The organism is Microthrixaceae bacterium, from assembly GCA_023957975.1.
GTDB lineage: Bacteria > Actinomycetota > Acidimicrobiia > Acidimicrobiales > Microtrichaceae > JAMLGM01.
The window spans coordinates 403701-461371 of sequence record JAMLGM010000002.1 but is presented as its reverse complement, the minus strand read 5'-3'; the positions used below and the strand labels follow the sequence as shown (position 1 = coordinate 461371).

The 57671-nt window shown below is 64.8% G+C and carries 53 protein-coding genes and 3 tRNA genes (2 of these 56 cut by a window edge); 18 read left to right on the top strand and 38 right to left on the bottom strand.

From position 1 onward, the window contains the following. From tuf to M9952_04860, 3 genes are all read right to left on the bottom strand, one after another. Positions 1–912, bottom strand: partial view of an elongation factor Tu gene (gene tuf, locus M9952_04870; protein ID MCO5312254.1) — the 5' portion only. Its footprint begins 276 nt before the window's first position; only the first 912 of its 1188 coding nucleotides appear in the window; its start codon is at positions 910–912; its stop codon lies beyond the left edge, outside the window. Positions 913–948: 36 nt separating this feature from the next. Continuing rightward, a tRNA-Met gene (locus tag M9952_04865) sits at positions 949–1022 on the bottom strand. A gap of 62 nt (positions 1023–1084) precedes the next feature. Further along, positions 1085–1157, bottom strand: a tRNA-Thr gene (locus M9952_04860). A gap of 172 nt (positions 1158–1329) precedes the next feature. Between M9952_04860 and M9952_04855 the strand changes: the two genes are divergently transcribed. Together M9952_04855 and M9952_04850 are read left to right on the top strand one after the other, a co-directional pair. Continuing rightward, positions 1330–2700 (top strand): hypothetical protein, encoded by a 1371-nt coding sequence (locus tag M9952_04855; protein MCO5312253.1) that lies wholly within the window; start codon positions 1330–1332, stop codon positions 2698–2700. Between the two features lie 39 nt (positions 2701–2739). Continuing rightward, positions 2740–3273 carry an N-acetyltransferase family protein gene (locus M9952_04850; protein ID MCO5312252.1) on the top strand — a complete coding sequence of 178 codons (534 nt, stop codon included), beginning with the start codon at positions 2740–2742 and terminating at the stop codon, positions 3271–3273. A 155-nt stretch (positions 3274–3428) separates the two neighbouring features. Here the strand turns inward: M9952_04850 and M9952_04845 are convergent, their stop codons facing one another. Beyond that, a complete protein-coding gene (locus M9952_04845) occupies positions 3429–4415 on the bottom strand; it encodes a nitronate monooxygenase (protein MCO5312251.1) in 987 nt (328 codons plus the stop codon). Between the two features lie 82 nt (positions 4416–4497). On the opposite strand from M9952_04845, the gene M9952_04840 reads away from it, so the two are divergent. After that, positions 4498–5778, top strand: coding sequence for an FAD-dependent oxidoreductase (locus tag M9952_04840; GenBank protein MCO5312250.1), 1281 nt, complete (start codon positions 4498–4500; stop codon positions 5776–5778). Between the two features lie 97 nt (positions 5779–5875). On the opposite strand, the gene M9952_04835 is transcribed toward M9952_04840, so the two are convergent. The 3 genes from M9952_04835 to M9952_04825 form a co-directional block, all read right to left on the bottom strand. Beyond that, positions 5876–7024, bottom strand: coding sequence for a hypothetical protein (locus tag M9952_04835; GenBank protein ID MCO5312249.1), 1149 nt, complete (start codon positions 7022–7024; stop codon positions 5876–5878). Continuing rightward, positions 7017–7520, bottom strand: a complete 504-nt coding sequence (locus M9952_04830; protein ID MCO5312248.1) for a YbaK/EbsC family protein — start codon at positions 7518–7520, stop codon at positions 7017–7019. Before M9952_04830 ends, M9952_04835 begins: the two co-directional genes overlap by 8 nt. Positions 7521–7605: 85 nt before the next feature. Continuing rightward, positions 7606–7691 (bottom strand) — tRNA-Tyr (locus tag M9952_04825). A 150-nt stretch (positions 7692–7841) separates the two neighbouring features. Here M9952_04825 and M9952_04820 point away from each other — a divergent pair. Beyond that, positions 7842–8330, top strand: a complete 489-nt coding sequence (locus tag M9952_04820; GenBank protein MCO5312247.1) for a YajQ family cyclic di-GMP-binding protein — start codon at positions 7842–7844, stop codon at positions 8328–8330. Positions 8331–8368: 38 nt separating this feature from the next. Here the strand turns inward: M9952_04820 and M9952_04815 are convergent, their stop codons facing one another. Beyond that, positions 8369–9223 (bottom strand): zinc metalloprotease HtpX, encoded by an 855-nt coding sequence (locus M9952_04815; protein MCO5312246.1) that lies wholly within the window; start codon positions 9221–9223, stop codon positions 8369–8371. Between the two features lie 158 nt (positions 9224–9381). Here M9952_04815 and M9952_04810 point away from each other — a divergent pair, with 158 nt between their 5' ends. Continuing rightward, positions 9382–9975: a hypothetical protein gene (locus M9952_04810; GenBank protein ID MCO5312245.1), complete on the top strand. Its 594-nt coding sequence runs from the start codon at positions 9382–9384 to the stop codon at positions 9973–9975. 189 nt (positions 9976–10164) lie between these two features. Here the strand turns inward: M9952_04810 and acs are convergent, their stop codons facing one another. Then, positions 10165–12147, bottom strand: coding sequence for an acetate--CoA ligase (gene acs / locus M9952_04805; protein ID MCO5312244.1), 1983 nt, complete (start codon positions 12145–12147; stop codon positions 10165–10167). A 97-nt stretch (positions 12148–12244) separates the two neighbouring features. On the opposite strand from acs, the gene M9952_04800 reads away from it, so the two are divergent. Further along, positions 12245–13066, top strand: a complete 822-nt coding sequence (locus M9952_04800; protein ID MCO5312243.1) for a ParA family protein — start codon at positions 12245–12247, stop codon at positions 13064–13066. Between the two features lie 200 nt (positions 13067–13266). On the opposite strand, the gene M9952_04795 is transcribed toward M9952_04800, so the two are convergent. The 17 genes from M9952_04795 to M9952_04715 all read right to left on the bottom strand — a co-directional run bounded on the left by M9952_04795 (position 13267) and on the right by M9952_04715 (position 28415). Further along, positions 13267–13611 carry a hypothetical protein gene (locus M9952_04795; GenBank protein ID MCO5312242.1) on the bottom strand — a complete coding sequence of 115 codons (345 nt, stop codon included), beginning with the start codon at positions 13609–13611 and terminating at the stop codon, positions 13267–13269. A gap of 611 nt (positions 13612–14222) precedes the next feature. Beyond that, complete coding sequence (locus M9952_04790) at positions 14223–15059, bottom strand: glycosyltransferase family 2 protein (protein ID MCO5312241.1); 837 nt, start codon at positions 15057–15059, stop codon at positions 14223–14225. Positions 15060–15169: 110 nt separating this feature from the next. Beyond that, on the bottom strand, positions 15170–16201 hold the full coding sequence (locus M9952_04785; GenBank protein ID MCO5312240.1) for an SAM-dependent methyltransferase: 1032 nt from the start codon (positions 16199–16201) through the stop codon (positions 15170–15172). A 37-nt stretch (positions 16202–16238) separates the two neighbouring features. Further along, positions 16239–17738: an NADH-quinone oxidoreductase subunit N gene (locus M9952_04780; GenBank protein MCO5312239.1), complete on the bottom strand. Its 1500-nt coding sequence runs from the start codon at positions 17736–17738 to the stop codon at positions 16239–16241. A gap of 3 nt (positions 17739–17741) precedes the next feature. Then, positions 17742–19280, bottom strand: coding sequence for an NADH-quinone oxidoreductase subunit M (locus tag M9952_04775; protein MCO5312238.1), 1539 nt, complete (start codon positions 19278–19280; stop codon positions 17742–17744). 28 nt (positions 19281–19308) lie between these two features. Then, positions 19309–21642 (bottom strand): NADH-quinone oxidoreductase subunit L, encoded by a 2334-nt coding sequence (locus tag M9952_04770; GenBank protein ID MCO5312237.1) that lies wholly within the window; start codon positions 21640–21642, stop codon positions 19309–19311. A 10-nt stretch (positions 21643–21652) separates the two neighbouring features. Next, positions 21653–21949: an NADH-quinone oxidoreductase subunit NuoK gene (nuoK, locus tag M9952_04765; protein ID MCO5312236.1), complete on the bottom strand. Its 297-nt coding sequence runs from the start codon at positions 21947–21949 to the stop codon at positions 21653–21655. Between the two features lie 4 nt (positions 21950–21953). Beyond that, complete coding sequence (locus M9952_04760; GenBank protein MCO5312235.1) at positions 21954–22496, bottom strand: NADH-quinone oxidoreductase subunit J; 543 nt, start codon at positions 22494–22496, stop codon at positions 21954–21956. Then, a complete protein-coding gene (locus tag M9952_04755) occupies positions 22493–23053 on the bottom strand; it encodes a 4Fe-4S binding protein (protein MCO5312234.1) in 561 nt (186 codons plus the stop codon). The genes M9952_04760 and M9952_04755 overlap by 4 nt, the downstream gene beginning before the upstream one ends. A 34-nt stretch (positions 23054–23087) precedes the next feature. Continuing rightward, entirely contained in the window at positions 23088–24110 is a 1023-nt protein-coding gene (locus M9952_04750) for an NADH-quinone oxidoreductase subunit H (protein ID MCO5312233.1), read from the bottom strand. After that, on the bottom strand, positions 24107–25279 hold the full coding sequence (locus M9952_04745) for an NADH-quinone oxidoreductase subunit D 1 (protein MCO5312232.1): 1173 nt from the start codon (positions 25277–25279) through the stop codon (positions 24107–24109). The genes M9952_04750 and M9952_04745 overlap by 4 nt, the downstream gene beginning before the upstream one ends. Next, positions 25276–26049: an NADH-quinone oxidoreductase subunit C gene (locus M9952_04740; protein ID MCO5312231.1), complete on the bottom strand. Its 774-nt coding sequence runs from the start codon at positions 26047–26049 to the stop codon at positions 25276–25278. Before M9952_04740 ends, M9952_04745 begins: the two co-directional genes overlap by 4 nt. After that, complete coding sequence (locus M9952_04735) at positions 26036–26512, bottom strand: NADH-quinone oxidoreductase subunit B (GenBank protein MCO5312230.1); 477 nt, start codon at positions 26510–26512, stop codon at positions 26036–26038. Before M9952_04735 ends, M9952_04740 begins: the two co-directional genes overlap by 14 nt. Before the next feature lie 20 nt (positions 26513–26532). Further along, positions 26533–26907 (bottom strand): NADH-quinone oxidoreductase subunit A, encoded by a 375-nt coding sequence (locus M9952_04730; GenBank protein MCO5312229.1) that lies wholly within the window; start codon positions 26905–26907, stop codon positions 26533–26535. Between the two features lie 177 nt (positions 26908–27084). Further along, a complete protein-coding gene (locus M9952_04725; GenBank protein MCO5312228.1) occupies positions 27085–27417 on the bottom strand; it encodes a hypothetical protein in 333 nt (110 codons plus the stop codon). 203 nt (positions 27418–27620) lie between these two features. After that, positions 27621–27902 (bottom strand): helix-turn-helix transcriptional regulator, encoded by a 282-nt coding sequence (locus M9952_04720; protein ID MCO5312227.1) that lies wholly within the window; start codon positions 27900–27902, stop codon positions 27621–27623. Positions 27903–28052: 150 nt separating this feature from the next. Further along, positions 28053–28415, bottom strand: coding sequence for a CCDC90 family protein (locus tag M9952_04715; GenBank protein ID MCO5312226.1), 363 nt, complete (start codon positions 28413–28415; stop codon positions 28053–28055). A gap of 153 nt (positions 28416–28568) precedes the next feature. Between M9952_04715 and M9952_04710 the strand changes: the two genes are divergently transcribed. Further along, positions 28569–28913: a hypothetical protein gene (locus tag M9952_04710; protein MCO5312225.1), complete on the top strand. Its 345-nt coding sequence runs from the start codon at positions 28569–28571 to the stop codon at positions 28911–28913. Between the two features lie 10 nt (positions 28914–28923). Next, entirely contained in the window at positions 28924–30012 is a 1089-nt protein-coding gene (locus tag M9952_04705; GenBank protein ID MCO5312224.1) for a nucleotidyltransferase family protein, read from the top strand. A 78-nt stretch (positions 30013–30090) separates the two neighbouring features. Here the strand turns inward: M9952_04705 and M9952_04700 are convergent, their stop codons facing one another. Beyond that, positions 30091–30366 (bottom strand): DUF4143 domain-containing protein, encoded by a 276-nt coding sequence (locus tag M9952_04700; GenBank protein MCO5312223.1) that lies wholly within the window; start codon positions 30364–30366, stop codon positions 30091–30093. A gap of 54 nt (positions 30367–30420) precedes the next feature. Next, complete coding sequence (locus M9952_04695; protein MCO5312222.1) at positions 30421–30735, bottom strand: hypothetical protein; 315 nt, start codon at positions 30733–30735, stop codon at positions 30421–30423. A gap of 449 nt (positions 30736–31184) precedes the next feature. Between M9952_04695 and M9952_04690 the strand changes: the two genes are divergently transcribed. The 6 genes from M9952_04690 (at position 31185) to M9952_04665 (ending at position 38249) form a co-directional block, all read left to right on the top strand. After that, on the top strand, positions 31185–32384 hold the full coding sequence (locus M9952_04690) for a glycosyltransferase family 4 protein (GenBank protein ID MCO5312221.1): 1200 nt from the start codon (positions 31185–31187) through the stop codon (positions 32382–32384). A 599-nt stretch (positions 32385–32983) separates the two neighbouring features. Continuing rightward, entirely contained in the window at positions 32984–34351 is a 1368-nt protein-coding gene (locus M9952_04685; GenBank protein ID MCO5312220.1) for a hypothetical protein, read from the top strand. After that, positions 34348–35682: a cupin domain-containing protein gene (locus tag M9952_04680; protein ID MCO5312219.1), complete on the top strand. Its 1335-nt coding sequence runs from the start codon at positions 34348–34350 to the stop codon at positions 35680–35682. Before M9952_04685 ends, M9952_04680 begins: the two co-directional genes overlap by 4 nt. Before the next feature lie 73 nt (positions 35683–35755). Then, complete coding sequence (locus tag M9952_04675; protein MCO5312218.1) at positions 35756–36562, top strand: hypothetical protein; 807 nt, start codon at positions 35756–35758, stop codon at positions 36560–36562. A 66-nt stretch (positions 36563–36628) separates the two neighbouring features. Then, positions 36629–37996 carry a hypothetical protein gene (locus tag M9952_04670; GenBank protein MCO5312217.1) on the top strand — a complete coding sequence of 456 codons (1368 nt, stop codon included), beginning with the start codon at positions 36629–36631 and terminating at the stop codon, positions 37994–37996. 4 nt (positions 37997–38000) lie between these two features. Next, complete coding sequence (locus tag M9952_04665; GenBank protein MCO5312216.1) at positions 38001–38249, top strand: hypothetical protein; 249 nt, start codon at positions 38001–38003, stop codon at positions 38247–38249. On the opposite strand, the gene M9952_04660 is transcribed toward M9952_04665, so the two are convergent. The 10 genes from M9952_04660 to M9952_04615 form a co-directional block, all read right to left on the bottom strand. Next, a complete protein-coding gene (locus tag M9952_04660) occupies positions 38232–40424 on the bottom strand; it encodes a nucleotidyltransferase family protein (protein ID MCO5312215.1) in 2193 nt (730 codons plus the stop codon). The genes M9952_04665 and M9952_04660 overlap by 18 nt on opposite strands. Next, positions 40411–40713 carry a DUF1360 domain-containing protein gene (locus tag M9952_04655; protein MCO5312214.1) on the bottom strand — a complete coding sequence of 101 codons (303 nt, stop codon included), beginning with the start codon at positions 40711–40713 and terminating at the stop codon, positions 40411–40413. The genes M9952_04660 and M9952_04655 overlap by 14 nt, the downstream gene beginning before the upstream one ends. A 4-nt stretch (positions 40714–40717) precedes the next feature. Beyond that, positions 40718–40975, bottom strand: a complete 258-nt coding sequence (locus M9952_04650) for a hypothetical protein (GenBank protein ID MCO5312213.1) — start codon at positions 40973–40975, stop codon at positions 40718–40720. 120 nt (positions 40976–41095) lie between these two features. After that, on the bottom strand, positions 41096–41530 hold the full coding sequence (locus M9952_04645; protein ID MCO5312212.1) for a peroxiredoxin: 435 nt from the start codon (positions 41528–41530) through the stop codon (positions 41096–41098). Then, complete coding sequence (locus M9952_04640) at positions 41527–42753, bottom strand: transposase (GenBank protein ID MCO5312211.1); 1227 nt, start codon at positions 42751–42753, stop codon at positions 41527–41529. Before M9952_04640 ends, M9952_04645 begins: the two co-directional genes overlap by 4 nt. A gap of 631 nt (positions 42754–43384) precedes the next feature. Beyond that, positions 43385–44170 carry a hypothetical protein gene (locus tag M9952_04635; protein MCO5312210.1) on the bottom strand — a complete coding sequence of 262 codons (786 nt, stop codon included), beginning with the start codon at positions 44168–44170 and terminating at the stop codon, positions 43385–43387. Positions 44171–44180: 10 nt separating this feature from the next. Then, on the bottom strand, positions 44181–44639 hold the full coding sequence (locus M9952_04630) for a 2OG-Fe(II) oxygenase (GenBank protein ID MCO5312209.1): 459 nt from the start codon (positions 44637–44639) through the stop codon (positions 44181–44183). Positions 44640–45367: 728 nt separating this feature from the next. Continuing rightward, complete coding sequence (locus tag M9952_04625; protein ID MCO5312208.1) at positions 45368–46933, bottom strand: CpsD/CapB family tyrosine-protein kinase; 1566 nt, start codon at positions 46931–46933, stop codon at positions 45368–45370. A 182-nt stretch (positions 46934–47115) separates the two neighbouring features. Further along, positions 47116–48582 (bottom strand): hypothetical protein, encoded by a 1467-nt coding sequence (locus M9952_04620; GenBank protein MCO5312207.1) that lies wholly within the window; start codon positions 48580–48582, stop codon positions 47116–47118. A 32-nt stretch (positions 48583–48614) separates the two neighbouring features. After that, positions 48615–50294 (bottom strand): ABC transporter ATP-binding protein/permease, encoded by a 1680-nt coding sequence (locus M9952_04615; protein MCO5312206.1) that lies wholly within the window; start codon positions 50292–50294, stop codon positions 48615–48617. Positions 50295–50654: 360 nt separating this feature from the next. Here M9952_04615 and M9952_04610 point away from each other — a divergent pair, with 360 nt between their 5' ends. From M9952_04610 to M9952_04595, 4 genes are all read left to right on the top strand, one after another. Next, entirely contained in the window at positions 50655–51758 is a 1104-nt protein-coding gene (locus M9952_04610) for a glycosyltransferase (GenBank protein ID MCO5312205.1), read from the top strand. Between the two features lie 225 nt (positions 51759–51983). Continuing rightward, positions 51984–53951, top strand: coding sequence for an acyltransferase (locus M9952_04605; GenBank protein MCO5312204.1), 1968 nt, complete (start codon positions 51984–51986; stop codon positions 53949–53951). Positions 53952–55121: 1170 nt separating this feature from the next. Continuing rightward, positions 55122–57029 carry a glycosyltransferase gene (locus M9952_04600; protein ID MCO5312203.1) on the top strand — a complete coding sequence of 636 codons (1908 nt, stop codon included), beginning with the start codon at positions 55122–55124 and terminating at the stop codon, positions 57027–57029. Continuing rightward, a protein-coding gene (locus M9952_04595; GenBank protein MCO5312202.1) for a glycosyltransferase crosses the window boundary here: on the top strand, positions 57029–57671 show its 5' portion. It continues 218 nt past the right edge of the window; the window shows 643 of its 861 coding nt (coding positions 1–643); the start codon lies at positions 57029–57031; its stop codon lies off the right edge, out of view. The genes M9952_04600 and M9952_04595 overlap by 1 nt, the downstream gene beginning before the upstream one ends.

The window sequence follows — 57671 nt, the reverse complement described above, 5'->3', positions numbered from 1 at the left end:
AGTATGCGGAGTAATCGAACCAGGCTTCGCCAACACCTGACCGCGCTGAACCTCTTCCTTCTTCGTACCACGAAGCAACGCACCAATGTTGTCCCCAGCCTGACCCTCATCAAGCAACTTGCGGAACATCTCCACACCAGTACACGTCGTCTTCTGGGTGTCCTTCAGACCAATGATCTCGATCTCATCACCCGTATGCAAAATCCCCTGCTCGATCTTGCCCGTCACCACCGTGCCACGACCCGTGATCGAGAACACATCCTCAATCGGCATCAGGAACGGCTTATCCAAATCACGCACCGGCTCCGGAACATAGGTATCCACCTGCTCCATCAACGCCATCACCTGATCCTGCGCCGCCGAATCACCCTCCAGGGCCTTCAACGCCGACACCGGCATCACCGGAATCTCATCACCAGGGAAGTCATAGGAATCAAGAAGCTCACGAACTTCCATCTCCACCAGCTCCAACAGCTCCTCATCATCGACCATGTCGACCTTGTTCAGAGCAACAACAATCGCCGGCACACCAACCTGACGAGCCAACAACACGTGCTCACGAGTCTGCGGCATCGGACCATCAGCAGCTGACACCACCAAGATCGCGCCATCCACCTGCGCAGCACCCGTGATCATGTTCTTGATGTAATCCGCGTGACCCGGCATATCCACGTGCGCGTAATGCCGTGCATCGGTCTCATACTCAACGTGAGCAACATTGATCGTGATACCACGCTCACGCTCCTCCGGAGCCTTATCAATGTTTTCAAAATCCGTCGCCGTGTTCCCAGCAACACGATCCGACAACGTCTTCGAAATCGCAGCAGTCAACGTCGTCTTGCCATGATCGATATGGCCCATCGTGCCAACATTCACATGCGGCTTAGTCCGCTCAAACTTTTCCTTGGCCATGGCCAATCTCCTTGAATTCGGTGCTACTGGGGGAGGTAGTGACGGTCAGACTCGAACTGACGACCTCTCGATTATGAGTCGAGCGCTCTCACCGACTGAGCTACGCCACCACATGGTTTCGACCGGGTGGACCTCGGCGATTCGCCTTGCGCCACACGTTTCGAAATCTGAGAGCCCCCTGTCAGAATCGAACTGACGACCTTTTCCTTACCATGGAAACGCTCTGCCGACTGAGCTAAGGGGGCGAGACGCCGCGCGCGGGCGACGACCGAGGGGTCACTATAGCGGCTCGTACGCCGCGCACAAAACCCGTCAGCGACCTTCGAACCTACCGCCCCGGAGCGGCCGCGCGCCCAATTGCGGGTCCGACCGAAACAAGTCCTCAAGCCCATCGCCGCCCCCGCCGAAGTACCCACCGTGCGTATCGAGCGACTGGTCACCGAATCCGAATCCCACACGGTCGCCCTGGACTTTCATCCGCGCCTGACCGTCATCGGCGGGTTGGACGCCCACGACCGCAGCCGCTTCGCCGAGGAGATCGTCGGTGCGCTCGAGGGGTATCGCAGCGGCGTCCATCTCGAGTTGCTCTCCGACCGGGGGGTCCGCTCCGCGGTGTTTCGCCCGGCGAGGGGCCGTCATCGTGTGGTCGAGATCGACTCGCGTTCCGATGTCACCGAGGCGTTCGCCGACGAAGCGGAGCGCATCGACCTGTTGGCCCGCTGCGGGTTGAACCGCACCGACGCCGCCGCAGCGATGTGCCGCAGCAGCGCCGATCTGTTGGCCGTCACCGACCACGACCGCCTCGTGCAGGGGCTGGCGAACGTCAATCAGTCTGAGTTGTGGGTCGCCGGCGAGGCGTTGTCGGCCTCGCAGCGCCGCCTCGAGGCCATTGCGAACGCGTCGGCCGAAGGGTCGAGCGACAACGAGGCCGCCGAGGTGATCGAGGACCAACACGAGGAACTCGAGGCGTTGCGTTCGAAGGCGACGGGTTTCTTCAAGGGCACCGCTGCGGTGACCGGCGTGGCCCTGATCGGATCGCTGGTGGCGTTGTTCATCGACCAGCTCATCGTGATTCCGCCGTTGTTCGTGATGGCCGTGGCGATGTTCGCCCGCTCTGCGTTGTTGCGCCGAGCGGTGCAGAGCCGGGCCCGCGAGGAATCGGATGCGCTCGCCGAGTTCGGCGCCCAGAGCTACCTCGGGTTCCACATCCAGCGGGTGAACGGCCTGTTCGACTCCGAGCAGACCCGCCGTTCGCTGATGAGCGCGGCCGAGGCCCACCGCGACGCGTTCGCCCGGTGGACCGCCATCGCCGGCGACACCGAACTGGCGTGGGCGCTGCGGCACCGCAGCGAGATCGACGCGGCGGCCAGGGTTCGGCGCGACGTGTTCGGCCCCGACGTCCCCACCGACTCGCCCGACTCGATGAAGGTGATCCGCCTCGCCCATTCGACGGTTCGCCACTTGAGCGAGTTGCGCCGGGTGGGGGCGAGCGGCGAAAGCCTGCCGACCCTGTTCGACGAGGTGTTCGACGGCATCGAAGCCGACGTGTTGGCGCCGCTGCTCGAACTGTTGGTGCGCAGCTCGGAGCAACAACAGATCATCTTGTTGACCAACAGCGCTGCGGTGATGGACTGGGCGCGGGTCGAGGCATTGACCGGGGCGCTCAGCGTGCTCGAACCGAACGGCGCCGCGCCGGGCACCGTCGATCCCAGCGGCGGAACCAGCGCCGGGACGACGAGCGGGGCCACGACGAACGAACCGGGCGCGAGCCCTGGCGTGTTGTCGTAGCGAACTCCGCAGGGTTGGCGGGTAGGTACGCTTGGCGCCGTGGAGATCCGAGCGGCGACCGTCGACGATGCTGAGGCGATCCGGGAGATCTACAACCAGGAGGTGTTGACCTCGATCGTCACCTTCGACCTCGTCCCACGGACCGCGAGCGAACAGCAGGCCTGGATCACCGACCGGTCCGGAGCCCACGCCGCGATCGTTGCGACCGACGGTGACGACATCATCGGGTTCGGGTCGCTGTCGCCCTACCGAAGCCGATCCGGGTACTCGACGAGCGTCGAGGACTCTGTGTATGTGCATCGTGACCATCAGGGCCGCGGTGTGGGCCGGTCGCTGTTGACCGCCCTGTTGGAGCAGGCCGAACGACACGGGTTCCACGCGGTGTTCGCACGGATCGTCGACGGCCACGAGGCGTCGATCGAACTCCACCGACGACTCGGCTTCGAGGTGATCGGCGTCGAGCGAGAGGTCGGCCGCAAGTTCGGGCGTTTCCTCGATGTTGTCGTGATGGAGACGATCCTCGGCGGCCGGGTCACCCCCACCGAGGCCCGCGTCCCGGGCCCGATCGCCTGACGCCCCAGTTCGCGTTCGCCCGCCCGCGCCCGCCCCCGTTCGCGTTCTGTAGGTAATCGCGGTGGCTATGACCGCCGCGATTACCTACAGAACGGCAGCGGCGACGGCAGCGGCGACGGCAGTGGCTAGGGCAGCGGTGGGAGCCGCTGTGGCGCCTAAACGACCGCTGCGTTGACGGCGCGGAACCGGTCGATCGCCTCGACCACCATCCGTTCGACGATCGTCGCCGCGGGCACGATGGCGGTGATGAGGTCGAGGCCCTCGCCTGCCCACAACGCCCGCATCGTGTAGTCGTCCGGTGCCGAGGCGTGGTAGGCGGCGTGGAGTTCGTCCCGGTGCGCGGCGAGCCCGGCGAGGTCGCCGTCCCAGCGCTCGGTGAGCGCATTGCGCACGAGTCGGCCGTCGTATCCCTCCGGCCAGGCGGGCCCCCGCACGAGGTCGATGACCGGCGATCGCACCGTGTCGTCACCGCCATGAGCGACCAGCGCAGCCGCCTCCGCCGCGGTGGTGATGGACTCCTCGGTGGCCAGGAACCTCGTGCCGACGCACACCCCCGCCGCTCCGAGCGCGAGCGCGCCGGCCAGCCCCCGACCGTCGGCAACCCCGCCGGCTGCGACCACAGGAATCGAACCAGCTCGATCGACGATGGACGGCACGAGCGAGAAGGTTCCGCGGTCGGGTCGGCCGTGCCCGCCGGCGTCTTGTCCCTGCGCGATCAACACGTCGGCGCCGGCTTCGATCGCCTGGTCGACCTCGTCGTCGCGTTGCACCTGGCAGATCAGCGCGGCACCGGTGGCCTTGATGGCGTCCGCGTACGGGCGCGGGTCGCCGAAGGACAGTTGCACCGCGACGGGTGCGGCCTCGAGCGCTTGGCGCAACGTGTCGGGGCGTTCGTCGAGCGCGAAGGTCACGAACCCGATGCCGACCCGGGCGTCGCCCACGAGTTGGAGTTCGCGCTCCAGCCACACGGGGTCGGCGTATCCCCCGCCCACCATGCCGAGCGCTCCGGCATTCGACACCGCCGCCGCGAGTCGCCCACCCGCGCTGTCGCCCATGGCCGCCAACAGGATCGGATGATCGATGCCGAGTCGATCGGTGAGGGCGGTCCGCAATCGCGGCGTTGCTTCCTCGACGTCGTTCATCGGACCCTTCCCTCTTTGGTTCTGCAGGTAAGTTCTGTTGCGCCAGCCACCGAGAGTACCTACAGAACGCCAGGGGGTCGCGATGAACGAGGGACTCGACGTCGACGTCGTCGTGGTGGGCGCAGGCCTCGCCGGGTTGAGCGCGTCCATCGCCGCTGCCCGCACCGGGGCGTCGGTGGTGTTGGTCGATGCGCGCGACGAGATCGGCGGTCGGGCGCGCAGCGACCGCGCTGGCGACGCGATCGTCAACCACGGACCCCACGCCCTCTACAGCGCCGGCGAGGCGACACGACTGCTACGCGAGTACGGGGTGAGCGTGGCCGGCTCGATGCCGCTCCAGCGCGGGTTCGGCTGGTGGCGCCACGGTGAGCGGCGCCGTGCGCTCGATCGCCAAGCGACCGGCGGGTTGTTGGGGGTCACGACGCTGCTTCATTCGATGCGACGGCGATGCGTCGACGAGGCGCAGGGCCGCTCGCTGCGACAGTGGCTCGATGCCGAGGTTCCCGCCGACGCCCGGCCACTGGTCGAGATGATGTTGCGGACCACCACTTATGCCGCCGATCCCGACCACACCGACGCTGCGGCGGCCCTCGCCCAGTTGCGGCGCGGAGCCCGCGGCGTGAGGTACCTCGACGGAGGATGGCAGCGCATCGTGGACGGTCTGGTCGCCGTCGCGCTTGAGCTCGGGGTGCGGATCGAACACGACCGAGTCGTCGAGGTGACGGCCGGCGACGAAGCGGTGCGCGTCACGGCATCACACAACTCGATACGCGCCGGTGCGGTCGTCGTCGCAACCGGCGGACCAGGACATGCCCATCGCCTCACCGGGCAGCGCAGCGAGCAACTGGGCATGTGGGCGAAGCGAGCGCGGCCGGTTCAGGCGTACTGCCTGGAGGTGGTCCTGGCTTCACGAACCGGCCGCGGCACCGCGCTGTACGGAACCGATGTTCCGCTCTACCTCGTCGACCACGCGACCGACGCCCGCCTCGCGCCGGATTCGCAGGCGGTGCTGCACGGGTTGATCTACGAACCAGACCTGTGCCCGGACCTCGACCCTCGCGCCGAACTCGAGACCGCGCTCGACGCGGTGGAGCCGGGCTGGCGTGATCGCACGATCAAGATCATCGAACGCCGCCGCATGGTCGTCGCCCACGATCGCCCGCAACCACACGCCTCGGGGGCGGACACCCCGCAGATCGCCACTGCGGACCTGCCGGGCGTGTGGTTCGCCGGCGATTGGATCACGGCCAAGGGTTGGCTTGCGGATGCGGCGATGTCGAGTGGCGACGACGCCGGCCGGGCCGCCGCCACCCGCGCGACGGCCACCACTGCTGCCCCCTCACCACTGCCGTTCTGTAGGTAATCGCGGCGGTCATAGCCACCGCGATTACCTACAGAACGCGGACTGGGGCGCGGCGCGGGGCGCTGGGCGCGGGGTGCGGGCGCGAACCTGAGCGCGCTCAGTCCACCTCCGCCGGACCACCGATGAGCGGCTCGTCGGTCGATCGCAGGTCTGCCGACGGCAATCCGCCCGGCCAACGCTGGTTCACCTCGTTCACCGCGGAGATCGCCACCTCGACGTGTTGGCGCTTGGAGGCCTCGTAGAACTCCTTGGCCGGTCCCTCGAGTTTCGGTTGACCGTGCAGCGGCTTGTCGCTCACGACGAGCAGCGTCGCCGAGGGCACCCGATACCGAAATCCGTTGGCGGCGATGGTGGCCGATTCCATGTCGGTGGCCACCGCTCGCGACGCGGAGATCTGTTCCAACGGTTGGGCTTGGTTGAACTCCCAGTTCCGGTTAGAGGTCGTGAACACGGTGCCCATCCGAAACGGCAGGCGTCGTCGGCTCAACTCGTCGTGGAGGATCTGGTTCAGCTGGAAGTTCGACACGATCGGTACGTAGCCAGCCAAGACGTCGTCGAGGACCTGATCGGCGCGGACATAGGTGCTCGCCAGCACGAAATCGCCGATGTCTTGGCGGTTCCGCAGTCCGCCGCAGTGGCCGATCATCAACATGAGGTCGGGTCGCAGGACGGCCACGTGATCCGAAATCGTCTTGGCATTCGACGGGCCGACGCCGATGTTGACCAACGTGATGCCCGAGTGGTTATCCATCACGTGGTGGTACGCGGGCATTTGCACGTTCGACCGGCTCGGCTTCACACAGTCGGGGAAGATCTCGAGGAACGCCTCGACGTGCATGTGGTAGTTGGTGAACAACACGTAGCGCTGAAACGTCTCGGCTTCGGTGCCGGTGTAGTGCGACAGCCGGTTGAGCGAGAGTTCCATGCGTTCGGGCGGGAACAGGAAAAGCTTCTTGCGCTTCAGGTCCCAGTTCGACTCGTCCCCCTGGCGAAACATGCGGGGATCGTCGAGCGCGATGCGTGCCCGTGACGCGGTCGCGCTGAGGGTCGCCCCGGCCTCGGCGAGTCGCTCGATTTCACGGATGAGATACCACCGCAGCGCGGCGGGTCGAGCGAGTTCGCCGACGAGTGTGGGGTTGTGCTGCGACCACGGTCGTTGCACCGTCAGCGCCGGGTAGTGGCCGCGTTCGTAGATGGCCTCGAGCTCGTCGCACAGTTCCTCGCCGAGGCCGGCCATGTCAGTCATCCGACTCGCCGTCGTCGACCCGGATGTCTTCGACGCGCGCCCCGGCATATGCGGCGAGCTGAGCGGGCGTCGCCTCGAACACCGAGTTGGGGTGACCGGCGGCCGCCCACACCGTGTCGAATCGAGTCAGGTCCTCGTCGAACAGCACCACGGCGTCGGGGTCCATCCCGATGGGGCTCACCCCGCCGATCGCAAAGCCGGTCCGTTCCCGCACATAGGCGGCATCTGCTTTGCCGACTTCGCCGACGAGCTCTTCGACCTTGGCGATGTCGACCCGGTTCGCTCCGCTGGTGATGACCAGCACGGGCACGTCATCCCCACTGCGCCGAAAGATGATCGCCTTCGCAATCGCCCCCACCTCGGCTCCCACCGCGTCCGCGGCTTGCTGCGCGCTCCTGGCCGATTCGGCGAGCATCGTCACCTCGCCCTCATAACCAAGATGGGCGAGCCGCCGGCGAACGCGCTGCACCGAGTCGGGCCAGTCGACAGTGTCCATGGGTTCCAGTTTGGTCGCGGCGGTCGCCGACACGCGTCCGAACAGCACGAAACCCCGCCCGAAGGCGGGGTTTGGTGGGCATCCTTGGTGGGCCAGGAAGGATTTGAACCTCCGTAGGCTTACGCCGGCAGGTTTACAGCCTGCTCCCTTTGGCCACTCGGGCACTGACCCAAGGACGCCACATGGTAGCGCCACCGATCGCGGTTGCGAAATTGGATAGCGTGGTTGGCCGTATCCGGCGAAACCGCCTGCGTTGCGGGAATCTCGCCTCGTTCGTCGCCGCAGCCCGCCCGTGGCCAGCGTCTTTTGAAGGAGCCCTCCGTGCCCAGTTTCGACATCAGTTCCGAGATCGACGAACAGGAAGTGCGCAATGCCGTCGATCAGGCCCAGCGTGAGGTCTCGAATCGTTTCGACTTCAAGGGCACCGACTCGAGCATCGAGCTCTCCCCCACCGAAATCACGTTGCGCACGGTCAGCGCCGACCGTCTGACCGCGCTTCGCCAGGTGCTCGAGGAGAAGTTCGCGAAGCGCAAGCTGTCGATGAAGTCGCTGGATTACGGCAAGGTCGAAGACGCTGCCGGGGCGACGGTTCGACAGGTGGCGACGCTGGTCGCCGGCATCAACTCCGAGCGGGCCAAGGACATCAACAAGTTCATCAAGACCCTCGGGATCAAGGGTTTGCAGAGCCAGACTCAGGGCGAACAGATTCGCGTGATCGCCAAGAAGCGCGACGATCTGCAGGACGTGATCGCCGCGTGCAAGGAGCACGATTTCGGCATTCCGCTGCAGTTCGGCAACTTCCGCGACTAGCCGTCGCTTGCCGCGACTAGCCCGCTGCGGCCGGCAGTTCAGCGCCAGGATTGGTCGCGCAGGCGGGAGATGCGGTCCGCGGTCGACGGGTGGGTCGAGAACATGCGGGCGAGACTCTGCCCGCCTCCGCGCAACGGATTGACGATGTAGGCCTGTGCCTGCGCTTCGTTGACCTCGGCCGGAATGCGTTGTGCCCCGATCTCGAGTTTCTCGAGCGCACGGGCGAGCGGTTCGCCGGTGCCGAGCAGTCGGGCGGCCGAGGCGTCGGCTTCGTACTCTCGGCTTCGGCTCACTGCCATCTGGATGACCGAGGCCGCGATTGGCGCCAAGATGACCATGAACAACGCGCCGATGCCCCCGCCGTCGCGGTCGTCGCTTCGCCCTCCGCCGCCGAACATCGCGCCCCACATCGCCATGCGGGCGGTGAAGGTGATGCCCATGGCGATGGCCGCCGCGACCGAACTCGTGAGGATGTCGCGATTGCGCACGTGGGAGATCTCGTGGGCCAGCACCCCGGAGATCTCCTCCCAGGTGAGGTACTGCATGAGCCCCTCGTTGATGCACACCGCGGCGTTGGCCGGGTTGCGTCCGGTGGCGAAAGCGTTTGGCTGAGGGTTGGGGGCGACATAGAGGCGCGGCATCGGGATGTTCGCGCGCTGTGCCAGGTTGGCGACCGTGGCGTGGTACTGCGGGAACTCCTGTGCGCTCACCGGCCGTGCGCGTGCCGACGCGATGGCGAGCTTGTCGCTGAACCAGTACGACCCGGCGACCATAACCAGGCCCATGATGAGCCCGATGGTGAGTCCGCTGCGGCCGCCCAACATCGCACCCAACGCCATGATCAGCCCGCCCATGGCTGCCAGCAGTGCTGCGGTCTTGAGGTTGTTCATCATGGCGAAGTCCTGACCTGGGCGTGACGGGCGCATCTGCCCGTTTCGGCACCTCCACTGAACCACGGCGCCGCACCGCTGCGGGGCGACGGGCTGAGATGCGACACAGACCACGCAGTTCGCGACCCCGCCGAGGCATTGGCAGTGTATGGTCCCTGTTTGTGTCGGATCTACCATCCATCGACGGACGGCGTCTTCGTAGCGAGCGCAGCCGAAAGCGTCTGATCGACGCCACGATCTCCTACATCGAGACCCATAACGGGTTCCCCACCGCCGCGGCGCTCGCCGAGCATTCGGGGATCGCTCACCGTTCGATTTTCCGGCTCTTCGACAGCCTCGACGACATCCGCTCGGCGGTCATCGCCGACGTCTCCAAAGACGCCGGCGCCTTGTTCCTCGTGCCCGACGTGACGCTGCCGTTGGCCGATCGAATCACCCAGATCACCAAGATCCGCTCAACCGCCAACGAGAAGCTCACGCCGGTACGTCGTTTCGCGATGGGCCAGGTGCAAAACGGCCCCGAAATCGAACAGGTCGTGAAGCTGGGCAACGGCGCGCTGCAGCGCCAACTCGCGGACCTGTTCGCGGTCGAGCTGGCAGCCATGTCGACGGCCGAGCGCAAGAACGCGCTGAACACGATGGACCTGGCGCTGAGCTGGGGGGCCTGGGAGCGCTTGCGTTCGTTCCAGGGGTTGTCCAAGGCCGCGGCTCAACGGGTGATCGTGGGTATCGTCACCGCCGCCCTCGCCGCCTGAACCAGCCCGCTCGCGCGCCCCAGCCTCGCGCGCCCCAGCCTCGCGCGCCCCAGCCTGTTCTCCGATAACCAGTGGTCGTGATCACGACCACTGGTTATCGGAGAACAGGCGATTGCCGGGCACAGGCGATTGCGGGGCACAGGCGATTGCCGGGCACAGGCGATTGCGGGGTACAGGCGAATGCCGGAGTCAGGAACCGCGGAGCTCGTCGACCACGCTGGGGTCGGCGAGGGTCGTGGTGTCGCCCAGCTCGCGCCCCTCGGCCACGTCTTTGAGGAGCCGGCGCATGATCTTGCCCGAGCGGGTCTTCGGCAGGTCGCTCACCACCACGACCGAGCGCGGCCGGGCGATCGCCCCGAGCTTCGCCGCGACGTGTTGGCGGATGTCCTCCACGAGGGCAGCCCGCGCCTCGGGGTCGGAGGCGTCGACGTTGCCGCGCAGGATCACGTACCCGCAGATCGCCTGCCCGGTCGTGTCGTCGGCCGCACCCACGACCGCCGCCTCGGCCACCGCCTCGTGATCGACCAACGCGCTTTCAACCTCGGTGGTCGAGATCCGGTGGCCCGAGATGTTCATCACGTCATCGACGCGGCCCAGCAGCCAGAGGTATCCGTCGGAATCGATGCGGGCACCGTCGCCGGCGAAGTACCGCCCCGGATAGGTCGACCAGTAGGTGTCGACGTAGCGCTGGTGGTTTCCCCAGATGCCGCGCAGCATCGAGGGCCAGGGCCGGGTGAGGGTCAGATACCCGCCACCTTCGGTGATGCGGTTGCCGGCGTCGTCGACGACCTCCACCCCGATGCCGGGAAGCGGCACCGTGGCCGACCCCGGCTTGGAGGCCACGACCCCGGGCAGACCGTTGATCATGTGGGCGCCGGTTTCGGTCTGCCACCACGTGTCGACGATCGGGCAGCGTTCGGCACCGATGTTGAGGTGATACCAGACCCAGGCCTCAGGGTTGATCGGTTCGCCCACCGATCCGAGCAGACGCAGGCTGGACAGGTCGTGGCGGGCGGGTTCCTGGGCGCCCCACTTCATGAAGGTCCGGATCGCGGTGGGTGCGGTGTAGAGCTGGGTGACGCCGTGGCGTTCGATGATGTCCCAGAAGCGGTCCTTGTGCCACGTCGACGGGTCGCCCTGTCGGTCCTCGAGGCGTGGTGTGTCGGGGGTTCCCTCATACATGACCGAGGTCGCGGCGTTAGCGAGTGGGCCATAGACGATGTAGCTGTGCCCGGTCACCCAGCCGCAGTCCGCGGTGCACCAGTAGATGTCGCGGTCGGCTTTGAGGTCGAAGGTGTAATAGGTGCTGAACGCCGTCTGGGTGAGGTAGCCGCCGGTGGTGTGCATGATGCCCTTGGGCTTGGCGGTGGTGCCGGAGGTGTAGAGGAGAAACAGCAGGTCCTCGGCGTCCATTCGTTCGGGTTCGCACACCGTGGAGGCCGATGCGATGAGGTCGTGATACCAGTGGTCGCGGCCCTCCACCATGTCGACGTCGAGATCGCAGCGGTTCACTACGACCACGTTGCGCACGCTCGTGCATTCCGCCAGTGCGGTGTCGACGTTCACCTTGAGCGCAGAGGGTGCGCCGCGGCGATATCCGGCATCGGCGGTGACCACGGCGACGCATTCGCCGTCGTTGACGCGGTCCGCGATCGAGTCGGGGCTGAACCCGCCGAAGATGACCGAGTGAGCGGCACCGATGCGGGCGCAGGCCAGCATGGCGACGGGCAGTTCGGGGATCATCGGCATGTAGATCGCCACGCGGTCGCCGCGCCGCACGCCGAGATCTTTCAACACGTTGGCGAAACGGCTGACCTCGTCGGTGAGTTCCGCGTAGGTGATGGCGCGGATGTCTCCCGGTTCGCCTTCCCACAGCAGCGCGACCCGGTCGCCGAGGCCGGCTTCGACGTGGCGGTCGAGGCAGTTGTACGAAACGTTGAGGGTGCCGCCGACGAACCACTTCGCATCGGGGGCGTTCCACTCGAGCGGCGTGTGAAAGTCGTCATACCAGCTCACGAAACGCCGGGCTTGATCGGCCCAGAACTGTTCGTAATCGGCGTCGGCTGCGTCGTAGAGCGAACGGTCCGAAACGTTCGCCTGCGCCACAAACTCCGGTGACGGTTGAAACGTGCGATGTTCATCGAGGTAATGCTCGATTGTCTGGTCGCTCACGACGTATCCCCCTTGCTCGCGGCCGGTCGGCCGCACCCAAAAACTAGCCCGACGATCGACCTTGTTTCGTCGCCCGGCACCGACAACGATGTCAGCCATGGGAGAGGTCGTCGCCGTCGTCAATCAGAAGGGTGGGGTCGGCAAGACCTCGGTCACGCTCGGGCTCACGTCCGCCGCCATGGCTCGTGGACATCGGGTGCTCGTCATCGACCTCGACCCACAGGGGGCGTCGTCGTGGGTGCTCGGGGTCGACACCGAACAGGTTCAGCGTTCGGTGGCCGATGTGTTGAACGCCAACCGTGCCGGCTCCGCCAAACAGGCGATCACGCCCTCCACCTGGAGCCCACTGGTCGACGTGTTGCCATCGGTGCCGGCGCTGCAGCACCTCGAGGTGATCCGCGGCGGGCTCGACACGATGCTGCTCGGATCCAAGACCGAGACCCGCCTACGCAAGGGCCTTCAGGGCGTGACCGACGCGTACGACCTCGTGCTGATCGATTGCCCTCCATCGCTCGGTGCGCTCACGACCAACGGGTTGGCGGCCGCTACTCAGACGATCATCGTGGTCGAGCCGACCGCGCTCAGCCTGCGCGGCATCAATCCGGTCGCCGATCTGATCGAGGAGGTGTGGGATCGCCACAACGACCGACTCAACCTCGCCGGGGTGATCGTGAACCGCTCGCCGGCACGCAGCGCTGATGCCGACTATCACCTCGAGGAACTCGTGCACATCGTCGGCCGCAAGGCGGTGTGGCAGCCCTACATCCCACTGCGGGTGGCGATCGCCGAGGCCGCTGCGGCTCGGGCGCCGATCCATCACATGGGGTCGCGGGCCGCGGCCGCGTGCGAGGTGTACGAGACGCTCTACAAGAAGCTCTGGCGCATCGTCCGCCCGACCAAGGCCGCGACGACTGCCTGAGCGCGCCTGCGCGCTGCCTGACGCCTGCGCGCTGACGGTTCGTCCGCGCCGCCCACAGTTCGAACTTTGTGCGGGCTGTTTCGAACTTTACGCGGAAAGTGACACGTGGTGTCACTTTCCGCGTAAAGTTCGCGCGAGCCCACGCGAGGAGTGCGGCGAACACCCCGATTCACCGTGACCGTAGGCGGATGCGAGGTTGGCTACCAGCTCGACAGCAACCTGCTCAGGTACGTAGCGAGTTCCGGCCCATCGACGACACAGGTTTCCCAAACGAGTTCGGGGTCGATGCCGCTGATCGGCCCATAGACCAGCTTGTCGCGCATCTGGATCGGGCCGGCAAACGGCTCAATGCCAGGTGGAATCGCAACGAGGCGGCAATACTGCTTCAGCTGGCTCCCGACATTTGCCCACAGGAAAACCAGTGCGAGCCTCCGATCGATCGACCGATCGAACTCCAGGCGACCCTCTCCCACAAGTTCCGCGATCACCCCAAGAGCGTCGAACGCCCCGCTGAGTTCGCGATGGCCGGGCGTCAACTCCGTCACGCGGCCGAAGTGGCTACCAACGGTCGACAGTCGAGTTGCGAGGCCAGTTCGGTTCTCGAACTGACCACGGTGATCTCCGCCCGAATGACTGCCTGGGCCTCGATTTCGAATCGGGCAACGTCAACGAGAGTCCGGCCTGCATCGACATCCGCAACAATCTGGCCGTGACCAGCGAGACGAAGATTGGACAGCCCGTGCCGTTCGGCGAGAGTCATCAGCACCGGTACGAATCGAACCAACTCGGCATCGGTTGCGGGCATCATGCTTTGAGCTTATCTGCCGACGTTGTTCACGCAACCAGCGCCGGACGCTCGTCGAATCCGGCGGCGCCGCTCACCGGGCCGTCGGCGTTACGACCGCTGCTGCCTCGAACTTCCTGCCGGAGGTGACACGAGAGGTCGCTTTGGGCAGGAGGTTCGCGCGAGCGGGTCGGCGGGTCGGGTATGGGCGCGGGCGGCAGAGGCGGGTGGCGGATGCAGGTGGCAGGCGCGGCGGCGGGTGTGGGCCGATTGTGCGACACCGTCGTCTCGGCCGGAGGAATCGTGTCTTAGACCGCCCAGCCCGGTCCGCGCCAACGCCCGTGCCTCCCCGGGGAACGGTCAGGTCGCCCGCTACGGGGATACCGACCGCAGCAGGGCATAGACCCCGGCTTTCGTGAAACGGCACCTCAATGCGCGCACGGCGTACGTCAACGACCTACGCCGCTCTCCCAACTCCCCGGCCATGATTGAAACTCGCGCAAGACGAAAGGCCCTCGCCTGCGGCCTGGCCCCGTAGAACTCTGCGTGTTCCTCAAGCAACCTGAGCGAGCCCTGCAACCGTGCTTCGGTGCCGCTCAGGTGACGGGTTCCCGAGTGCTTCCGAACGAGAAGGTGATCGCCACGAATCCGAACCGCACTCAAAGAGCGGCCAGCTTGTCGTATCCACCATTCCACGTCTTCACACGCCCGGTAGGTCTCGTCGAGCGGCACCCACTGATCTCGACGCAACGAGCAAGCGGCCATCGACGGGATCGTCTTGTCGACGAAATCGGCCACGACGCGCTCCGCCCAACCGTCTCCGGTCTTCTTGATCGCGAGTTGATCTGGGCTCGGTTGACTGGCGAACTGCGTTTGGCCGCACACCACCAGGTCGAACTTCGCATGGGCTTTGAGAGCGGCCTCAATCCGTTGGGGATGAAACAAGTCGTCATCGGCCAGCAGAAAGACCACGTCACCAGCCGCCTCAGCAACCCCGCGATTAATCGCTGCAGCGGGCCCTCGATTCGCTTGCGAGATCAACCTCAAAGGAATGGTGCTCGAAGGTTGCGGCGGCGGGTCGCTCCCATCATCCACCACGACCACCTCATCGGGGAGCAACGTCTGCTGCTCAAGACTACGCAGTGCCTCTTCGAGATACTCCGGCCGGTTGTACGTCGGTATGACAACCGTGACTGGGGGTCGAGCCACGAGGTCCGCCTTTTCATTGGGTCGAGCGTTCCGCTCGGGACTGAGTCAGGTAACGATGCCGTAGGACACCGGAGTACGTCAACCGACAACTGGACCTACGCCCTGCCGCGTTAGACGACCCACTCGGCGACGAGGAAGGCCCCGAGGCTGTGAGGGTCGGTCAGTGCCTCGGCCTCGACGATTCGGCTGCGAGCCTTGATGGCGGCGAGGTCGCCGAGGTGCGCTCGCTCGTTCCACAGCGCCTTGCCCTCGGCCACGAGTTCGTCGATGCCGAGGTCGGCCAGGAACTGCGCCTGGGTCCGCAGCGACGTGGCCGCCGGCAGTTGGTCGAACGCGACGTCGGTGGTGATGTCGCACGACCCCGGGGTCTCGAACGGGTCCGATCCGCGGTCGTGGCCCCGGTAGGTCCGCAGCCAGTCGCGTCCGATCAACTCGGCGGTGGCGGCGACGCCGTAGTCGATGATCAACAACCGCCCGGCCTCGAGGCGTTCGAGTGCGTCGCCCACCCACGAGGCCGCCTCGTCCTGTAGCGGGAGTCGCGTGCCGGCTGGCGCGTCCACGTCAATCGGCCCACCCGAGCCATCGAACTCGCCGAGCACCGGCGCCCCGTCCACGACGAACACCTCAGCCCAGCCCTCGGCCGCGTCGCGCACCACGAGACGAAACGCCAGGTTGTCGAGCAGTTCGTTCGCCATCACCACCCCGACGAACGGCGCCTCCACCTCCTCAAGCGACCCACACACCCGCGCCGACTCGCCCAGCAGATCACGAGCAGTAGCCCGCAGCCGCTCCGAGCGCTCCACACACACGTAGCTCAATGCCGCCAAGCACTCGGGCCCACTCGACAACACCGCCCTGGCCAACGTTCCCCTACCGGCCCCGCATTCGACGACGGTGAACGGCGCGGGTTCGCCGAGGTCGCGCCACACGGTGTCGAGGTACCGCCCGATCAGATGCCCGAACAACGGCCCGACCTCGGGGCTGGTCAGGAAGTCGCCACGCGATCCCCCGGCCTGGCCGTGCGCCGCGTAGAAACCCGAAATCGGGTCATAGAGGCAACGCTCGACGTACCGGTCGAAACGCTCGGGACCCGACAGCTCAGGACCGGCGCCGGCCGGACCCGACAGCTCAGGACCCGACATCTCAGGACCTGATGCCCGGTCAGATTCCGGCGCCCGCTCAGATTCCGGCGGCCGCCATCGGCGTGAAGTTTGCGGCGTCGGAAATGAGCGACGGGAACACACCCAGCACCATGGTGATGACCACCGCGATCGCCAGGGCCACACCCACTGCGGGGACGACCTTGATCGGGGTGGTGTCGCCGTCGGCCACGTCGTCGAACCACATCGTCTTCGCGACGTTGAGGTAGTAGTACGCAGCGATTGTGGACGTGACCACGATGGCGATCGCCAGGGTGTATCCGGCGGGGGTGTCGGCGTCGATGAGCACCTTGAAGATGGCGAACTTGCCGTACCAGCCCGCAGCCGGGGGGAACCCGATGAGGGAGAACAAGAACGCGGTCATCACCACCGTGAGGCCCGGGGCGTAGTGGAAGAGTCCGGCGTAACTGGAGATTTCCGCCGAGCGGGTCTTGCGGGCCACCGCGATGACGACGCCGAACGCTCCGAGGTTCATCGCCGCGTAGATCACCAAGTAGGTCACTACGGCGGGCACCACTCCATCGGCCGCCTTGTCGGAACCGATCACGGCGAACGGGGCGAGGATGTAGCCGGCCTGGCCGATTCCGGAGTAGGCCAACATGCGCACGAGGTTCGTCTGTTTGAGGGCGATCATGTTGCCGACCAGCATCGAGGCGATCGACAGGATCAGGAACATCGGCGTGGTCGCCTTGGTGAGGTCGCCCTGCACCGGGCCGAACAGCAGGGCGCAGAACTGGATGAGCCCGACCACACCGGCGGTCTTCGAGGCGACGGCCAGGAAGGCGGTGACCGGGGTCGGCGCACCTTCGTAGGTGTCGGGGGCCCACTGGTGGAACGGCACGGCCGACACCTTGAACCCGAAGCCGACGATCACCATCAACGAACCCATGAGCACGGCCGGCGAGCTGTCCTTCGAGAAGGCCACGGCCAGGTCGCTGAGCAGCGTCGAGCCGCCCCAGCCGTACAGCAGCGACATGCCGTACAACATGAGACCCGAGGCGAACACGCCCATCAGGAAGTACTTGAGGCCGGCTTCGTTGGAGCGGGTGTCGCGTTTGCGCCAGCTCGCCAGCATGTAGGTCGGCATCGACAACAGTTCGAAGGCCACGAAGATCGAGATCATGTCTCGGGCCGAGGTGATGACGGTCATGCCGATCACCGAGGCGACGAGGGTGTGGTAGTACTCCGATTCCCAGTAGTCGCCGTCGGCCACGTAGTTGGTGGACAACAACACGACCACATAGGCCGACACGACGAAGAGCCCTTTGAGCAGCAGCGAGGTCTGGTCGACGACGTAGGCCCCTCCGAACATCGACCGGACGGCCACGTCGGAGCTGGCGAGGGTGATGATCGGCACGACGGCTCCGAGAAAGCCGAGGCCGGCGATCGTGCCGATGACCGCACGGGCGCGATCCAGCTGGATCACGTCCACGATCAACATCACACAGAGGGTCGCGACCAGCACGATCTCCGGCGCGAATGCGTGCCAGTCGAGTACCGGTGCGGTAAAGGCGAGCATCGATCAGGCTCCCAGGTTCAGAGCTTTCAGGGCGGTCTCGGTCACGTCGAACATGAGGCCGGGGAAGAAACCGAACACGACGATCGCGGCGAGGAACGGGGTCCATGCGATCCATTCGGTGATATTGACGTCGGTAATGTGCGGGTCGTTTTCGAATTCCTCGGTGGGCACACCGAAGGCGACTCGCTGATACATCCACAACAGGTACGCCGCGGCGAAGGTGGTGCCGATGGCGGCGACGACCATGAGCGTGCGGAACAACGGCAGGCTCAGGCCCTCGGCGGGGTTGAACGTCGCGAGGATGGCGGGGAACTCACCCCAGAAACCGGCGAGGCCGGGAAGGCCGAGCGAGGCCATCGAGGCGAAGCCGAGAATCCAGCCCATCTTCGGGGCGGACTTCAGCAGGCCACCGAGGCGGGCCATGTCGAGGGTGTGGTAGCGCTCCTTGATGGATCCGGCGACGAAGAACAACATGCCGGTGATGAGGCCGTGCGCCACCATGCCGAACATCGCGGCGTTGATGCCGTGCTTGGTGAGCGTCGAGATGCCGAGCATCACATAGCCCATGTGGGCCACCGACGAGAAGGCGATGAGCCGCTTCATGTCGGTCTGGGCCAGGCAGCCGAGCGCACCGTAGATGATGCCGATGGCGGCGAGGATGCCGATGACCGGAGCCCAACTCTTGGCGGCGTCGGGGAGAATGTTGATGGCGATGCGCACGAAGCCGTAGGTGCCGAGCTTCAGCAGCACGGCGGCCAGGATGACCGAACCCTGGGTGGGCGCCTGGGTGTGGGCGTCGGGCAGCCAGGTGTGGAACGGGAACATCGGGACCTTGATGCCGAAGCCGACGAACATGCCGCCGAAGATGAGCAACTGGGTGCCGTGGGCGATGCCGCCGGTGAGGCCCGGAAGCGCACGCATGTCGAAGGTGCGGGCGAGTTCGCCGGTGGTCGGGTCCTTTGCGAGGAAGTACAGCGACAGGAAGGCCAACAACATGAGGGCCGAGCCGAACATCGTGTAGATGAAGAACTTGAACGACGCGTACTTGCGGTCTTCGCCGCCCCACACGCCGATCATGAAGTACATCGGCAACAGCACGACTTCGAAGAACACGAAGAACAACACGAGGTCCTCGGCGAGGAACGACCCGATCATGCCGGTCTCGAGTACGAGCATCAGCGATAGGAACGCCTTGGGGTTACCCGGAGACGGGATGTGGTTCCACGAGTACACGATGACGAGTGGCACCACCGCGAGGGTCAGGCCCATCAGCGGCAGCGACAAGCCGTCGAGGCCCATGATGAACCGGGCGTTGATCACCTCGATCCAGCTCTTGTCGATGACGAACTGGAAGTGTCCGTTGTCGTAATTGAAGTTGGTGAAGATCCAGATGCCGGTCGCGGCGGTGGCCAACGACGCCACGAGCGCGATGAGCTTGTGCATCTGCTCTTCCTGCTTGGGCACGAGCCACATGAGTGCTGCGCCGACCAGCGGTAGGAAGGTGACCAGAGCGAGGCTCCAGTTGTTCAGCCAGGTGTTCATGAAAGGTTCCTTGTCTTCCTCACTGGGCTCAACTACCGACGACGATCACGATGACGCCGGCGAGAAGTGCTGCCGCTGCAAAGAGCAGCGATGCGTATTGCTGAATGTTTCCGGTCTGGAGTCTGCGCAACTCGCCACCGCTGGCGCTTGCGACCCGTCCGAGACCATTGACCGTGCCGTCGACGACGCCCTGGTCGATGTTGCTGTACACCCACTTGCCGGTGCGAGCCGCATAGCGGCCGGCACCGTTGACGATGCCGTCGAGGATGTGTTGGTTGGTCCAGTTGGCGGCACGGGCGAGTGGGCCTTTGACGAACGCGGTGATGACGTCGGTGTAGAGCCAGTCGAGGTAGTACTTGTTTTCGAGGATCCGCTTGAAGAATCCGGCGACCGCGTTGCGTGACGCAAGGTTCTCGAGGAACGGCAACTTGCCGGCGTAGAACGCTGCGGGGATCGCGATGCCGGCCAGCCCGATGACGGTGGCCAACAGCGCGAGCCCACCGTTGAACTCGGCGTGGGTGAAGCCCTGTGCGTGGGCCGGGAAGTAGTCGCCCATCGGTTCGACGAACTTGGTGAACTGCTGTGCGGCGGCGCCGAATTCGAGCCCGAAAAACTTGTGGGGCAGGTTGGCGAAGCCGGCGACCGCGCCCAGGAAGGCGAGGATCATCAGCGGCACGGTGAGGCGCGGACCCGACTCGTGCGGGTGGCCGTGGCCGCGGTACTCGCCGAAGAAGGCGTAGTAGATGGTGCGGGTCATGTAGGCGGCGGTGCAGAACGCTGCGGCCAGCAACATGATGAGCACGAAGGTGTAGGCACCCGTGGCGGTGTTCATGCCGCCGGTGCCGGCGATGATCTCGTCTTTCGACCAGAACCCGGCGAGGGGGAACACGCCCGCCAGCGACAGGGTGGCGATGAGGTAGGTCCAGTAGGTCTTGGGCATGACCTTTCGAAGACCACCCATGTCGTCGACCATGTTGAAGCTGTGGTGTGCGGCGTGGCTGAGCGAGCCGGCGCCGAGGAACAGACAGGCTTTGAACATAGCGTGGGTGAACAGGTGGAACAGCGCTGCGGTCCAGGCGCCGACCCCCAGGGAGGCCACCATGAATCCGAGCTGCGACACCGTCGAGTAGGCCAACGCCTTCTTGATGTCCTTTTGCACGAAGCCCATCAGGGCGCCGAACAGGGCGGTGACCGAACCGACGACGGCGAGGTAGTTGATCGACGAACCGCCGATGGCGAGGCCGTCGAAGAACACCGGATACAGGCGGGCGACCATGAAGATGCCCGCGACCACCATGGTGGCGGCGTGGATGAGCGCGGAGGCCGGGGTGGGGCCGGCCATGGCATCGGGCAGCCAGGTGTGCAGGATGAACTGGCCGGACTTCGACATGACCGCCGCGACGAGGGCGACGCTGGCGATGAGCAACATCTTGTGTTCGATGCCGCCGTTGTTGGCCGCATAGTTGATGTCGATCACGTTGAAGGTGCCGTTGGACCCGAAGTAGTCGCCGGCGAGGAAGAACAACATGATCATGCCGACGAGCAGGCCGGTGTCGCCGACACGGTTGGTGAGGAAGGCCTTGAGCGCGGCGTCGGTGTTGGGCCGCTCCTCCCACCAGTGGCCGATGAGGGCGAACGAACAGAGCCCGACGAGTTCCCAGCCCACGATCATCTGCAGCGTGTTTTCGGAGATGACGTAGAACATCATCGAGGCCGTGAACAGGCTGAGGAAGGCGAAGTAGTGGGTGTAGCGACGATCGCCGCCGACATAGTCGGTGGAGTAGACGTGCACGAGCAGCGACACGATCGACACGACGATGAGCATCAGCGCGCTGGCGCCGTCGAGCATGGTGCCGATCTTGATGTCGACGCCGCCCGAGTTGAACCAGTGGACACACTTGACGATCGGACGGCTGTAGGACGCCTCGCCCTCGCTGGCCGCGGCCGCGGAGCCCGACGAAACCGCGGAGCCCGAAGACACTGCGGCGCGTGACCGGCCGTGGCCGTCGGCAGCGGCGGTCGCGGTCGCAGCAGCGGCGTGGTCGCCCTCGGCGCCTGCTTCGGTCGCCGCGTGGTCGGCCTCTTCGCCGTGTGAGGCTTCATGCAGGGTGCCGTCGAGGAATCCCGCCGCGGTGGCCGAACAGCTCGGGTTCACATCTGCGAACGCTTCGGCCTGGGTGTGGGCGGGCTCGTTGGCCCGTTGCATCCACTGGGCGCCGATGACCAGCGACATGATGAGACAGGCGCCGATGCTGGCGATGCCGATCCAGTGGCCCTGGCCGGGGGTGCGCTTGCCGAAGAACAGGATCAGAACGAACGACAGCGCCATGAGCGCCGGAAGGATCCAAACGTGGTGAAGCATGCCTCTCCCCTCAGCCCTTCAACTCGTCGAGTTCGTCGAAGTCGATGGAGCGTCGGTTGCGATAGATGAGCAGCACGATCGCCAGACCGATACCGACCTCGGCAGCGGCGACGGCCAACACGAACAGTGCGAATACCTGTCCGGAGATTCCGTGGTGGGCACCGAAGGCGACCAGGTTGATGTTCACCGAGTTGAGGATCATCTCGACCGACATGAGCACCAACACACCGTTGCGGCGCACGAGCACGCCGTAGATGCCGATGGAGAAAAGGGCGGCGGACAAGATGAGGAACTGGTTCAACAGCACGGCGTCAGTCCTTTCTCGCCAGGACGATGGCGCCGATGAGCGCAGCCAACAACAGCACCGAGACGACCTCGAAGGGAACCAGGTAGTTGCCGAAGATCGAGTCGGAGACCGCTCCGATGTCGTTTTCGGTGACGAAGCCGATCTTGTCGTCGCCCCACGAGGCGATCGAGGTGCCGGCCATGAGCACGAACATCACGATGGCGATGAGGATGGCTCCGGGCTTGGCCTTCGGGTTGTCGAGGTCGTCGCTGACGCCGAGGGGTGCCCGGGTGAGCATGACGCCGAACAACAACAGCACCACGATGGCGCCGACGTAGACCATCACCTGGGTGGCGGCGAGGAACTCGGCCTGGAGCAGCACGAAGTTCACGGCGACGCCCAACAGCACGACGATGAGCCACAGGGCGGCGTGCACCACGTTTTTGGTGGTGACGACCCGCAACGCGGCGTACACCATCACCGCTGCGGTGATGCCGAACGCGATGTTGGCGGGGAGCGCGAAGCTCACGTCTGATGCAAGCAGCGTTGCGATCGCTGACGCACTCATTTGGAGCCCTTTCGCGAGACGGGCTTCTGCTTGAACTCGGATCCGGCTTCATGGGGTTCGAAGTCCGGCACGGTCTCGAACCATTCGCCGAGGCGTTCCTTGTCGTGCAGGAGGTCGGCGATGCGCAGTTCGGAGTATTCGTATTCGGGCGACCAGTAGATCGCTTCGAAGGGGCAGACCTCGACGCAGATGCCGCAGTACATGCACAGCGAGTAGTCGATGTCGAAACGGTCGAGCGCGTTGACCGAGCGGGGCTTGCCACCGGCGCGTCGCGGCGGGGCGAGGGTTTTGTGGGCCTCGATGTAGATGCACCAGTCGGGGCATTCGCGCACGCACAGCATGCAGGCGGTGCAGTTGTCCTCGTTGAGGGCGATGACGCCGCGGGCCCGGGTGGCGGGCGTTTCTTTTTCGTGCGGGTATTGAACCGTCGCCGCGCCCTTGGTGGGTTGGGGGATCGGCTTCTTCAACCCGTCGGGGAACATCGTCTCCGTCGTGGTACGCGCCGTGGCGGCCATACCTTTGAGGAGTCCGACGACCGGGGGCTTGGGTACAGGCATTACAGCGTCCCCTTCATGACAACGTCGCCGCGCATCACAGCGCCACCTTCAGAACCGCCGTGACGGCGATGTTCGCGAGCGCCAACGGGATGAGGAACTTCCAGGCGAAACGCTGCAGCTGGTCTTCGCGGAAGCGGGGCAGGGTGAACCGCACCCAGAACACCACGCCGGTGAGTGCGAGGGCTTTGGCCAAGATGATGACCGGGCCGAGCACGTGCATTGCGCCGATCGGAACACCCCAGGCTGCGGGCAGTGCCCAGCCGCCGAGGAACAGGGTGGCGGCCACGGCGGAGAACCCGACGGCGGAGGCGAATTCCGACAGGAAGAACACCAGGAACCGGATGCCGGTGTATTCGATGTGGTAACCGCCGACGACCTCGGATTCGGCGATCGGCATGTCGAAGGGGGTCTGGCCGAGTTCGGCTTGGATGGCGATCATGAAGATCACGAACCCGATGATCTGGGTGAAGATGTACGGGTTGCCCATGAAGTCGAGGCCGAAGATCGAACCGTTGGCCTGGGCGCCGATGATCTCTTGCATGTTGAGGGTGCCGGCCTGGATGACGACGCCGACCACCGCGAGCACCATCGGCAACTCATAGGCGATGAGCTGACCGGCGGCACGGATGGCACCCATCAGGGCGTATTTGTTGGCCGAGGCCCAGCCGGCGATGAGGATGCCGAGCACCGACAGCGACGACACCGCCAACACATAGAAGATGCCCATCGGCAGGCTGGACACGAAAGCGTTCGGCCCGGCCGGGATGACCACGAACACCAAGAAGGTGGTGGCCAGCGCGATGAACGGCGGGATCTTGAACAGCTTCTGGTCGGCGTTTTCTGGGATGAGGTCTTGTTTCTGGATCCACTTGCCGACCTCGGCCACGAGCTGCAGCGAACCGTGCGGGCCGGCTTCCATCGGGCCGAGGCGCGACTGCATGAACGAGACGAGTTTGAACAGGAACAGATACACCGCCACCGCAGCGCCGGTGAGCAGGATGCCTGCACCCGCGCCGACCCGGATGAGGGTTTCGATCCAGTACGCAAGGCCGATCATCGGTCGATGTCCCCCAGGATGAAGTACAGCGAAGCGAGGATCGACACGACGTCGGGCACGTAGGTGCCGCGCAGCACCCACGGGGCGATCGAGATGTTGTTGAAGCTCGCCGTGCGGATCTTGACACGGAACGGAACCAGGTCGCCTTTGGAGACCACGTAGTAGCCCATCTCACCGAGCGGGTTCTCGGTGGAGACGTACGCTTCGCCGGCGGGCACCTTGATGATGCGGGGCACCTTGGCCATGACCGGCCCCGACGGGATGGTGTCGAGGAGCTGGTCGACGATCCTGGTGGATTCGCGGGTTTCCTGCAGGCGCACCCAGTAGCGGCTGAAGCTGTCGCAGTCGGGGTGGGTCCAGACCTTCCAGTCGACCTTGTCGTAGGCGAGGCCGATGTTGTTGTCGCGACGGATGTCGTAGTCGATGCCCGAGCCGCGCAGGTTGGGACCCGAAAGCCCGAATTGCTGGGCGACGTCGGGCGGGATGACCCCGATGCCGCGGGTGCGGGCCTGGAAGATCTCGTTGCCGACGATGAGTTCGTCGATCTCGTCGCAGAAGTCGCGGATCTTTTGCATGACGGCCTTGGCTTCGACGATCCAGCCCTTGGGCAGGTCGTCTTTGAGGCCGCCGATGCGGTCGAAGTTGGGGTGGAAGCGTCCGCCGGTGACCGCTTCGATGAGGTTCAGCACGTGTTCGCGGTCGCGGAACGCATAGAACAGCGGGGTCATGGCGCCGAGCTGCATGGCGGTGTCGCCGAGGAACAGCGTGATGTTGGCCATGCGGCTGAGTTCGAACAGGATCGTGCGGATGTGCTGGGCGCGGGGCGGGGCCTCGACGTCCATGAGCTGTTCGCACGCCAGGATGAAGGGCACCTCGTTGGCGAAGCTGCCGAGCCAGTCGAGGCGGTTCACCAGGGTGGTGACCTGCGGGTACGAGCGCACCTCGGTGAGCTTTTCGTAGCCGCGGTGCATGTAGCCGATGATCGGGTCGGCCGAGATGACCTGTTCGCCGTCGAGGCGGGCCACGATGCGCAGCGAGCCGTGCGTCATCGGGTGCTGGGGCCCCATGTTGAGGGTCATGCCCTCGGTTTCGAGTTCGACATTCAGGCGGGTGTCGTTGGCCTGCGCCGCGGCGTATTGGAGTCGTTGACGATCGCTGATCGCGGTCATGATGCCGCCTCCTCGTTCGATGCGTCGGAGTCTTCGGAGCCGTCGCCCGGCATGGGTTCGACATCCACGATGCCCGGCCACGGCTTCACCATGCGTGCGAGCAGCGGGAAGTCTTTGCGCAGCGGGTGACCTTCGAAGTCGGTGGGCAGATAGAGCTTGCGCAGGCCGGGGTGGCCGACGAAGTCGATGCCGAACATTTCGTACATCTCTCGTTCGTGCCAATCGGCCCCCGCGTAGACCTTGGTCCAGGTGCCGATGGTGGGGTTCTCGTCGCCGGCGTCGGCTTTGAGGGTGATGCCCCAGTGGTCCTTGAGGTTGGTGACGCGGGCGAACACCTGAAAGCGGGTATCGCCACCGGCGTAACCGGTCTGCATCGGCTCGGGGGCTTTGGGCTCGGTGTTGTTGATCGCCATGTCGACCGCGGAGTCGAGGGAGCGACCGAACGGCGAGGGCATCCAGTCGATGGCCGAAAGGAAGCTGAAGAAACGGGCGCCCATGACGGTGCGCACGGTGTTGGCGACCTCGGCCCAGGCGTCGGTGCGGACCCGCACCCAGATGTCTTTGCCGGGAATGATGTGTGAGCCGACGATGGCATCGCCCATGAGCGAGGAGAGCTCGGCGAGGAGTGCGTCGCGCAGCGGGTCGGGTTCGCGAACCTCTTCGGGCTCGGGCTCCGGAGCCGGCGCGGCGGCTGCGGTCTCGTCTGCCGCGGCCTCTGTGGCTTCGGCGGTTGCCGCGGTTTCTTCGGCGGTTTCGTCAGTCGACGACAATGGGATCACCTCGCCAACGGCTCTGCATGTCTTCGGTGCCGATGCGCTGTTGCAACAACACGACACCTTCGAGGAGTGCTTCGGGTCGGGGCGGACATCCGGGGACGTACACGTCGACGGGGATGACCTGATCGACGCCCTTGGTGACCGAGTAGGAGTCCCAGTACGGGCCGCCGCAGTTGGCGCACGAACCCATCGAGATCACGTACTTCGGGTCGGGCATCTGCTCGTACAGGCGGCGGATCGGCGGGACCATCTTGTCGGTGACGGTGCCCGACACGACCAGCAGGTCGGCCTGGCGGGGGCTGGCCGGCAGCGGGATGACGCCGAAGCGCATCACGTCGTAGCGGGGCGAACCGAACGCGGCACCCATCTCGATGGCGCAGCACGCAAGCCCCCACTGGTAGGCCCAGAGGGAGTATTTGCGGCCCTGGTTCAACAGCTTGCCGAGCGGCTTGGGAATCTTGCCGCTCTCGACGAGGCCTAGACCCACTTGAGGACCCCCTTGCGCCAGGCGTACACGAGGCCGAGCAGAAGAATGAACACGAACACGCCCATCTCGATGAGGCCGAACACCCCGTAGGTTTCGAGGCGGGTCGCCCAGGGGAAGATGAACACGGTTTCGATGTCGAACAGCACGAACAGCAGGGCGAAGATGTAGTACCGCACGTGCGACTGGGTCCACATCGAGCCGACCGGGTCGACGCCGCTTTCGTAGGTCTTGAGCTTCTCCGGTTGCACCCGGTTGGGCCGCAACAGGTAGCTCAGGCCGAGCAGCAAACCGACGAGGCCTGCACCGACAGCGGCGAATATCAGTACAACGAGGTACTGCCGGAGAAAGTCACTCGCGGTCCACACGGCCTTAGAACTTACTCAGCGTGCGGCTCGCGAGCCAAAGTTGACGAGATGCGGTGCTTGTCACAGGCGACGACGGGGTGCTCGCGGCGCTAGGCATCACGCGACAGCCGCCACTCACCATGCGCAACGTCTGGGCCAACGCGAGGTCAACCCAGACACTGCGCATGCAGGTACGACTCACTGTGCGATCCAGGCGGCGATCCCGCCCGCCATGGCACTGCCCACCGTGATCGCGGCGAAGATGGTCGAGATCATCCACACCATCTGGCGATGCATCGCGTCCTTGAACTCCGACCGCTGCTTCTCCATCTCCGACCGCAGCTTCTCCATTTCGAGGCGAAGCTCAGCGTTGAGCAACGCAAGGTCCGTCTTCGTCGCGACGTCACCCCAGCCCAGCGGCGGAAGATGTTCCATCAACGTCTCCGCTTCGTCCGCACCGATCGCTTTGATCAGCGCGCTCTGCATCGCATACCGCGACGCGTCGGTAATGGCCATCATCGATTCCTTCATCAGCGAACTCAAGAGGAACCGTGTTCCGAGAACCACTCCGTCCATCAACCACTGACGACGGCGGCGTCTCCCAACGTATCGAGCGAACCCCAGCGAGACAACCCCTCTGCGATGGCCGCTGCGGCAGGCTGGCGAGGCGAAGTTTGCGCGTCCGGACTTCACGCAAGGTCGCCACGCGGACGCCGTGGAGCCAAACGTCGAGTTCAGCCGGCATCGTCTCGCTCACGCGCTCGAACAACGATTTCCACGCCGAGGCGCCGAAGGACCCGAAACATCCGATCGGTCTGCACCGTGGCGTGCCCGCGCTCAAGATTCGAGAGGTAGGAGCGATGGATCCCACAGCGTTCAGCGAGTTCGGCCTGATCGAGTCCGCGTTCGTGACGGAGGCCGACGATCGCACGTCCGAGACCTTTTCCATCACGCACGACCCATTCGTTGTGCATGCGCCACCTCCCGATGTGGGCGATGTCTGAATACTCAGACATCGTTGAGCGTATCGCAGATGTCTTGAGATCCCGACATCACCTTGGGTTCGAGATGGTCGATTCGGTCGATGGCTGCCGACTCATGCGCAACGTCTGGGCCAACGTCCGGGCCGACCCGAGGTCGGCCGAAACGTGCGACTCAGGGGCGACTCAGTGCGCTATCCAGGCAGCGATCCCGCCCGCCATGGCACTGCCCACCGTGATCGCGGCGAAGACGGTCGAGATCATCCACACCATCTGGCGATGCATCGCGTCCTTGAACTCCGACCGCAGCTTCGCAATCTCGCCGTTCAAATCCGACCGCAGTTCCGCGATTTCGTCTTTCAACTCTGACCGCAGCTTCTCCATCTCGAGGCGAAGCTCCGCGCTGAGCAACGCAAGGTCCGTCTTCGTCGCGACGTCACCCCAGCCCAGCGGCGGAAGATGCTCCATCAACGTCTCCGCTTCCTCGGCCCCGATCGCTTTGATCAGCGCACTCTGCATCGCATACCGCGACGCGTCCGTAACATCCATCACCGATTCCTTCCATCAACGATTTCAAGAGGGAACCGAGTTCCGAGAACCACTCCGTCCATCAACCGAAGAAGGCGGCGGCGTCTCCCAACGTACCCAGCGAATCGCACCGCGACAACCCATCTGCGATGCCTCCTGTGGCAGGCTGGCGAGGTGGAGGTTGGCGAGGGCGGCGACGAAGCACGCGAGGCCGGCGGTGATGCTGCAGCAGCGGCGCGGTGGCGACACGCCCCGGGTTGGGTGTGGCGCGCCATCCCCGGGCGGGTGCTGCTCGCCGCACGCGGCGGGCTCGAACGCACCGTCGAAGGCATCGCGGTGCCGGTGTGGATCGCGTTGAGCGAACCGGCGACGATCAGCGAACTGGTCGAGGAGTTCGCCGAGGTGTGGCCCGATCAGCCGCCGAGCCGAGACGCCATCAGCGAGGCGCTCGAGGTGATGGCCACACACGACCTGGTCGTGTGCGACCCGGTGGCCCAAGGGCCGGTGGCGAAACCATGATCGACCAACCATGAACGACCAACAGGCGTCGGTGGCCCACCCCGACGACGTGATGAAAGCCCTCGCGGTTCGCGGGCTGCGCGGGGCGCAGGTGTCGGTGGCCGACCTCGCACCGTTCGATCACCTCGACCCGAGATCGCTCGTCGGTGCCGCCGAGGCGACCCGAATGCTCGGCCCGATGCTGGGCGCGGTCCACGATGGTGAGTTGGATTTCGACGACGACTCGACCCGGTTCCTCGTCGAGCGTCACGAGGCGAACATGTTGTGGGCCATCAAACTCGAGGCCCGCATTCTGGAGATGCGCGACCTGTTCGCTGCGGCCGGCGGAGTGCGCCACCTCATCTTGAAAGGCTCCGCGATCGCACATCTCGACGAGGACGACCCGGCGATGCGCTCGACCTCCGATGTCGACGTGTTGGTCGCCGCCGACGACCTTGACCGTGCCGTTGGCGCGCTCAGCGCTGATGGGGCCACACGACAGTTCCCACAACGCCGTCCGGGCTGGGACCGCCGTTTCGCCAAATCGGTCACCATGACCGGCACCGACGCCATCGAGATCGACCTACACCGGATGCTGTGCGACGGCGTGTTCGGGGTGCGACTGCCGCTCGAGGAGTTGTTCGCCGAGTCCACCCCCTTCGAACTCGGCGGCGAACGCGTCGGCGCGCTCTCGCGACCACATCGGTTCCTGCACGCGGCCTGGCACGCGGTGCTCGGCTCGAGACACCCGAAGCTGTTGAACCTGCGCGACCTCGCCCGCTACATGGACTCCCCCGCGCTCGCGCCCGACGCCATCGCGCCGATCGCCCGCCACTGGGGCGGCGAAGCGGTGCTGGTCACCGCGATTCGAGAGGTCCACGACGCGCTCCCCTTCCAATCGCCGACGTGGACCGACTGGGCACACCAGACAACACCGACAATCCCACAGCGAGAATTCGAACTCGTCGAACGCCACCGCAACGAAGGCTCCTCATTCGGCCGAGCCAAAGTCGACATGTGGCGCGAACTGCCCAGCCTGCGACTGAAGAGCGCCTACGCGTGGGGTGCCGTCGTTGGGCGCCTGCGACGCTCCAGCGACGCGCCCGCTGGCAGCGAATAGCCCCGCACTCCGACGATCGGCGGGTGCCAACTTTCGCCAGTTGCCGGGCAACGATCCGCCGGCTCGAAACCGCTTCAACTACGGTCCGAACATCGCCAGCGGCACGACCGCCACTCCGTCGGGTCGGCGGTAGGCCTCGGGCCCTGAGTGCAACACGATTGTGTCGATGCATTCCGTTCCAAGGCGGTCCTTCAACCACACCAGGTGACGGACGTGCCCATCATGAACCGTGGCGGCGAGTTTCACCTCGATTCCCAGAACCCCGTCGTCGGTTTCCACGATGAAGTCGACCTCGCGACGTCCCGCTTCGGTGCGCAAGTGGTGCACCTGCGCATCGTTTGCCTGGGCGAACACCCTGACGGACAGTCCGGCGAGGTTCTCGAACAGCCCTCCGAAGAATCCACCATCTCAAGGCTGCACCGACTCCGGGGCGTCGCCACCCAAGAGCCGGGTGGCGCTACGCCGTACAAGTCGAACCGCGAGTGCAGGGTCGGCGAGATAGTGGCGCTGTGAGTGCGACAGGACACCCTGATGATTGTTCGCGGGGCTCCACGCCAACACGGTCGCTGAGTGTCGGGCCACCAGACCGGCAAGGCTCAGGTCGTGGGTGACAATCCGTTCGATATAGCTGTCGAGTTGACGCGCCAACGCTCGACGCTCGAGAGAGCGCATCGCCGGAAACCCGCCGGCGACCATCTCATCGACATAGTCCCGGAGCGCCACCTTCGTTCAACCGCCAACGGCCTTGTTGCCCGCCAACAATGCGGCGAGCGACACCGTCGGAACCTCGACTCCACGCTCGGGAAGCGTGAGCGGACGCATCCGCATCGATGTGATCCGGCCCGCTCCAGAATGCGACTCCGCCATCGGAGCCGACCCGGTGAGCAGAAACTGGCCGCCTCGATAATCCTTATCGAGGCGGCGTCGAACGACGTCCCACGTAGGGTGAACGCGCTGCCATTCGTCCACGAGCAACGGTCGCTCATCAGCGGCGATGATCGGAGAGGCGCCCGTGCGGGTCGATCCGGGTCGATCCGGGTCGATCCGGGTCGATCCGGGTCGACGAACACGCCGCGTTCATCGCATATCCGTTCGCCGGCAGAGCGATGCAGACACGTACGATCTAAACCCATGAACTGCGGCACCAACGACGAGCAGATTCCAGGTGGGCAATGACCGGCGCCGCTGACAGCGCGGTAGCACCCAAGCCGATCACCGTCGCGGTCCTGTCGCCGACACTGTGGCATGCGGGCGGCATGGTCCGCTGGTCACGCGAACTCGTTCGCGGCCTGGAGTTGGTTGCTCCGCCGGAACGTCTCGACATCCACGTGATCGTGCGGCATTCGAGCCATCTCGCCCAACAGACCGTCGAGGAGTACGGACTCCGCTGCACCATCCACGAAGTCCCGGTTCTGCGAGAAACGACGCGCACCCGGATCGACGCTGTGCGCCGGATGGCCGCCACCCTGCGGTCGATCTCGCCCGATGTCGTCGAGGTGCCGGCCGGGTCGCTGTGGCTGCTCGGCGTACGAGGCCCTGGTTGCCCGGTGATCGTCACGGTGCACGGCTTTCCGTCAAAGGATCTGATCCCAACCCACGATCGGCTCCTCGCCCGTCAACTCGCAAACCGAGGCAAGGCGGTCCTTGTCGCAAACACCGAACGTCTACGGACACCGCTCGACCAAACCATCGGCGTACCGGCAGGCACCTCCATCACGCTGCCTGCAGGCACCGACGACGAACCGACCGACGAAACCCAGGAGTTCCGCGAGTTGCTGCGCGATTCGTTCGGATTCGCGGCCGACGAACAAGTCGTCGTCGGACTTGGCCGGCTCGTACAGAACAAACGCTACGACCTGTTCATTGAGGTCGCCGACCGGCTTCGGTCACAGGCCGAGGCCGCCTCCAAGCGTCCACCGCGATTCATCGTCGTGGGCGATGGACCCGAGCTGGCAACACTTCAGGCGGAGGTGTCGCGGCGCGGCTTCGATGAGACGGTTCGATTCGTCGGACACATCACAGCGCCAGGCGGCTACCTGCTCGGCGCTGACGCGTTCCTCCACCCATCCGACACCGAGGGTGCCCCGTTCAGCGTGATGGAAGCGCTGCTGGCCGGCACGCCGGTCGTTGCCACAGCCGTTGGAGGTGTGCCGGACCTTGTCAACACGCCGCTCGAGGGACGAGTCGTCGCGCCCGGCGATGTCGACGGACTCGTCGAGGCGCTCGCAGCCGAGTTGGAGACGTCCAGCGACGTTTCGGACTTGATGACGCGGCGCGACGCCCGTGCAGCGCAGGCGCGTTCACGCTTCTCGCTCGAGACCATGGGTCGGGCGCACCTCGAACTGATCGAACGTCTCGCCGGGCGCATTTGACATCGACGACCCCGTCGAGGTTGCGAGCCGGGTCTCAGCCAACCCACGCGACCACCGCCGAACTACGCATCACCTGCGCTGGTGCAGGCCTCCACTTTCGGTCGTCATCCTCGCGGAGGATGGGCCGAGGGGGTGCAGCAGGCATCGCCGACGATTCCACAGCGAGAATTCGACCTCGACGAACGTAACTTCAAAGAAGGCACCTCATTCGGACGAGCCACGATCGACACGTGGGGTGAACTAACGGACCTGAGACTTAAGAGCGAGTACGGGTGGGGCATTCGCAGTGAGGTGGTGGCGACGTCGCGTACTGAGGATTCACCGGGGCCGCATGGGCTTCGTGGCAATTGTGGAGCGTACGATCTGTGCCGTGGACCGTGTGATCAAGTTCGTGAGAGTCCTGGTGGTCCTTGTCGTTGCCTTCGCCGGGGGTGCTTTGGCGATGGGAGCGTTGACCCAGCTGCTCATTCACTTGTTCTGACATCTACGGCTCACAAGGTTCTCCACGATGGCTCGGGTGGTTGCGACCAAGGTTGTTGATTCGTAAGTGCCTTGTATCATGAGAGTCCAATGCGGGCTGTACCTGGCGAGGAGTTGGATTGACGAACGAACCTGCGGGGAACACCGAGGTTCCCACCGGGGAGCGGGAAGTTCCGACCATCGACGCACAGTTGATATCGGTCGCCCCGCTGACCGATCGGCACCTGATCTCGCTGCCGGATCCGTCAGCGGAAGGATTGGAGGGTTTGCTCGGGCAGGCGAACGACCGCCGCTTGGCCGACGCGCTGGACCGGATCAACCGGCACCTTCCCGGCCAGGTCCTTCGCCCCGACGAGGACGGCGCCTCCGGTTCCGCCGATGTGTTCGACGTGAGTCTTCAGGTCACAGCAGACGAGCTCTGGGATGCCATGACCACGATCGCCCATCACGACAACCTGCATCCGGGCCGGATCGCGTTTGGGCTGTCCGCCGCAGAGGAGGGTGTCGACGACCATCTCGCTTTCGCGACCAGTTATGGGATCCACCGCCCCAACCTCGGGGCAGTGGGAGTAAAGGCCCAACACGGAGCCGCAGTGGCGATCCACGGTATCGAGTGGCATGTGGCAGCGCTCTATGGCCTGGTTGCAGACCTGGAGACGGTCGGCGGGAGGCCGTGTTCGGCGAGTGTGATCGTCGTCACCGGCCCGGCGATCCACGAGGAGCCCGCGGAACGGCTCGTCGACGTATTGATCACACCCGTCGACGGTGCGGTCGTCGCTCGGCGTCGAGTCCCGGCCTCGGCCGGTGAGGATGTCTCAGCCCCAGCTGATGGTGGCGTCTCTGGCGAGCAGGCTACCGTGCCACCGGGTCGAGCGGTCGTAGCTCTTGCTGGCCAGAGCGTCGCGTTCAGCGCTGCCGACGGAGGTTGTGTCCTGCTGGTGCGGGTCGAATTGCCGATGGCCGACCCGTGGGTCGACGTGCTGGCGGCTCAGGCCACGGCCCGCTTCCACCCGTTGTTGCGTGCCGATCTGCCGACGAGCTTCCAACGACCCATCGAGTCCTACGGAGGGACCCTTTACGACGACTTGTCCAAGTTCCGCGCCGAGGTCGAGGCCGCCCTCGGTCCCAAGGCGTTGGACCATGCCGCGGCGTTCGCCCGAGCGGGCCTTCCTCCACGTACCAGCCGGGATGTCGGGCTGCTGACCTCGCTGGCCTTCCGGGCCGAACCACACGGCGACGTGCGATCCCCCGCCCACGCCGGAGTCATGGTGACCCAGGTCGACGACGCTCAGCATCTGGTGGTGGGAGGAGGGGTCTTCACCTTCCCCGAGGGAGTCGCCGAGGTGATGGCCCCGCTTCTCGACGGGCGGCCACTCGAGGTAGCCGAGGTGCTGGGTCGCATAGCGTCGACGGGGCTCGACGACGTCGACGCGCGAAAGACGTTGATCGAACTGGTGCACGCCGAACTCTTGGAACCGCTCCGATGAGCACACGACAGGACGTCCCCACAGGAACCACCGAAACCGATCTTTCGGCACGCGCTCCCGGTTACCTCGCCGGCGGGGTCGTGCGCCTCGTCGATCCCTCCGAGATGAAGGGACGCACGCTGCGGCTTCCTGACCCTGATGACCCGTTGGAGGCGCCGCTCGCCGCGGCCAACGAGCGCTCAATCGACGTCGCCGACGAGTATCTCTCGAAACTGTTCCCGGACCTTCCGCTCGGGCGCTTCGCCCAGGCGACAGACGCCACGACGCTGGTGGTGGGTCGCAGCGCTCCGGAGTTGCTCGACTCCATCGGGCCTGAGCGGCTGGTGGAGGAGATGTTCCAACGCCTTAACTTCGAGCCGCCGGGCCAGATCCGCTTCATGCGCGACAAACAAGCCCGCGATCTCGGCGACATCGCGACAACCCACCCACACCCCTACCCGGGTGGACATGTCCGGTTGCGCCCTGCTGCTCTGGCAGCGGCCTTAGACGAGGGCTACACGATGGTGCTCGACGGAGTCGAGCTCCGCAACGGTCCGTCGATGCTCCTGGCGGAGATGTTCGAACGGCTCTTCGGGTGCGCCGTGAACATCAACGGCTACCTGTCGACGCGCAGCCACACGTCGTTCGGGGCGCACTGGGACGACCAGGAGGTGGTGATCGTCCAGTTGCTCGGACGCAAGGACTGGGTGGTGGAGGCACCGCCGGCGCTCTCGCCGCTCAAGTCGAGCCACGGCGACGCCACCTCCGGCCGCACGGTCTGGGAGGGGCGCCTGCATCCCGGCGACGTGATGTACATCCCCCGCGGCTGGGGTCACCTCGTGCGCGGCATCGACGAGCTGAGCTACCACTACACGATCACGATCCCCCGCATCAACGGGATGCGGATTCTGAATGGCGTGCTCTCTGAGGCGGCGACCACCGGTCGGGTGATGCGACCAGGGGTTGGCACTGCGATGCAACCCGCAACGAGGGTGTCACTGGCCCACCTGGATGTGCTAGACGCTGATCAACTCAGTTCGGCTGTGAGATCGGCGTTGGCGGTTGTCCGCCTCGGCATGCCCACCCGGCTGGTGCAACCTGCGAACGCCAGCCTGGCGTTCGCAGGGCGTGCCACGATGGTGCGATCAGCGTGTCCTGGCGGCTGGGTTGTGGCAGGCACTGCTGGCGACGAGGCGTTGATCGGTATGGCCAACACGATGCTGGCCGTGCCTCGCACGCTGGTTCCTCAGATCGCCGCGCTTTTCGACGGCGGCAACCACCAAACCAGCGACGTCGCCCCAGACATGGTTGCCGGCCTTGTCGACGCCGGTTTGCTCGGGTTGATGATGTGAGTTGTTCATGTATGATGTATAGACTGTTTGTCTGGCGCGGCGTTCTGGGGAATGCGGCTGAGAGGAGGCCGGAATGAACGAGCAGATGGACGTTGCACAAGCAACGTCGATCGACGAGGATCGCGCTCGCCTCGACCGGCGCACGGCGATGCGAGCAGCACTTGGTGGAGCGGCAGCCGGCGCGGCCTTCATGGCACCACGGATCGACGGGTTGAGTGTCGCCCCCGACTACGCCGCCGCAGCAACCGCCTGCACTATCGGGGCCGCCGGTACGAGCGTCACAGTAAATGGCAACTCAGCGAAACGGACTCCTTGTTGGGGCAGTCGCTACTTCGCGCTTTGCTTCGGTGGAACTCCCACCTTCAACGGAAGCGGGTGTGGCGGTGCATGGAACTGTGGGAACACCGGGAACTGGGCCAGCGGCGATGCCAACGGTGCGACCAACGGGATCGCGTTGAACCTCGCTGGGTCGCAGCTTCGCTACGCAATTGCAGGTTCAACCAAGCAAATTGGGTCGTCTGGGATCGCGAAAAACTGGACCAACGATTCCCGTAGTCACATGAAGATCAATACCGTTGCCAGCCCGTTCAATTCATGCAGTGCCACGATGTCGCTGACTTGTAAGAGCGGCGCGGGGGCGCACTTTAGAGACGTGGGTAATGACAACGGCAACAACGGCCTGAACGTGAACAACACGAACGACCCAGCGAGCTGGACGCGGACATCCAGCTTCAACTCCACCAACGCATGGAACACTCGATGGATAATTGCCTGCTCGTCCTTCGAGAACAACTCCTACAGCTACAACAACAACGGCAACGGTACTGAACTCAGCACATCGACAATTGTCATCAACTTCACCTGTTCCTGTAATGCCTAACATCACCAGCGTCGCCTTGGCGAAGCAGGTACGACTTCCCAAAGCATTCGCGTCACATACCATCGGATGAGCGAGACTTCGAATCGGCCTCAGCACTTGCTTCGGCACCTTGACACCGATGATCTCCCCGAATCAACCGGCGTCGGTGACGAAGCGTTCTGGACCGCAACCCCAGGTTGGCTACCAGAGATCGCTCGTCGCCGGATGCGTGAGGGACTGCTCGTGTGGACCGCTGATGAGATCCTCGCTGTGCCGGGGGTTCCCTCGGCGATTGTCGAGCACTTCGACGGCCAGACGTCGTTGCTGGTGCTCGCCGAGGACTTCGCCGAAGCGGCCCGTGTCACCCTCGATGAGGCGAAGCGACATGTCGCGCTCGCGACGACGTTCCTCACGGCTCTCGGTGCCTGCGACCGCTCTCCGGTGCAACTCCCCCCGGAACCGGAGCGCAGCGAGGAAACCGATAATCCGATGCCTTCCGACATGCGAGATGGCGGTTTCCAGACGCTCGCTGAACTTGAGCGCCGTGGCACCGCTTATCAACTCGAAGACGGACGAAAGGTCACCAAGAGCGTCGACCACGACGGCAAGGTCGTCACGATCGAGGAGACCCCAAACGGGGAGAAGACCATCTCCACCACGATCACGATCGACAGCAGCTCGCCCGCCGGTGCAAGACAGCTCGCTCAGATCATGGCGGGTGATCGTTCACCTGCCGAACTCGCCGGACCCGACACGTGCGTCGGTGCCCGCCTCCGCGCCGGCGACGACATCCCCCTGACCAACATCCAGAGCCCCGGTGGTCACGTGCTCTCGGTTCGGTGCCAGGACGCCCATGTCCGAGTCCTTCTAGAGGAGCGCTTCGGCGACCGCGTTGTGGTCGACGAACGCGGCCCCGTGTGCGTGTTCACCACAACGGCCTTCGAGGGCACAGGGCCGGTGCGGGTGTATGACGGCAATGCCCAGCGGCGAGGGCGCCCCCGGTCCCCGCTCGAAACCGTTGACCTGGTGGACCACCTTCTCGGCGAACATGACGCGTTGATGAGCGGTTTCGAGCCAGCCGGACCACTGGCCGTTCCGCTGGCGGTTGCGACGCGAGGCGACCAGACCATCCTGATTCCGACGTCGCGCGCCGACGAGGCCAGCTTGCATCAGATTCTACGCAAGCAGGGGTGGACACTGATCTTTACCTCCGCGTGGATCGACGCTCGCGGTCACGTCGCCGTCCCGACGCTGTCAGGGCTGGGGACTCCGATCGTGGCGGACACCACCCTTATCCTGCCGAATGGTGTCCCCGACGCGGAGTTGGTGATCCTCCTGACCCCCCTCGTCCCGGTTGATCCAGAACACCGCCAAGTCGCCCTCGACCGCATCGGGGACTTTGTCGAGCAGGCCCCTCGATTTGTCGTCCATGACCTCAGCGCGATCCCACTCTGACGGCGTGACCGTTCTCGCTCAGGGCGACTCCGTCGTCGCTCGGCCGATCGCAGGTGGGACCATCGCTCTCGTCGGAGACGGCCGACCCGTCACGCTCGACTCGATGCGCGAGCGCCTGCTCGCGGTGTGCGCTCGGCCGACGGACCGCGAGGAACTCACCGAGCTGCTCGCAGAGGTCAGCGGGCAGGCGCCCATCGAGATCGCCGCAGCGATCGACGAACTGCTCGATGCCGGGCTACTGCGCCTCGCCTGAACGTCGCTGCCGCAGGTGGGCCACAACGAAGTCCCACCGATCCCGCCACCGAGGGATCACCGCGACCGTGACAGCAGCCGGCAGCGAGTACGACCACCGTCGCCGGTGGTAAGCGGCCAGGTACAGGGGCTCGCGGCGACCCGGACGCGCGGACTCGATCGCGTCGACCAACTCCGGCGTGGACCCGCCCGGGAACGTCGTCTCGGCCATCCTCGCCGCTCGTTGCACCACCGCGGTCACGCCCCAGTCGGCAGCGGTCTCGACCACATCGGCTGCCCCGGTCGGGGTGCGGGGCGCCGTGGCGATGAGGTCACGGACGCTGTGCAGGCGAGGCTCGGCGCTGCCGAGCACCGTGTGCAGACAGGCGTGGAGGAACCGGTGCGTCGGACACAGCGCCCGGTACCACCGCCCGTGGACCCGCACCGGCACCGCGTGGGCGTGCAACTCGGCGAGCGCGACCATCTCGCCGAAGGGTCCCGGCGTGAGGGTCCGGTGGAGGTCGACCTCGAACGTCGGCGCATCGCGGTCCCTCCAGTCGCCACTAAAGCGGCGGCGCAACGTCACGCTCTTGGCGAAGCGTCGGTCGAAGTCGGCCGACACCTGCGGGAAACACCGCTCGAACCCGTCGGCGAGCAGCGTCGCAACCGCTGCGTCCATCTGATCCGCCGGCACCAACAGGTCCAGGTCACCGAAGTCCCTCAGGTGCGGGGGCAACGGGCCATCGTGCGCGCTCACCGGCCCCTTCAACAGCACCGGTCGAACTCCAGCCACCTCGAGGATGTCGACGATCCTCGGTAGTTCGCGTTCGAGCAGCAGGCACGTCGACTGACCCGCCATGTGGGTGCGGTGGACCTGGTCGCTCACCGCGTCGCTCTCGGCGTGCCGGCCGCGGACAAGTTGCTCGGCGAGGACACCGGCGCAACGCCCAGTCGCCGCGGCGTCGGCGTCTGCGGAAGCGATCGGCGTGGCAGCGACGATCGACCCGACGGGCCGGCCGGACAAACCGAACGCCAGCGGAGCGCCGGCGTCGGTGGGTGGGACTGCTCGCACGGGCCTGCCGATCACCTCCGCCAACCGGGCCATCGCCGGCCCGCCGGTGTCGCCGCGTTCGATCGCGTCGATCTGTGCCGCGTCGACCACGGCGAGTACGCGGCTTTGCCCGTCGTGCAGCGCGGCACTCGCCTCGAAGCGCACAGCCCGTACGGACTCGTCGTCCGAGTGGTACGGAGAGCCGGGCCCCGTGGCGTCGCCGCTGGCGGCAGGCCTGCTCGATGCCCGGAGCCGGTGCGGCACTACGAGCTCGCGCCGCAGCGGCGGACGGATGTCCGCAATGAGTTCAGCGGCCTCAGCCGCGTCGTTGAAGACGAGTTCCCAGGTCGCCGCTCCAGCGGCGATCGGTGCCAGAACGTCCAGGGCGGACGGCCCCATCCGGATCCCGTCAAGCGAATCGCCCAACAGCGCCACGCACGCCTCCGCCGGGGACAACGACCGGAAGTCGGGAGTTTCATCTTCGCAGTAGCGCAACAAGACGATCGCCCCGACCGTGGTGTGTGGCACGACCGTCGCCCCCAAGCGACTTGCCCGCAGGTGTGCCCGGCCGTTAGGTGCCGACAGCAGTCGGGCCAGAACATCTTCGAGAGCGCGGCCGAAGTATTCGAGCGACCCTGCCTTGAGCGTCAGCGGCTTGGGGTAGGCGGTCACCGTGCGGGTTCCGGGCGTCACCGTCAGGCATTCATCGGTGAGGTAGGCGGCGCCGCGTCGAAGCAACTCAACGGTGACCGTCGACTTCCCGCTCCCCGAGGCCCCCGCAAGGATCACGCCTGCGCCGTCGATTTCAACGGCCGCGGCGTGCAGGTGCAAGCGTCGCGGGTCGAGATGGAACGCGAGTCGGTTGAGTCGGCCGACGACGACGTCGAGCAGATCCGCTTCGGTGTCCGCCCCGATCCATACGTCATCGTCCCCGTCGGGGTACAGACGCCAGCCGTCGTCGACCTTGGTGGCACGCATCTCCGCCACTGCGGCATCGGGGCCTGGCCGCCACCGTGCCGAGGCAAGATCGCCGAGCGCGTCGGAAACCATGGCTGGTAGGCCTCGAATCGCTACCACCGCGTTCGGCAGCAACAAGTCGACCCAGTCCGATCCGCCCGCCGTCTGGGTGGCGTCAGTCGTCGTCACCCTCGGAGCCGAGCTCATTGATCACCCCAGCCGCCAACGAGAACGCTAGCGCCGAGGTTGCCAGGCGGTAGCCGGGTGCTTTCCCGTGGCCGGCCGCAGCGACCGCCGCTCCGATCCACACGGAAATACACCACGGGCACACGGCAAGCTCCGCCAGTTTGGGGTGACCTCCACGATCCATCGCCTGCACATATTTGAGGCGGGGCGTGTCGAAGATCGAGTCACGGGTGACAAGGCGGGCAAGACGAGCCGTCGCAACCGCTCCGAGCGCGTAATCGAGTGCATCCATCGGATCAGCCCTCGGGTGGGACCCAGGTGTACATCGGGTGGTTGCAGCCGCACCCGCGTTGGGGTTCGAACACCAACTCGCCGACACGCCAGTTCTGCGTGGCACCGACCCGTTCGGGCTGGGTGTCGGTCCGCAGATACTCGTGGACATCGCCGGTGGCCTTGTCGAATTGCCACACGACGGTTCCGGCGTCATCGGAACGCAGGCGAAGGTTGCGAAGGATGACTCCGTCGCTCTTCGATTTCACAGGATAGAGGTGCATGGCCATCGCTGATCGGGCTCCGGTTCGTTTTGCGTTCCGGATAGGTTACCGGCCCAAGAGGCGCACGCCCCCGCGACCGGAACGAGTAGGCCCCAGCTTCAGGCGACGAGTCTGTGCTGTTCACCCGTCGATCAGGTCTTCGAGGTCGTCGAGGTCGTCGAGGACGGACTCGGCGAAGAACTCCGGGTCCGCGACATCGTAGGAGCGGGCTACGAGCCCGGCGGGGTCGACGAGGTGTGCGATGCGACGGGGGTGAGTGGTCTCCGCATCCGCCGCGCCGACCGCTCGGGCAAGTGACCCGTCGCTGTCCGACAGCAGAGCGAACGGCAACGAGTACTTCGTTCGAAACGCTGCGTTGTCGCCCGGATTGTCGAAGGAGGCGCCGAGGACTCGGCAGCCGAGTTCGTCGAAGGCTTCAATCTGGTCACCGAGGCCCTGTGCCTGGGCTGTGCATCCGGGAGTGTCGGCCTTGGGATACCAGTACAGGAGGAACCACGATCCCGCTACGTCATCGGAGGTGAAGTCGCCGCCGTTATGGGGCGCTTCGCGTTTCAACGGGGTGTGACCACCGCGAGTAGCGCCCAGTTGGGTCGTCCGGCGTAGAGCAAGGCCCGGATCCTGCAGTGGGCAAACCGTCGGAACCCGAACGCGACGCGCTTGACCCGCTTCACGAGGTTGTTGACCGCTTCGGTCGGCCCGTTCGACACCTGCGCCCGGTGCCACGCGGCGATCTGGGCCGACCAGCGAACGATCCTACGACCGAGCTGGTTCAGCTCCGCCGGGCACGACTGGTCCTGGAGGTCGACACCGAGCCGCTCGACGAACTCCGCTGCGAGGGCGGGGTCGTCGATGTCGTAGATCGACCGCACGACTTCCTTCGCGTGCCAGGCCATGCGGACCTCGCCGCGGGGGTCACCGGCTTCGAGCAGGCCTAGGAGCTTCTCTCGCCCGCGTTCCCGGTGTCCGAGGGTCTCGTTCTGCACCCGGCGCCGCACCTCGTCGAGACGCTGGTTGGCGAGCTTCACCACATGGAACGGATCGGCGAGCTGGACGGCGTGAGGGAGCATCGTGTCGAAGGCGAGACGCCACGGCCCGGACAGGTCCAGCGTCGCCCAGGCGATGCCGTCGAGCCACGCCGTGGTTCGGGCTCTGAGCCACTCACACAGCCCGGCGGCGGATCGGCCGGGGATCACGTCGAGCAGCTGGCCACGGGCGACGTCGACAACCTGGGTCGACCACGCCTGGGTCCGCCACCGGCCGAAGCGCCCGAAGAGAACCTCGTCCACACCGAGCGCCTCCACCGCGCCGACCCGGTCGACGTCCGCGTCGAGTAGAGCTTGGCCATAGGCGATCACGGCGTCGTTGATGGCGTGCCAGTCCGCGCCCAGCTCGGAAGCGACGTCGCTGACCGCTCGCCCTGCCCGACCGACCTGCAGCGTCGCCCACCGGCCCGCACGATCGGTCACCGACAACCTCGGCGCCGCGATGCGGGAGTCCTCATGGGTCCAGGACCCGACCCGACACCACGACCGCGGGCACCAGAACCGGTGCTTGCGCCACCGCAGCCTCACGGGTCGGCCGAAGCAGGTGAGGTCGGCGAGCTCGACGACGGGCCGGTCCTTCACCCACGCCCGCTCCCCGCACCCCACACAAGCGGGCGTAGAAATCCGAGATTCGACGGTGATCTCGATGCGTCCGACGAGTGGCTCTCGCACCTCGAGGATGTTCACCGCAGGCAGACCAACCAACAGCTCGCACGCGCGCGTAGCGTTCAACACAGCAGGGGCACCTCTGGATCCGACCGGCGTAAGACACCATCAGATTCGCAGGGCCCCTGCTACGCGCCCGGGACCCTAACACCCCGCTCATCCGCGAAGCACCCGTAAACGCCATCCTCGACCTGCTCCCGCAAACCGCGACGTTCAGCGACATCGACCGTGACGGGATCGAGGCGTTCATCCTGCGAGAAACCTCGGGACGTACCGCCAGGGTGCAACAGATACTCGACGGGTTCGGCAACGTGCGCTGGATCGGCCTCGACGTCGACGAGGCGCGAGCAGCGCTGCGTTCGACCGTGGCCGCCATTCTGCGGGCGCCGTCATCGGGTGATCAGGTGCTGATCGGCGGGCCGATCCTGCGCACCGATGCGGGCGCAGCGCTCGTCCATCCAGCGCTGCGTGACGTCGTGACGTCGGTCATGCGGTCGGACCTCCGCGCCAACAGGGTGTCGTTCCTGTCGACGGCACTCGCCGTGTTTCACCCAGCGGGCTCCGATGAGGATCCGCCGATGCTGGAAGTCCCGTCGCTGCCCCCTGGGTCGACTCCCGACATGGTCACGCTCAACGGCATCGTCCTACCTGGACCCGTTGCGACGTTGACCGACTCGGTCTGCTCGGCGGCGCACCTCGTTCATCGGTGGGACAACGCCGGGCTCCGAGCGGCGCTGCACTTGGTCGAGCGGCTGCCGATCGGTGTGGTCACGAGCGGTGCGCCGGGCTCGGAGTTGTTCTCGACGCTATGCGACGCGGCGTGGGGGCGGCGGTGAACCTCGGGTTTGGCGGTAAGTCCTGGGTTCGGAGGTCGGGATCGGCGAAACGCAGGCCCGACAGCGTGAGTGATGAGGGCTCGCATGGACCCGCTACCGCCGAGGTCGATCGTCGGCACGACGTAGGACGGAAACGCCACAGCGGATCCGACCGTGAGCTCCTGGGGATTCTCGGCGCCGGGGTGGGTGAGCCGACCGGCTTCCACGCCGTCGATCGCCAGAACCAACACGACGGTCAGCTTCCGGTCGGAGTGGTCGCGGGTGAGGCTCACGATCTGGTCGCCGTCGTCGAACGTCACCAGCGTGGGGTCGCCGGGCCCGTGCAACGTCCTCAGCTCGAAATGGAAGAAGCCGCTGTTCGCCTGCTCGACGACAGCGGCGACGCGTGCATCGAACTCAGCACGGTGCGGTGAGCCCGCCACGACGGCATCCTGCGCTCTCTCGACCTCGTCAGGGTTGTACACCGCCGCGGCGGCGACGCCGACGATATAGCCGTTCGTCAGCGGCGAAAGCCTCAAGATCGCTGCTTCTACGGCGATCGGCTCGAGGGTGGATCCACTCGCTACCGCGGCGTTCTCGGATTCGGCCGCACCGATGTCGAACGGGAGCGGCGAGTCGAAGCCGGGGGACGATCCTGCGGAGTCAGTCATGTCGCATAGTTCATCGCAGGGTCGGTCCGTGGATCCAACCGACGACGGTATGGCGGACGCCGCGAAACACCGGGGTCACCTCGTGAAGGCTCACCGACGGGAAGACCACCAGCGACCCCTGATTGCGGTAGCCGTCGGCCAGGCGCTCACCGAAGATCAAATCGCCGCCCTGGTAGGAGTCGCCGTCGGTGAGTTGCAGCGAGAACGACAGCTTGCGGGTGGAGTGCGACGGGCCGGCGTCGATGTGGGAACGGAAATGGTCGGCTACGGCCGCTTCGTAGCGGAGCACGGTCGGGATCTCGAAGGGCACAAACCCGGTGAGGTCGTAGCGCCACATCTCGGCGTTCGCCTGAGCGACGGCACGGCCGATGGTGTTGAGGGTCGCGCCGGCAACCGACGGCGGCAAGGGCGCCGACAGGGTAGATCGCGTGTCGGGATCGACGCCGTCGTCGTAGCCGGAGCCGGTCACGCTCGCCGGTCGCCAACCGCCTGCCCCTTCGACCGCGGCGACAATTCGGTCACACTCCGCCCGGGTTGAGTAAGGGGATCACGCTCACGGCCAGAAAGCCTGGGTTGGCGGCGGGTGCAAGGTCGACCAAGAGGGAACCTCCACTTCAAGACGGACGAAGAATGGTACCAGCGCAAGCGTCGCGTTGGATGGGGAACTTGGGGTGTTGAGGACCTCGTTCGCTTGCTTTCGGCCCGCACCGACACGTTAAGGGTCTCGTCCGCGTTCGGTTCCGTCTTGTAAGCATCCACTCGACGTCCAGATGAGCTGGACCCAACGATGGCCACCGAGCACCACGGCGACAACGAGCCGCGATCCGGCGACGAGCGACGCAAGGGAGATCGACACACGAGCGAGCGTCGCGAATGCGCGACCACCGACTTCGATGACCCCTGAACCATCAACGAATTGACGCGAGGCGTCCGTCAGATCCCGTCCCAACCCTGCGCGCGGCTGTCGACGCACGACGAAACAGAGAATTCCTCATCCAGCCAAGGAGCGAACGCTGGCCGAAGCGTTGGCATTTCCGCTGCGTCTGTCGATGCCGGGAACAACGGGTTCGGCTCTTGCGATCCGACCGGACGAGAGCGAGCACACATGCTGGCATTGAGCCGACGAAGTCGTTGCCAACCGATTGAACGAGTCTGGCTCGATGACGACCTCCCTTCTGAATACGCGGACGGTGCTCGTCAGCTCTCCTGGAAGTAGTCGTGGTAGTAGTACGCGTATTGGCGGCCGGTGTCGGGGGTGCCGATGAGCACGATGCCCAGCACCTTGCGCCCGGCGCGTTCGATCGTGTCCAGCGATTCGAGCAGACCCTTTTCGGTGGTCATCCCCGATCGCACCACCAAGATCACATAATCGACCACCGGCAACAGGTCGACGGTGTCATTCGCGACCGACAGCGGACTCGAATCGACGATCACGGTCGCCCCTCGACGGGCACCCTCAACACACACCTCGCGGGCGGCCGCGATCACCGCTGAGACCTCGCGGGTCGCCGCCCCCGCCGCCGCGACAAACAGGTTGTCGACCCCTTCGGGGAACTGGATGATTTCATCGATCGTCGCCCGTTCGGTGTCGAGCTTGGCAAGGTCTTTTAGCGACGGATCGGACTTGGCACCCAGCAACCGGTGAACCTCCGGCCTGCGGAAGTCGCCGCCGACCACCAACGTCGGCACACCAACCTCGGCGAGGGCCTTCGACACGAGCGCCGAGGTGGTCGACTTGCCCTCCCCCGGCATCGTCGAGGTGATGAGAAAGGTGCGCGGAACCGAGCCCGGGTCTGCGGTCGATTGCACGAACTGAATTGCGGAGCGCACCGCACGGAACGGTTCGGACCACCCGCCACCCAACTCCAACACCCCGTCGGCGTCGGATGGACGGTCCTTCTCCTTGAGAAAGCCGACCTCGGCGATGATCGGAGTGTCGACCAATATCGCGAGTTCGCCGCGGGTGTCGACCCGGGCCATCGTGCGTTCGAGCACCAACGTCACAACTGCACCGAGCAGCAACCCGATCAGCCCGAGGAGCACCGAACGAACCGGCGCCGACGCCGGCACTGCCAACAGCCCGGCCTCGGCTACACGTGGGGATTCGGGGCCCAGCGACTCATAGGGCACCGCCCGCTGAAGATCGCGTTCGAGGTTACGCAGGTTGTCGGCCGCGCTGTCGAGATTCGACTGCAGGCTGGACCGCTCGTCGATCAGCATTCGTGTCAGCTCGTCGGTGAGCGGGTTGGCCACCATCGCCGCTACGTCGGGGTATTGAGCGTCGAACACCGCCAGTTCCGCCTGGGCCGCGTCGCGTTGGGCCGTCGCGTCGTTGATCTGTTGTTGCAACGGTGCTTGGGCCACCGAGTTCGTCATTTCCAAAAACGCGTCGACGAACGCTGCCGCGACCTTCGCGGCCTCGGCCGGATCGGTGCTCGTAGCCGAGATACGGATGCTGCTGCTCTTGTCGTCGAACGCCGTCGCGATCTTCCCGGCGAGGGCTACCGACCGTTCCGGCTGGCCGAGCGCGATCGCCGCCTGTTCGGGCACCTGGCCACGGGTGATCCGCAACATGTCTTGAGGCACAAGACCGCTGTAGCCAGACGAATTCCTGTTGGCGACGACCGTCTGGGAAGCCGTGTAGGACACCACCTGGTCGCTGTTCGCCAACGCACCTGAGATGGCCCCGACGACGAGACCGAACACCGTAACGACCACCAGCAATGGCCAGCGACGCTTCAGCACCGCACGCAACTTGTTCACCGGCGCCGCCTCACGAATCGGGGAAGAAATGATCGGGCATGAACGGCGAACACTGTACCCGAGGCTTCCACCCGACACGAGAGCGCGACGAACTCACGCAAGGCAACAGTCCCATGTCACCGAACGCTCCGCTTATCCGACGACCGGTCAACCATGCACAGCACCGCTCGACGGACGCACTTCTACTTCTGGCATTCTCCAACCCCGCCTAGATCGTGGCCACCCGGCCCAACACGGGCTAGTGCAACATCGCCGGTGTCCACCTTATGATTTCGTCCCCATCGGGCCGCAACCCGCCGAACCTCCACCGGTCGTCGCGGCGCCGGGCGCATCGATAGACACACGAGAACCAGTGGCATCATCTGCGTCCGTTGACGAGCGAGAATGCCGAAGTTGCCAACGTACGAGAACAGAACGATGAACACCAGCGCATAGGCGGCGCAGTAGATCAGGTAGGGGTTGCGCGGCAGTGCCCTGGCCCAACCCAGCAGGCGCCGACGACCAGCGACCACCAGGCCGACAAACACCACACCCTCAGCCGCAGCGATCAGCCCAGTGACGTTGCTGACCTCCCAAGGGAACGGACGAATGAGCACCGTCACCACCGCGGCCGGAAGGTCAACCGGGGACGTGGCCGCGATCGGCTGGAACTCGGACCCACCGGTGCCCGTTTGCTCCTGGGTCTTCTCAAGCGCTGCCCTGACGCCAGTGTCGCCGCCTGAGTTCTCGTCCTGGAAGAACTTGCCGAGTTGGGTGACACCTACCGACCCGATCGCGACGAGCGCGACCAACGCGGCCAGTCGGACCAAGGCCGATTTGGACGCTCCGCGCTGACGAATTCCGCTCACCGACCCAGCCGTTGCCCCGATCGCGAGCGCCACCACGGCGATCAACGCCATATGCGGACGTATCGCCATGAGCGCAGCGACGCCGACGGTGAAGGTGATGACGCCACCAATCGAGACCTGATCGCCGAGAAGTTGCGCCGCTCCGTACGACACGACCCCGATACAGCCGATCATCAACGCGTCCTTGCCGATCGACGACGGCCAAAACAGCATCGATGGCAGAAAGAACAACAACATCGCATACCGCTTTGAGTCTCCATCCGGCACGGCACGCCGAAACGCGCGCCACGCCAGGACCTGGCCGGCGAAACAGATCGCGGAGAAGAGAAACGACAGCGCGTAGCGGGAGGCGCCAACGACGAGGATCATGAGTCCCGCGACGAACCCAATCCGCTCGGTTTCCGGTGTCCGACCCGTCAACGATCCGTCCAGCGCCGGGAACTGCCCGCTACGGAGAAGGTCGGCGAACTGAACGCCCCACTTGACGTAATTGCCAGCGTCTGCGACGTCGTCATAGACCACGGTGATCACGAAGTAGCGCACCAGCGTGAACACGACCTTGGCAAAGAGTGCCATCACAAGCAGACTTGCAAGGTCTGGCGCACCTTCACGACGAGCAACCCAACGGACCGCCACCGCACCGACGACGCTCAACGCGAGAAGAGTGAGAATCCCCGAGACAACGTCCATTGTCAGGCGATCGAGCAGCACGGCGATCACTGCTAGCAGCGTCATCACAAGACCGGCGGCGGCGATCTCAAGACCACCGCTCGCCTGGCTCGCGGTTCGGGGTGCTCGCACGACGGTCCTCAAGGATGGGTGATCGCTCGACGCTAGCCGAGGCCAGCGACAGCGAGCGCCTCCTGATAGAAGGTGTTGGTGTCGCGCAGAGCGCTCGGAGAGTCCAGACCGGTGACGTACCCCTCCTCGATGACCATGATTCGATCGCACAGATCCAGCGTGGACATGCGGTGGGCGATGATGACGACCGCCGTATCCCCATGGAGGGCCGCGAGAGTCTCACGGATCAACGCCTCGCTCTTGCCGTCGAGCGCCGATGTGGGTTCGTCGAGCACCAATAACTCAGGAGCGCCAACAAGCGCTCGGGCAATGGACAAGCGTTGGCGCTGTCCGCCCGAGAGTTGGCTTCCACGTTGGCCGAGGTGGGTGTCGAAACCGTTGGGTAGACGCTCGATGTCATCGAGGACGTTGGCCTGTTTGGCGGCAGCCCGGAGATCCTCGTCGCTCAGCCCGTCGCGGAAGAACCGTATGTTTTCAGCCACGGTACCGGTAAAGAGGGTCGGGTCCTGGGGAACGAACGACACCCGGCTGGTCCACCAGCCGCGATCGACCGATCGAAGGTCCACGCCACCCACGATGACGGAACCCGTCGACGGCGCACGCAAACCCAACAAGAGCTGCGCAAACGTCGACTTGCCAGCACCCGAGGGGCCGATCACGCCAAGCATTTCCCCCGATCCCAACACGACGTTGACATCGCTTAGGGCCGGACGATCGGGCGAGTACGCGAAGGATGCGCCAGAAAAGGCCACCGGAACAACGTGGTCAGTGACATTCGAACCCACGTCGGCCTGCCGGGAACGGTACCTGGCCACGGTTTGATCAACCTGCTCGAGGGAGGGCGTTGAGGCAGCGAGTTGTCCTGCGACAGCCGCCAATTGCTGGCCGTAGCTCAGGGAACGCAGCATCAACAACATGATTGCTCCAACCGTGGCAAAGTCATCAACACCAAACACTTGGAGCAGGGCGACGGCACCGATGATGGCGGCGTATGCCAGAGATGTGTACGCGGGGGACAGAGATCCATAGAGCACCTGCACCCGCCGCTGCTGCTCGGTGGTCGCCTCGATGACCTCATCGAGGCGTTCCTCGAAACGGTCCCGCACACCGAAGGTCTGCATCTCCTGTCCGAGTGCCCCCAGTTCAGCGATGGTCGTAGCAAAGTCCAGGTCTGTGTCGGCGGAATCGCGGGCGTGGTTGCGGATCCGCTGCCGGATCGGGTTAAGAAGAGCCCCGAAGAACCCCAAACCGCCAAGCACCACAAGTGTGGCTACAGGGTCGACGAAAAAGCCGACCGCGAGGAACGCGAAGAGGCTGAGCGCCGACGTGACCGCTTGGGTCAACGCAAGCACAGCAGCATTGATGCGACCGACGAACGAGGTCAACAGTTCCTGCAGCCGCCCAGTGGGCTCACTTTGATGTACCGCCCAATCCGAGCGTAGAAACGCCCGGGTCACGCGTCGACGCTCCTCGGTCCGGACGACCGCGCTCAGAGCCGCTGAGATCCTCACCGTGGCGAGGTTCAACGCCAACCGCAGAACCACCGAGACCGCTCCCGTCCACAATCCGACCGAAAGCGCAACGGACCGTCCGGCGAGTGGGCCAAGTTCCTCGCGGCCCGCTGTGAGTGCCAACACGGTGGAGGACAGCAGAACAAGGAATCCCGCTTCCAGCATGGCTCCGAAAAACGACGTGATGCCAAGCGTTCCCATCCTGGCACGATGTGGGCGGACGATCGCCCACAGCGATGACCAGCCACCGCGCACGCTGCCGCTCTCGGAACCATTGGCTGACGTATCCGTCAGGGCCGAGGCGGTGTCATCGTCAGGTCCCACTCGCTCGACGGTAGCGCGATCCAGGTTTCAGGGGATATTTCAATGAACCCGAATCTGCGCCACGAGAGTCTTGCCCCGCGCTCCTGGGCACTCCCGTGCATCGAGGCAGTACGTTTGGCCGATGCCTCTAAATCGCTGGCGACCGCCACCCTCTCGCGTGATTGCGCCTGAACCTCTCTGGTTCATCGGGCCGGTCCGAGTTGGTCGTCAACACTCCGATAATTCGGTGAGTCCGTCATGATCCGGGTGTTGCAGTACGGCCTGAGTTCGAACCTCGGCGGGATCGAAACCTACCTGTGGAACCTGTCGCAATCGATCGACCGAGATGAGTTCGCCTTCGACTTCCTGTATTCGGACAACGGCCAGATGCCCGCCTTGTCCAAGGAACTCGAAGCCTTGGGCAGCAGGTTCTTCGGGGTCACCCCGAGACGCGTGAGCGCGCGCCGCAACAGGGAACAACTGACCGAACTCATAACTCTTGAACACTTCGACATTCTGCATTTGCATGTCAACACTGCCAGCTATGTCGAACCTGTCCGCGTTGCGTTGCGATCCGGGGTCCCAACGATCGTTCACAGCCACAACGCCGGTTCTTCCCGATCGCCTATCACCCAGACCTTGCACCGAATTAACTCCAGAGTCACGCGTTGGGATCGCGTCCGTGCCGTCGCTGTCTCCGACCAGGCTGCACGCTGGATGTTCGGCAAGGCAGCCGCTTACGACTACATACCCAACGGCATCGCAACTGAAGATTTTCGCTTCGACCAGCGGGTGCGCACGACCACTCGAACGGCACTCAACATTGGCCCGGACACATTCCTCATCAGCCACGTCGGGGCGTTCCTGCCCGCCAAGAACCAACGGCACTGCGTTGACATCTTCGCCGAGGTCGTCCGAGACCGATCGGACTCCGCTATGATCCTCGTCGGCACGGGCCCACTTGAGGAGAGCGTGCGCAACCACGTGCGAAAGCGCGGGCTTCAAGACAGAGTGCACTTTCTCGGGAGCCGAGACGACGTACCGGCTCTCCTGTCAGCCGCAGATGCATTGCTCTTCCCGTCCCGCTACGAGGGGTTTGGACTAGCAGTGCTCGAGGCCCAAGCAGCAGGACTGCCCTGCTGCGTTTCCGAAGCAGTCCCCCCCGCAGTGCTCGTGCTGCCCACAACCCAACGGCTCTCCCTGTCCGAGCCCGCCACGGTCTGGGCCAAGGCCTTGTCCGCAAACACCGCATCGTCGGCTGTGCGAGAGGCTGCAGCCGACCGCCTTGATATCGCTGGTTTCACGGTGGCAGCAAACGCCGAGAAGGTAGCCAACCTCTATCGCAGCATCGCTCGCCACTGAACTCGAACCCGGGCCCCACACACGTTGCACCCACGAAGTTCCATGTTTACGCTCCGCAGGCGCCGCTCTGGCCTCACCACAAACGATAGGAATGCGGAAGTTGACTGAGGACCTGGAATGACTTCTCATCACGGGACCGGTTCGACTCGCGCGTCAACACCAGCGCCTGAGGCAGGAAGCAACCGGCTGCCGCATATCCAAGGTCTTCGGGCGGTCGCTGTGTTGATGGTCGTGGCGTTCCATGCGGGGCTGCCGGTGCCGGGCGGCTTCGTCGGCGTCGACGTGTTCTTCGTGATCTCCGGATTCGTCATCACCGCGATGTTGCTCCGCCAACGGGCTCAAGGTGAGCGATTGCGGTTCAGGACCTTCTACCTACGCCGGTTCAAGCGCCTCACACCCGCACTCGCCCTCATGGTCGCCGTTACCATGCTCGCCGGGGTCTTCCTTCTTTCGCCGCTTGGCACCCAACAAGACACAGCGCGAACCGGGGTGGGGGCGACGGTGCTCGGGGCCAATCTGGTCATCGCCAAGATCACGGGTGGCTACTTCGACCTCAAGGCCGAGACCAACGCTCTGCTCCACACGTGGTCGCTCTCGGTGGAGGAGCAGTTCTACCTGGTCTTCCCAATGTTCCTCTTTCTCGGTTTCGTGATTACACGCAAGTACCGAGCGGCCCGTTCGGCGCCGTTGCTCATCGTCGCTGCGGTGGGCATCGTCTCGTTCGCGTTGACCATGCTGGGCGCATCTGGATACGTCCTGCCTCGGGAATCCTGGCTCCTCGGCTTCTACAGCCCGTTCACCCGTGCCTGGGAGTTCGCCGCTGGCTCCCTGCTCGCGTTCCACGCAGCGGTCGCTCGGCCACCGTCGCGGCACGTCGCTAGAGGGTTCTCAGCGTTCGGGTTGGCATGCCTCGTGTTCGCCCTCTTCCTCATCGATGGCAGTACCCAGTTCCCTGGCCTCCTCACCATCGTGCCAGTAGTCGGCACCATGGCGCTGACCCGGGCAGGAATGTGCGCGGACACCAGCGACCTCGTCGTCAGCGCTCTCTCCACAGTTGGCATGGTTCGAATCGGAGACTGGTCATACTCAATCTACCTCTGGCATTGGCCTGTCATCGTCTTTGCTGCGGCACGGAGGCCTGGCGAAACTTGGATTCTCGCCCTCGCAGCGGCGCTTTCCTTTCTCCCCGCCGTTGCTTCCTACCGGTGGATCGAAGAACCAACCCGGCGTTACTCGCCGAAAACCCGCCTGCGTCTGACGGGATTCGTTGCTTGCACCGTTGCCGTGCCGCTGCTCCTCGCCGTTGGGCTCTGGCAAGCATCAGAACGCGGTTTCAACGATTCGAAGGTCCAAGAGTTCCAGGAAGTGATCTTTGCTCAGCCGTCCGTATGCCGCCACGTCTCAGGATTGTCACAGGCGGTCGTCGACGAGTGCACGCGCAACCAAAACGCTCAGGGCCCCACCATATATCTGCTGGGCGATTCCAACGGCGGACAGTTCATCGATGCTGTTGAAGATGCTGGGAAGTCGCTCGACCGGCCGGTCGTTTCCAGCACCACGAATGCGTGCCCGTTCATCGACCTGCCACTGGAACGCCTGGACCGGTCCACAAGCTGGAACCACTACTGCCGTAGGTACAGCCAGACCAGTCTCGAGTTTCTGGCTTCGGCCGATCCCGCTCTGGTCATCATTTCCAACATCGACACGTACTGGGACGACCCGAACGTTGCCGTCAACCTCGCCCACGTCGACACGCTCACCGCTCCCGGCGAAAAGTTACAGGCGTTCCAGGATGGATTGACCGAAACTGTCAAACAGCTACATGCGTCGGGTCACCAGGTTCTGATGGTCCAGACGATTCCCCGCTGGTCCGAAGACGACACCTGGCACACCGCCTCATGCACAGTTCTTACTATCCGGCGCGGAGGTTGCGTCCAGTCGATGCCACGCAGCAACGCGCTCGAGCGACAGGGCCACGTCCGCGATGTCCTCAACAAGGTTGCTGCACAGACCGGGGCACAGGCACTCGACACGTGGTCGTTCCTTTGCCCGGACCCCACCTGCTCAACTCAGGGCGAGCAACACCCGCTGTACTACCGAGATGGTCTACATATCTCGGTGGCCGAAGGGAGGACCCTGGGGCCTCTCTTCGCCCACGAAATCGACACTACAGACTGGCTAGTGCCCAAATAGGCCCCGGCCACCGGCCAAGCGATCCATCTAGCACTTAATCGCTCGACGGTCGCCTCATCTGCGGCACCGCGTCCAGTCAACTACTGCGGTGCTGACCAACCGACTGGATGGCCTCGCGAAATACCGCCGCCGATAGCCAAGGAAGTTCGCGGGGCAGCTCCCCGGACCGTTCCCCATGGCGCCAATCAAATTGGAGGTCATCATTTAAGTCGCAGTATTCACCTACGATGGGTTCCGGAAAACTCAACACCCCGAGTTTACGCGAGTAGATTCGTGGAGAATACCGGAGCGCATCCGCCAAGCTCCATCCGAATCCTTCGGTCTGTGATACTGAAACATACCCTTCACATGCCTCATACAAAAACCGCAATTCCTCTGGACTGGCATTCTCGATTCGAACGATATTCGGATGCTCACGCAAGAGTTCCGGCACCGGATACTCCATGGTTTGGGAACTGTGACACCACACAATCGGATGAGGAGCAGACGCCGCAACCCATCCTAGGTCATCGGCCCCCTTAATCGGCCCATAAGCGTTAAATACAGTAAGGTAAAACTTCTCCGGAAGTACCACACGCGGCCGAATGGACCGTTCCGCCAAGGGGAAAACTGGGGGCGGCAAGAGCACCACATCTGTGTCTCGTTCAACTAGCTGACAGTTGTCAGGAGCTTGCAGAGCCACGGCGTCAAATCGATCCGCCATTTCTGAGTTCACGCGGTACCCTGACGGCACAATAAGACGGGTCGATGCACGCACCGTATCGTTGAGGTCAGCACCATGGAAAAGTTGAAGATAGATATCGTAATGCGGGAGGAGTTGTCGACGGATCGGGTTCAACGCAGCTTGGACTAGATGCCCTTTCGCTCCATGCCGCAGGTTGGCCCACCGCCAACGCCAATTATAGAGGGAGAAAACGCGCACGTTCGGGCCAATCTCGGCGTACTTTCCCGCGAGCTGCTGCCTTACTACAACGTCAACCTGGTCACAATCCAAGGCCCGGAGCATCGAATAGAGCGCTCGCTCAGCTCCGCCAGCACCCCCTAACCAAGCGGCACTCATCAATATTCGCACTAGAATTCCCTCCGAGAAGGATAATGCTCACCTCGCCCCCCTCGTTGGGCAGCCCCCCCCATGCGCCTTTGGGAGGTCGACCACGGTAGGATTGTGGGGTGACAGCCGACCACCTCGTCAGCATCGTAGTCCCAGTTTACCGCGTGGAGGCCTTCCTCCACCGATGCCTGGAATCACTACTCACTCAAACCCATCGTAACCTTGAGATTATTTTGGTCGATGACGGCTCACCTGACCGGTCAGGTGAAATCTGCGACGATTACGCTGCGAGCGACAGCCGGGTAAGCGTCATCCATCAGCGCAACGCTGGGCCGTCGGCAGCGCGAAACGCGGGGCTTGATCGCGTGAGCGGTGAGTACGTGGTCTTCGTCGACCCCGACGATTGGATCCATGAAGATCTCGTAGAGCACCTGCTGTCGCTAGCGATCGAGTCGCACGCAGACCTAGCGATCTGCGGGTTTTTGCGAACAGTCGACAGCACAGTACCAGACCACATTGACCTCAACTCGGTGACAACACTGGAGACCGATGAAGCACTTCGTCGGTACGCTGGCCCTACGACCGGCCAGATGACGGCCCCCTGGGCCAAGCTGTACGCCACACATCTCTTCGCCGGAATTCGGTATCCCGAGGGTCGAAACGACGAGGACGTTTTCACCACCTACAAGCTCGTCGCCGCGGCCAATCGGGTCGCCCTCTCGGAGCGTGCGCTGTACTACTATTTTGTTCGTCCCGATAGCACAACTCAAGTTGAACAGCGCGTGGACCAGCTACTCGGCCGGGTGATGGCCCTGCGCGAGCAGGCCGCCTTCTTCGAAGCGCGCGGCTTGTCCGAAGTTAGCGGAAATTGCTTGAAGCGGTCGTTTCTGATCTTGCGCCAACTCCGGCCGCGCGTCGCAGCGTCAGGAGACCGACTCCTACTACGTGACATCAAAAGGGATACCAAAGCCGTGGCCCAGGCGATCCGAAGGTCTCCGGAGTCGCAACAGATCAAGGCGTTTGCGGTCGCCTATTCGTTCTGGCCACAGCCGATCGATGCGACGATCTGGATTTATCAGAGGCTATCTGGCCGTCACCAACCTTCGGCCAGGCGACTCCAACCGACAGTCGGCGCCCCTCAGGTGTCCCCTGCTTTCGACGAGACACTTGCCCCAGGGTTGGAGGTGATGGTCGTGGCGTACGGGTCCCCCGACCTGCTGCGCGCTGCACTCGAACCCCTCGGTGACTTGCCGGTGACCGTGGTCGACAACTCCTCGCTCCCCGAGATCGCCGACTTGTGCGCCGGACTCGGCTGCATTTATGTCGATCCGGGCCGTAACGGCGGGTTCGGTTCCGGGGTCAACGTCGGTTTGGCTCACCGACAGGTACCGGGTTCGGATGTCCTACTACTGAACCCCGATGCCGTCATCGGTCTTCAGGACATTCGCGCCCTCCAGGCGGGTCTGCGCTCGCATAGCGACGTTGCGAGTGTCGGCCCGCTGCAGGTCGACGAGTCGGGCAACCCAGTTCGCGTTACGTGGCCGTTTCCCTCTCCTGGGGGCACCTGGCTGGAGGCATTGGGTCTGCACCGCGTTCGACCCACCGAGGGTTACGTCAGTGGTGCCATCTTGTTGTTGCGCTCAGAAGCCCTGGACCAACTCGGAGGCTTCGACGAGCAGTACTTCTTGTATGCCGAAGAGGCCGACTGGGAGTACCGCGCCGCGCGAGCCGGCTGGCGTCATCTGGTGATCGACACGGTGACAGCGATGCACGTGGGCGGCGGTACCAGCAGCGACGAAACCAGGAGGATGACGCATTTCCACGCTTCCCACGAGCGGTTTCTGCGCAAGCACTATGGCACACTCGGCTGGCAAGCCGCGCGCTTCGGACAGTTGCTGGGTGACGGGGCGCGGTCGGTGATTCGTACCGGACCTGTCAGAGACCGACTGCGTGCGCGTGCACGCCTGTACCTGGGCGGCCCGATGAACCGAGAACGACAGATGATGGCCAAGAGAGCCGAACAGTGATGTACACACAAGGAACCCCGGCTCCTCGAGTCCTGGCCATCATCGTGGCCTACAACTCACCGGAGGCCATCGCTCGCTGTCTTGCCAGTCTTGACCAGCAGACCCGCACCGTCGACGGTGTACTCGTCATCGACAACAGCGACCGTCTGCCCGTCGACGTCGCCGACTCCACCCTCGTCATTGTCGACCGCACACAGATCGTGCGCGCAGGCAGCAACATGGGGCCTGCAGGTGGGTTTGCTCTGGGTTTGGCGACCTTTCAGGAGAACCCCGCCTACACCCACGCCTGGCTGATGGACGACGACTGCTACCCTGACGCGAACTCACTCGAGTTGCTCATGGACGTCGCGGACACGTCCCGGCCAGGCACGGCGCTGTTTCCGTCGGCAGTGTATGAGGCCACGGGCGTCGCCATGAACTTCCCCGGTTGGAGCGGTGTACTGATCGACCGCGTGGCCGTGCGTCTCGCCGGTCTACCCCGCCCGGAGATGTTCTGGTGGGCCGAGGATACCGAGTACCTCCAGCACCGTCTTCCCCACAAGGGCGTTCAAGTCACCTACGTTGCGGAGTCTCGCGTGCTGTACGACTTGATTCGCCGCGTCGGGGGTCGACCCGCGTGGAAGTACTACTACGAAGTCAGAA

Excerpts from the sequence above, each read along its gene's own strand:
- M9952_04845 (MCO5312251.1), bottom strand. The coding sequence starts at position 4,415 with ATGAACGACGTCGAGGAAGCAACGCCGCGATTGCGGACCGCCCTCACC.
- M9952_04840 (MCO5312250.1), top strand. The coding sequence starts at position 4,498 with ATGAACGAGGGACTCGACGTCGACGTCGTCGTGGTGGGCGCAGGCCTC.
- M9952_04835 (MCO5312249.1), bottom strand. The coding sequence starts at position 7,024 with ATGACTGACATGGCCGGCCTCGGCGAGGAACTGTGCGACGAGCTCGAG.
- M9952_04830 (MCO5312248.1), bottom strand. The coding sequence starts at position 7,520 with ATGGACACTGTCGACTGGCCCGACTCGGTGCAGCGCGTTCGCCGGCGG.
- M9952_04815 (MCO5312246.1), bottom strand. The coding sequence starts at position 9,223 with ATGATGAACAACCTCAAGACCGCAGCACTGCTGGCAGCCATGGGCGGG.
- M9952_04800 (MCO5312243.1), top strand. The coding sequence starts at position 12,245 with ATGGGAGAGGTCGTCGCCGTCGTCAATCAGAAGGGTGGGGTCGGCAAG.
- M9952_04785 (MCO5312240.1), bottom strand. The coding sequence starts at position 16,201 with ATGTCGGGTCCTGAGCTGTCGGGTCCGGCCGGCGCCGGTCCTGAGCTG.
- M9952_04780 (MCO5312239.1), bottom strand. The coding sequence starts at position 17,738 with ATGCTCGCCTTTACCGCACCGGTACTCGACTGGCACGCATTCGCGCCG.
- M9952_04775 (MCO5312238.1), bottom strand. The coding sequence starts at position 19,280 with ATGAACACCTGGCTGAACAACTGGAGCCTCGCTCTGGTCACCTTCCTA.
- M9952_04770 (MCO5312237.1), bottom strand. The coding sequence starts at position 21,642 with ATGCTTCACCACGTTTGGATCCTTCCGGCGCTCATGGCGCTGTCGTTC.
- M9952_04760 (MCO5312235.1), bottom strand. The coding sequence starts at position 22,496 with ATGAGTGCGTCAGCGATCGCAACGCTGCTTGCATCAGACGTGAGCTTC.
- M9952_04755 (MCO5312234.1), bottom strand. The coding sequence starts at position 23,053 with ATGCCTGTACCCAAGCCCCCGGTCGTCGGACTCCTCAAAGGTATGGCC.
- M9952_04750 (MCO5312233.1), bottom strand. The coding sequence starts at position 24,110 with ATGATCGGCCTTGCGTACTGGATCGAAACCCTCATCCGGGTCGGCGCG.
- M9952_04745 (MCO5312232.1), bottom strand. The coding sequence starts at position 25,279 with ATGACCGCGATCAGCGATCGTCAACGACTCCAATACGCCGCGGCGCAG.
- M9952_04725 (MCO5312228.1), bottom strand. The coding sequence starts at position 27,417 with ATGAAGGAATCGATGATGGCCATTACCGACGCGTCGCGGTATGCGATG.
- M9952_04720 (MCO5312227.1), bottom strand. The coding sequence starts at position 27,902 with ATGTCTGAGTATTCAGACATCGCCCACATCGGGAGGTGGCGCATGCAC.
- M9952_04715 (MCO5312226.1), bottom strand. The coding sequence starts at position 28,415 with ATGGATGTTACGGACGCGTCGCGGTATGCGATGCAGAGTGCGCTGATC.
- M9952_04705 (MCO5312224.1), top strand. The coding sequence starts at position 28,924 with ATGAACGACCAACAGGCGTCGGTGGCCCACCCCGACGACGTGATGAAA.
- M9952_04690 (MCO5312221.1), top strand. The coding sequence starts at position 31,185 with ATGACCGGCGCCGCTGACAGCGCGGTAGCACCCAAGCCGATCACCGTC.
- M9952_04680 (MCO5312219.1), top strand. The coding sequence starts at position 34,348 with ATGAGCACACGACAGGACGTCCCCACAGGAACCACCGAAACCGATCTT.
- M9952_04675 (MCO5312218.1), top strand. The coding sequence starts at position 35,756 with ATGAACGAGCAGATGGACGTTGCACAAGCAACGTCGATCGACGAGGAT.
- M9952_04670 (MCO5312217.1), top strand. The coding sequence starts at position 36,629 with ATGAGCGAGACTTCGAATCGGCCTCAGCACTTGCTTCGGCACCTTGAC.
- M9952_04655 (MCO5312214.1), bottom strand. The coding sequence starts at position 40,713 with ATGGATGCACTCGATTACGCGCTCGGAGCGGTTGCGACGGCTCGTCTT.
- M9952_04650 (MCO5312213.1), bottom strand. The coding sequence starts at position 40,975 with ATGCACCTCTATCCTGTGAAATCGAAGAGCGACGGAGTCATCCTTCGC.
- M9952_04635 (MCO5312210.1), bottom strand. The coding sequence starts at position 44,170 with ATGACTGACTCCGCAGGATCGTCCCCCGGCTTCGACTCGCCGCTCCCG.
- M9952_04615 (MCO5312206.1), bottom strand. The coding sequence starts at position 50,294 with ATGGGAACGCTTGGCATCACGTCGTTTTTCGGAGCCATGCTGGAAGCG.
- M9952_04610 (MCO5312205.1), top strand. The coding sequence starts at position 50,655 with ATGATCCGGGTGTTGCAGTACGGCCTGAGTTCGAACCTCGGCGGGATC.
- M9952_04605 (MCO5312204.1), top strand. The coding sequence starts at position 51,984 with ATGGTCGTGGCGTTCCATGCGGGGCTGCCGGTGCCGGGCGGCTTCGTC.